Consider the following 56,358-nt stretch of genomic DNA (forward strand, 5'->3'; position numbering starts at 1 on the left):
GAAACTCTGTGCCTTGTCGGGGTGTTTGTGCAGCAGGTACCCGAGGTCGGTGGCCGGGTGGGCGGCGTCGCCGCGCGTGGAGATCGTCAGGAACACATGTCCGAGTCTTCCGGCTGCAATCCCCGTTGACCACTGGTTTTCCCGGCGTCCCCGTCGTGCCGAGGCGCAGCTCCGGGCGGCCGTTCAGGCGGTACGCGCCCGTGCCGCAGTTCTCCGGGTACAGGCTCCGCACGCGCGGTCCCGTGGCGGCGCAGCCCTGGTCGGGGTGGACGCGTACCCCGGACGCCGTCAGCAGGCGCAGCACCGGGGTGTCCGTCGGCGCCGCGCCTACCCGGCCCGCCCGGACGGGAGGAGCCGTGGTGAAGGCGCCGGCGCGCCCTCGGCGTGTGTCATGACGCGTGGCCGATGACCGTCCGGGCGTTCCTCGTCGCCCGTTCGTCCGCCGCCAGCAGCGCGTCCAGGCGCTTCTTGTTCCGGCCGATGACGCTCTTCTGTGCGCGGGTCTCGAGGGCGTGCACGGCCGGGACGTAGCCGGTGTCGAGCTTGCACCGGGCGTCGGCGGACGCGGTCTCCTTCTCCTTGTCCGACGGCTTCTCGTGTCCGAACCAGTCGGAGTCCAGGGACGCCTTGTCCGGGTCGGAGTAGTGGAAGCCCTTCTTCTTCATACAGTCCGACCATGCGCGGTCGGCCTTCTTCCAGGCCGGGTCCTTGCTCGCCTTCTCGTGGGACTCGTACCACAGCTCCAGGGCCGGCGCGTAAGTGCCGGACATCTTCAGGCCGTTGACCTTCGTGGCCTCGGGCGGCGGGCCGTAGAGCTTGCGCGTCGCCTGTCCGAGGCAGCCGCCCTCCGGAACGCGGTGTCCGTGCGCGAAGTGGCTGCCCCCGAATCCGGTGAGGGCGGCGTACTGGTCGGCGGGCCACTCCTGGGGCTGGGCGGAGGCGTCGGTCCGGCGGTTGTGGTAGCCGTGCTCGGACGCCAGGTCGGGGTCCACGACACCGTACGGGCTGTCGTCTCCGGGCATGTCCTCGCCCACGAGCGTTCCCCGCCGGACCGGATAGGTCGACTCGAGGGACTTGGTGTCGAGGACGGCGAAACCGGCGAAGCCCAGCCGCACCATGCACTGCTTCCCCAGGATCCACTGCGCCCTGCTGATGGCCTTCGCACCGTCCGACGCGGGGTCCGGAAGGTAGGCGTGCAGCGGGAGCGCCGTCATGGTGTTGAGGCTGCGGGCCGTCCCGGCGGGGTCGTCGTGATCGGCCAACTGGCACGCCGACAGGGCGAACAGGCCGGCGAGGGCGAGGGGAAGGACTTTGCGCACCCGCCCATCCGATCAGGTCCGGATCAAGAGCGCCGTGACGGAGCCCACAGTTCCGGCACATGAAGCCCACAGATGACGCGCGGAAAGTACCTGTGATCTTCACCATGGCACCGTCGGGGCCGAGCTGGTGGACTGACCCACCGTCAACTGACCACTGACTGAAGGGGGAACCATGACCCACGGCCACGGAGCCCGTGCCCGCAGAAGGACCGTCGTGGCGGCACTCGCGGGTGCCGTCCTGAGCACCGGTGTCCTCGCGGCCGCTCCCGCGCAGGCGGCCACGGCACCGCAGGTGTCGGCCCAGGGCGCGTTCGCGCTCAACCCGGCCACCGGAAAGGCGCTGTTCGGCAAGGCACCGGACGGACGGCTGCGGACCGGGTCCACGACGAAGATCATGACGGCGCTGGTGGTGCTGTCCCAGCCCCACCTGAACCTCGACCGGAAGGTGAAGATCAGGAAGGAGTACACCGACTACGTCATCGACCCCACCACGAAAACCCAGCGCTATTCGAGCGCCAACCTGATCCTCGGCGACTCGATGAAGGTGCGCGACCTGCTGTACGGCCTGCTGCTGCCCTCGGGCTGCGACGCGGCCTACGCGCTCGCGGACACCTACGGCACGGGGTCGACGACGGCCCAGCGGACCACGTCGTTCATCGGCAAGATGAACGCCAAGGCGCGCGAACTGGGCCTCACCAACACCCACTTCGACTCCTTCGACGGGGTGTCCAACGGCAACAACTACGCCTCGCCGCGGGACCTGGCGAAGCTGGCCGGGGTCGCCCTGAAGAACACGACCTTCAAGAAGGTCGTCGGCACCAAGGTGTACAAGGACATGCAGTCCTACCGGCCGGGCGGCGGAACGCACGCGATGGCGGAGTGGGACAACACGAACAAGCTGCTCGGCTCCTACCGGGGTGCGATCGGCGTGAAGACGGGCTCGGGGCCGGAGGCGCAGTTCTGCCTGGTGTTCGCGGCGACCCGCGGCGGCCGGACGGTCGTGGGCACGGTGCTCGCCGACACGTCGGCGGCCCAGCGCTTCACGGACGCCACGAAGATCCTCGACTACGGCTTCGCACAGAGCGGCTGAGACGGGGCCGGGGCCGCCGCCGCTTTGGACGCCGGCGGTCCCTCGCCCTCGGACGCGGCTCACGTGAGGCCGGCCTCGAGACGCGTCGCACAGGCACGGCCGCGAAAGAGGTACGCGGCCGGCTGCCCCTCCTTCTTTTTCCGGCGCCGCGCGGAACGCGTCGGGTGGCGAAGGCACAACGGGGCTCACGGACCGGCGCGGCCGCCTCGTCCGGCATGCGGGCCGCCTCGACCTCGCCGGAGACCACGCCGTGGCGCCTGGCCGCGGTGCCGGGGCGCCGTACGCCCCGGCGGGAAAACCGCGTGCCGTGAGGGGCGCGGCGCGTTAGGGTCACCGCCATGGATGTCACCGGCCGAAGCACCAGCGCGACCGCGCGAGCGACCAGCTCGCCGGTTGCCGCCGCCTGACCTCCCTCTTCCCACCGGCGACCGGACACGGCCCGTCGGTGCTCCCGTGGCGCATCCGCCTTCCTGCCCGGTGTGACGACCGCACGGCCCCGTTGTTCCGGTGCCTCCCCCGCTGTACCGCGAAGGAGCCACCCTCATGGACACCGAGCTTGTCGTCCGCACGTTCACCGAGTACTTCGAGGAGCGCGGTCATCGCCGGATCACCGGCTCGACCCTCCTGCCGCCACCCGGCGATCCCGTGCTGTTCACCACCTCCGGCATGCATCCGCTCACGCCGTATCTGGAGGGGCGGCCCCATCCCCTGGGCAGGCGGCTGGTCAACGTCCAGCGCTGTCTGCGCACCACGGACCTGGACGAGGTCGGCGACGCCACCCATCTGACCGTGTTCGAGATGCTCGGCACCTGGTCGCTGGGCGACTACGAGGGACCGCTGAGCCTCGAGTGGGGGTACGAGCTGCTCACCGAGGGGCTGGGTGTCGATCCGGGCCTGTTGCACGCCACCGTCTTCGGCGGCGACGAGCAGGTCGGGCCGGACACCGCCTCCCTGCGGCTGTGGCAGGACCGCGGCGTTCCCGTCGAGCTCACCGTGGAGGACAACTGGTGGTCCAACGGCCCCGTCGGCCCCTGCGGACCCGACTCGGAGATCTTCCTGTGGACCGGCGACACCCCGCCCGGGTCGACGCCCACGCGCGACGACCGCTGGGTGGAGGTGTGGAACCACGTGATGATGCGCCATCGCCGGCTCGAGGACGGTTCCCTCGTGCCGCTGCCCCAGCGCAACGTCGACACCGGGCTGGGCGTGGAGCGGCTCGCCTCGCTGCTCCAGGGCAAGTCGTCCGTGTTCGAGTGTGACGTCTTCGACCCCTGGCGCCGTCTGGTACCGGCCCTGTGGCCGATGGACGAGACGTCGCTGCGCCTGGTCCTCGACCATCTGCGCTCGGCCGTCGTGATCGTCGGCGACGGGGTGCGCCCGGCCGCCACCGGTCGGGGCTATGTGCTGCGCCGGCTGCTGCGACGGGTGCTGACGGTGCTGTGTCGGGACGATCCGTCGCGCAGTCTCCACGACCTGCCGGACGAACCGGTCACGCACACGCTGGACCACTTCCGGCAGGACATGGACTCCGGCGTCGTGCGTCGGGTGCTGCTGGAGGAGGAGCGCCGGTTCCGCGGGCTGGTACGGCGGGGGCGACAGGTGCTGGCCCGGCGCCGGTTCCAAGGCCCGCTGTCGGAGCAGGACTTCCGCTACCTCCATGACACCCACGGCCTGCCAAGGGATCTGGTCCTGGCCCTGCGGCAGGGCTGACGGCGGGGGCGAGGGTGGCCGGCCCGGGCCGGCGAGCATCCCAGGAGGGCGACACGGCGGGGGCTCACGGCGGCCTCGGAAGGGCCGCCGTGTCCCGCCCGGTCCGGCGAGCCGGGCGGGACACGGCCACCCGCCGTACGTCCTACGACAGCTGCGACTGGACCTGGGCCGAGATCAGCTCCAGGTGGTCGAGGTCGTCGAGGTCCAGGACCTGCAGATAGATCCGCCGGGAACCGATCTCGGCGTACCGGCCGATCTTGTCGACGACCTCGGCCGGGGAGCCGGCCAGGCCGTTGGCCTTCAGCTCGTCCACGTCACGGCCGATCACGGCGGCGCGCCGGGCGACCGCCTGGTCGTCCCGGCCGACGCAGACCACGAGCGCGTTGGAGTACGTCAGCTCGTCCGCGCCGCGGCCGGCCTCCTCGGCGGCGGCACGCACCCGGCCGAACTGCCGCTCGCTGTCCTCGACCGAGGCGAAGGGGATGTTGAACTCGTCGGCGTACTGGGCGGCCAGCCGGGGCGTACGGGTCGCACCGTGGCCGCCGATGAGCACCGGGATCTTCTTCTGGGCGGGCTTGGGCAACGCGGGCGAGTCGGTCAGGTCGTAGTAGGCACCGTGGAAGTCGAAGGTCTTGCCCACCTCGGTCGCCCACAGCCCGGTGACGATCGCGAGCTGCTCGTCCAGCCGGGCGAACTTCTCCTTCGGGAAGGGGATGCCGTACGCCTTGTGCTCCTCCTCGAACCAGCCCGCGCCGAGGCCCAGCTCGACCCGGCCACCGGACATCTGGTCGACCTGGGCGACCTGGATGGCGAGCACACCGGGCAGCCGGAAGGTGCCGGCCGTCATCAGCGTGCCGAGGCGGATGCGCCTGGTCTCGCGGGCGAGGCCGGCCAGCGTGATCCAGGCGTCCGTGGGACCGGGCAGGCCGTCGGCGCTGCCCATGCTGAGGTAGTGGTCGGAGCGGAAGAAGGCGTCGAAGCCGAGGTCCTCGGTCGCCTTCGCCACGGTGAGCAAGGTGTCATAGGTGGCCCCCTGCTGGGGCTCGGTGAAGATTCGAAGGTCCATACATCCATCCTGCACGCCGCGGCTCGCGTCAACCTCGCCGGTACCGGCCGGCACGGCGATCCCCGGTCGGGTGAAAACGCCCGTCGGGCGTGCCGGGCGCCGGGCGGACCGGTGACCGGTCCCGATGATGATCGTTGGGCCGTTGGAGCCGGACGGTCCGGCGCCCCGCGCCGAGGAGGCCGTCATGTCCGAAGAATGTGGCTCCGCCGGTCAGCCGAAGGGGTTGCTGGAGGAGCTGGAGGAGCTGATGGCCACGCTGAACGCGGATCTGTCGGCGCTGACCGACCTGCACGGCGGGGAGCAGGGCTGCGCCGAAGAGGCCGGCCTCGCCTGACGCCCCACCCCGGAGACGGGCGGCCCCGGACCCCCGCTTCGGTCGGGCGGCCCCGCCCTCACACGCCGGACGGGCTGTTCTGATTGCCCTTGGGGCTGTTCCGGCTCTCGTCCTGCGGTAACACCTCCTCCCGCGCCGCCAGCTTGCGCAGCATCTCCAGGACGCGGTCACGGGACTCGTCGGCCGCGTCGATGGCCTCCATGCACTGCCAGTACGTCGTCTCGTCGGCCGCGGCGCTGGCGATGCCGACCAGGGCTATGCCGACCTCGCCGAGCAGACCCCCGAGGCAGAGCAGCGTCTCGCGCGCGTCGTCCAGCTCGGTGAGCTGGGCGGCGCGCAGGTCACCGAGGTCGAGGTCCGGAGGGTCCAGGACCCCGCAGCCCCGGCCCGCCAGCTCCGTCAGGCCGAGCGCCTCGCCGCGCAGCTCCGGCGGTCCGGAGACCGCGAGCCGGCTGCCGATCGCCTGGGCCAGGGCCTGCGCCTGCCAGACCTCCGCCATGATCTCGCCCGCGTCGGCGCCGCACGCCAGCGCACGCCTGCTCGCAAGGATGAGCCGTACCGCATCCATGCCTCGCCCCCGTCCTTCCGCGTGCTTCCGCGCACGCCCCGTTTGAACTCGCTCGTCCACTACCCAGAGTGAAGGCGTCGGGGGCGAAAAGCCAGAGGTAGGGGGAAATCTGGGGACAACAATTCGGATTCGACAGGTGAATTGACTTCGGAGAGTGATAACGGAGTTCAGTCCTCCGGCAGTTGCCCGCGCTCGGTTGCGCTATCGGATCCGCCGTGCGCCCCCTGCGGGGGGAACCGCCGTTCGTTGCGCTCGATCTTCGCGGCCAGGGCGGCCAGCGGGTCGATGCCCAGGACGTCGCAGAACTGCAGCAGATAGGCGAGGACATCGGCGACCTCGTCGGTGACCCGGTGCGCGGTGCCGGGGTCGTCCATCACCCGGGCCGACTGCTCGGGCGTCAACCACTGGAAGATCTCGACCAGTTCGGAGGCCTCCACGCTCAGCGCGGCGACGAGGTTCTTGGGGGTGTGGTAGGGCTGCCAGTTCCGCGCGGCCGCGAACTCGGCGAGTCTGCGCTGGAGTCGGGCCAGGTCGAGAGGTTCGGTCACGCGTCCAGGTGTACCACCGTCACACCCTCCGTCCCGGCGGCCCACGAGGCGTCGCTCACCGCGCCCACGCACCGGATGTGCCCGCGCTCGCCCATCCGGACGGCCGTCCGCAGCAGTTCCCGGCGCTGGGCGGGGTCGAGGCCGCGGTCGAGACCGTCGGCGAGGACGGTGAGGGTGCGCAGCGCGTCGGGCACCTCGCCCGGGGCGTCCAGGTCCAGGACGCCGGGGCCGGTCAGCAGCACGAGCGTCAGCGCGAGGTAGCGCAGCTCGCCGTCGCCGAGCCGGGCCAGTTCGGTGCCGAAGCCGTCGCCGCGGTCCAGCACCGCCCGCACCCTGCCGTGCGGCAGTGGTTCGGCGAACAGGTCGGCGACCGGGCCGGCACAGCCCGCGCGCAGCGCCTCGACCAGCTGACCGTGGCGGCGGCCGCACTCCGCACGGGTGCGCCACAGCACATCGGCGAGGTTGTCGCAGCCGGGCAGCAGCCGGCCGGAGCCGGTGGGGACGGGGGTGCGCATGCACTCGGGACGGGGATCGCAGGGGAAGACCGAGCGCAGGGCGACCACCATCTGCTCGGCCGCGGCGAGCACCTGCCGCTGCCCGTCCGTCTTGCCGGCGACGCGCAGCGGCAGCAGGGCGGTGCCGAGGCGGTCGTCCGGGAGCGGGGCGCGGGTCACCGGGGCGGTGCCCGCGGTGTGCCAGGCGGCCTGGACGGTACGGCGCCCGGGGTCGCGCAGCGCGGTCTGCAGGAGGACGACTCCACCCGCGGTCAGCCGCTCCCCCACGATCCTCAGGTCCGGCTCGGCCTGTACGGCGACGTCGAGCCGGACCGGGCCCTCGACGCCGTCGGCCGTGCACCCGATCCGGAAACCGCGCCGCCCGCCGGCGTCGGGGCGCGCTCGTTGCGGCACACAGGCGACCGGGTCCGGGAACGCCTCCTGGAGGGAGGCGCCACCACCGAGCCGGGCGAGCGCCTCGTACGCCGTGAGCGCGGTCGTCTTCCCCGCGCCGCTCGGCCCGGCGAACAAGGTGACGGCCCCCAGCGGAAATCCGGCCCGCCGATGCCCGGCGAAGGCGGACAGCCGCAGCTCGGTGATCCGGGCACGCACATCGGCGGGCTCGCGGGACTGCGCGGGAACGGTCGCGGCGGACGCGGCGACCGCCGGGGGCTCGACGGACACGGAGGGCACGGCCATGCCTCGGACGGTAGAACTCGCCCGCACCGAGGAACCGTTTTGCCCTGGAGGCGTTCCTACGATCGGGGGACGCGCCACCGGCACCGGCACCGGCACCGGCACCGGCACCGGAGACGAACGGGCGGCCGCCGGGCCGGAGACGTACGGGCGGTGGTCGGCAGCCCGTACGGAACGAGAGCCACTCGGCCGAGTACGGCGGGGCCGACCACGGCCACACCACACACACCGTCCCCGCGCCCACGAACGCCCCGCGGCCACCCCCGCCACCACTGCCGCCGAGCGCACCACCGGGCCGCCGCAACTACCGCCGAAGCGCACCGGCCGACACCACGCCGCCCACCGCCCGGGACGACCGGTACCCCGAGCCCATCCCGAAGACGAACATGCTCAGCCGTCACGCACACCGGGCAGAACGGCCGAAGACGTCCACTCGGCCGCCATGAGCAGCACGCTCGACCGCCGGCCGCATCCCGCTCGGCGGCCAGCCCACCGCACTCAACCGCCACGCACACCGGGCCCGGCGACCGAAGGCGTTCCCCAGCCGTCGCGTCCACCGCGCTTCGCCGCCACACCCACCGTCCAACCGCCCGAGACAACCACCCGGCCGTCACGACCCACCGCGCGCCACCGCCGGAGGCGCCCGTCAGCCGCCCGAGACTCCGACGCCCTCCATCAGCCCGCTGACCTCGGTGCCGGGTGGGGTGAGAAGGAACACGTTTCGGTCGACGCGGTGCATGCCGCTGCCCAGGCCGAAGACCACGCCCGTGCTGAAGTCGAGGACGCGCTTGGCGACCTCGGTCTCCGCGCCGGTGAGGTCGAGCAGGACCGGCGCGCCGGCCATCAGGGTCTCGGCGACCTCACGGGCGTCCGCGAAGACATTGACCCGCAGCACCACGAACCGGCGCCGGGTCTCGGTCTCGGCGTCGGGCAGCGAGCGGTGGTTCACCGCGGACGGCCAGGCGTCCCGGCCCCGCAGCGGCACGACCTGGGCGAGCCCTTCCCACTGTTCATCGGTGACGTCGTAACGGCTCACCGGCTCCCCCTGACCTGACTCGCACTCCATGCCTGCACCAGCCAATTCTTACGCCAAGTCACCCGTTCGGCCCAACAGCGACACACTGCGCGACGGATCCGGTGGCGCCGCGCCGGGAGCGACCTGCGGCACATGTACGATTACGCCCGCTTCTTACCGCCCTCATACCGGACTCTTCACATGCCGCCTCGTCCCGCTCACCGGTTGCCGTTAGCGTCCAGTGCCGTGCAGTTGGCAGAAACACAGCAGGTGACACCCGGCCGGCGGACGCAGTCGGCGGTGTCCGCCGTTCCGGTTGCCCGCGCGCAGCTCCACGAGCCGCCCGCGCAGTGGCACCGTGTACTCACGCTGCTCGCCGACGTCAGCCTGTTCATCGGCACGCGCTCGGTGTGGACGCAGGCGGCCACGCACCAACTGGTGCTCGCCGCCGTCATTTCCGTCTGTTACGCCTCGATCCTGGTGACCGGCGTGCTCACGCTGACGGTCCGCCGTGCCCGCTCGCTGGCGCGTCTGGACGTGATCGTGCTCGTGACGGCGATCGCGCTGACCCTGTGCACCTGGGCGCTGAACCACGCGGGCGGCGACGAGGCGGTACTTACCACACAGGCCGCGAAGGAGATCCTCCACGGGCACCAGGTGTACGACCAGCCGTGGCCATGGCTCTTCCGCATCAAGGGTGTCGCCCTGACGGCGACGACGACCGGCGGCTACGACTTCACCTACGGGTATCCGCCGCTCGCGCCGCTGCTCACCATGCCGTTCCTGTGGCTCGGCCACAACGGCGCCCCGGCGACGGCGGCGGTGACGGTCGTCCTGATCCTGGGCACGGTCCTGCTGTGGCGGCTGCTGCCCGCTCCGTGGCGCTCCGCGGCCACGATGGTCTGCCTGGGCTTCAGTTTCCTGCCGATGTACGCCCGTCAGGGCTACCCCGCGATCGTCGGCCTGGTCCTGCTGGTGCCGGTGGTGGTGCGCTGGCCGCGGTTCGGCGCCGGCGGCCGGCTGGGCCCCGCCGGGATCGCGCGGGCCGTGTGTCTCGGCGCCGCGTGCGCGGCCCAGCAACTCCCCTGGTTCGTCACCCCGTTCCTGCTGGCAGGGATCTACGCGGTACGCCGTGGGGAACTCGGCGGCCGGCAGGCCACGCGGGTGATACTGCGGATCACCGGGATCGCGGTCCTCACATGGCTGCTGATCAACGCGTACCTCATGGTGAGCGAGCCAGGGCCGTGGCTGCGGGGCATCGCCCTGCCGCTGACCCAGGGCGCGGTGCTGCACGGGCAGGGCCTGGTCGACATCTCGCTGTACTTCACCCACGGCAGCGACCGGCTCGACTGGTACGGCCACGCGAGCATGCTGCTCGCCGCGGCCCTGCTGGCGCTGTTCGTGCTGTTCGTGCGCCGGCTGGGCCCGGCCGCGACCGTGCTGCCCTGGTGCGCCTTCTACCTGGCGACCCGGTCCCAGGACGGCTACTACCTGATGTACACGCCGCTGTGGCTGGCGGCGGCGATCACCGTGCCCCTGTCGGAGTTCAGGAACGCGTGGCAGCCGCGGCCCCGATGGCTGACGGGCCGGCGCCGCCGGCCCGCGCTGACCGCGGGCGTGGTGCTGCTGATGCTGCCCGCGCTGGTGAGCGCGACCCTCGCGGTGACGGGCAAGCCGCCGCTGCGGATGGACATCACGGCGGAACGGCACGGCTCCAAGCGCTCCCTGTCGACCCTGACCGTGCGGGTCGCCAACACCGGGAGCGCCGCGCTGACCCCGCACTACATGCTGACGACGGGCCAGGGCATGAGCCGGTACTGGTCGCTGGCGCACGGCCCGGCCACGATCCCCGCGCACGGCACGGCGACCGTCGTGCTGCGGGCACCCAAGGGCGGGTTCCCGCTGCCCGTGAAGAAGAGCACGCACATCCGGCTGCGCGCCTTCACGGCGACCCCGCAGACACTCTCGACGATCGACGTCAGCCGGGCCGATCTGGGCATCAAGGGCTGAGCGGGCGGCTCACGGCTGCACGTGCGTGAAGCGCAGCCTGGCCGTCACGGTGGTCAGGCCGCGCATCATCCCGAGCTGGTTCCAGCCCATGCCGAACTGGTCACGGTCCACGCTGAACTCCGTCTCCAGGGTGAGCGCGTCGGTGGTGGCGTCGCCCAGGCGCGCCGTGACGGACAGGGGCCGGGAGACGCCCCGCACGGTCAGCTGACCGGTGATCCGCACCTGGTCGCCGTCGAGACGGTCGGCACCGCGCACCGCGAAGGTGATCTCCGGGTGGTTGTCGGCGTCGAAGAAGTCGGCCGAGCGCAGGTGGGTGTCCCGCTTGGCGTGGTTGGTGTCCAGGGAAGCGGCGTCCAGGGTCACGGTGCCGGTGGCCGAGCCGTCGGGCCGCACCTCGCCGGAGCCGCCGACGGTGGCGAAGGCGCCCTTCACGGTGACCAGGCCCCAGAGGGTCTTGTGCCGCAGACCCACGGTGGACGCGGTCGCGTCGAGCTGCCAGGTGCCTGTTTCCACGGCGACGGTCATGGTCGTACTCCCGGGATCGATGGTCCAAATTTGAATGACATCACGCTAGCGCCTCATCCAAATTTGAACAACCCGCTCATTCAAATTTGGACAACAGGTAGACTCAACCCATGTCAGCCTCCGACGCGCACCCCTCCGACCAGTTCGAATGTCCCGCCTCGGGAAGCGGTCTGCTGCCCGACGAGCTGCGCGCGTGGATGATCCTGCTGGCCGCCACGGGCGCCGTGGAGCAGCGGATGCGGTCGGTGGTGAAGGAGACCCTCGACGTCTCCCACGACGAGTTCCTGATCCTGTGCCTGCTGGCGGAACAGCCCCGCACGGGCCTGCGCATGACCCAGGTGGCCGATCTCCTCGGCCGCCCCAAGACCCGGCTCACCTACCAGATCGCGTGCCTCCAGCGGGCCGGCCTGGTGGCGCGCAGGTCCGTCTGCGGCGACAAGCGCGGCGTGCAGGTGACTCTCACCGACAAGGCGCGCGACCTGCTCGGTGAGACCTCCGCCCTGCTCGCCGGGACCGTCCGGCAGGCCCTCGCCGACTCCATGGGCCCCGACCAGCGCGCCGCCATGGGCGCGCTGGTACCGCAGTCGCGCGAGCCGGACGGCGAGCCCTCCGGCGGCTGAGCGGCGCAGGTCACACGCGCAAGTGGAGAAACCTCACAGGCCTTTGTTCACTCCCGCTTCAGTGTGCTGCCCTAGAGTCCGAGCCATGACGGTCCTGCCTGACGACGGGCTCTCACTGGCCGCCGAGTTCCCTGACGCGACGCACGAGCAGTGGCAACGCCTGGTCGAGGGCGTGCTCCGCAAGTCGGGCAAGGAAGTCTCGGGCGCGGCAGCTGAGGACGCCCTGTCCACGACGCTGGAGGACGGGCTGCGCACCCGGCCCCTCTACACCGCGCGCGACGACGCGCCCGACCCCGGTCTGCCGGGCTTCGCCCCCTATGTGCGCGGCGGCCGCCCCGAGGGCAACACCGCCGGCGGCTGGGACGTACGGCAGCGGCACACCGCCCTCACGGAGAACGCCGTCCTGGCCGACCTGGAGAACGGCGGCACCTCGCTGTGGCTGGTGCTGGGCGAGGGCGGCATCCCGGTGGACGGACTGGGGCCGGCGCTGGAGGGTGTCTACCTCGACCTCGCGCCTGTCGTCCTGGACGCCGGCCGGGACACCGAGCCGGCCGCCGAGGCGCTGCTGCGGCTGTACGCGGAGAAGGGCGTGGAGGCCGGGGCCGCCCGCGGCAACCTGGGCGGCGACCCGCTGGGCCACGAGGCCCGGACCGGCACCGCCCTGGACTTCGCGCCGTACGCCGCCCTGGCCGCGCGCTGCGCCGGGGAGTACCCCGGGCTGCGCGCCCTCACCGTGGACGCGCTGCCGTACCACGAGGCGGGCGGCTCGGCCGCGCAGGAGCTGGGCGCCTCCCTCGCCACCGGCGTGGCGTATCTGCGGGAGCTCACCGAGGCGGGGCTGAGTGTCGAACAGGCCGCCGGACAGCTGGAGTTCCGCTACGCGGCCACCGCCGACCAGTTCCTGACCATCGCCAAGCTGCGCGCCGCGCGCCGGCTGTGGGCGCGGGTAGCCGAGGTCTGCGGAGCCCCGGGCGCGCAGGTACAGCACGCAGTGACCTCGCCGGTGATGATGGCCCGCCGCGACCCCTGGGTGAACATGCTCCGCACGACCGTCGCGACGCTCGCCGCCGGGGTGGGCGGTGCCGACTCCGTGACCGTGCTGCCGTTCGACCACGCGCTCGGCCTGCCCGACGCGTTCGCCCGCCGGATCGCCCGCAACACCTCCACGATCCTCATCGAGGAGTCCCACCTGGCCCGGGTCATCGACCCGGCGGGCGGCTCCTGGTACGTGGAGCGGCTCACCGACGAACTGGCCCGGGCAGCCTGGGAGTTCTTCCGGACCGTCGAGCGCGACGGCGGCCAGGCGGCCGTGCTGCGTTCCGGCCGGCTTCGCACCGATCTCGCGACGACCTGGGCGGAGCGCTCCAAGAAGCTCGCCAAGCGGCGCGAGCCGATCACCGGTGTCAGCGAGTTCCCGCTGCTCGCCGAGAAGCCGGTGGAGCGCGAGAGGGCGCCCGAGCCGCCGTCCGGCGGGCTGCCTCGGGTGCGCCGGGACGAGGCGTACGAGCAGTTGCGCGCCCGCTCCGACGCCCACCTGGCCGCGACGGGCAGCCGCCCCCGCGTCTTCCTGGCCACGCTCGGCTCGGCCGCCGCGTACACCGCGCGCGCCACCTTCGCCGCCAACCTCTTCCAGGCGGGCGGCATCGAGCCGGTCACCGAGGGCGGCTTCGCGGACAGCGGCGCCACCGAGGCCGTGCTGTGCTCCAGCGACGCGCTCTACGCCGAGCAGGCCGAGAAGACCGCCGAGGCCCTGCGCGCCGCGGGCGCCCGCCATGTGTTCCTCGCGGGCCGGGGCGACTACGCCGGCATCGACAGTTACGTCTTCGCGGGTTGCGACGCAGTGGACGTGCTGTCCGCGACCCTCGACCGCATGGGAGTGTCCTGATGGGAATCCCCGACTTCTCCGGCATCGAGCTGGGGACGCCGGTCGCCGACGGCAGTGCCGATCAGTGGCGTGCGGCCGTCGCGCGGGCGACCGGGAGCGAAGAGCCGTTGTGGGAGACCCCGGAGGGCATCGGGGTCAAGCCGCTGTACACCGGCCGTGACCTGGAGGGCCTGGACTTCCTGGGCACCTACCCGGGCATGGCGCCGTATCTGCGCGGCCCGTACCCGACGATGTACGTCAACCAGCCCTGGACGATCCGACAGTACGCGGGCTTCTCCACCGCCGAGGAGTCCAACGCGTTCTACCGGCGCAACCTGGCGGCCGGTCAGAAGGGCCTGTCGGTCGCCTTCGACCTGCCCACGCACCGGGGTTACGACAGCGATCACCCGCGCGTGACCGGTGACGTCGGCATGGCGGGCGTGGCCATCGACTCGATCTACGACATGCGGCAGCTGTTCGACGGCATCCCACTCGACAGGATGACGGTGTCGATGACGATGAACGGCGCCGTCCTGCCGGTGCTGGCGCTGTACATCGTGGCGGCGGAGGAACAGGGCGTACCGCCCGAGAAGCTGGCCGGGACCATTCAGAACGACATTCTGAAGGAGTTCATGGTCCGCAACACCTACATCTATCCGCCGAAGCCGTCGATGCGGATCATCTCCGACATCTTCGCGTACACCTCGCAGAAGATGCCCCGCTACAACTCCATCTCCATCTCCGGCTACCACATCCAGGAGGCGGGCGCGACGGCCGACCTGGAGCTGGCGTACACGCTCGCGGACGGCGTCGAGTACATCCGGGCGGGGCGGGAAGCGGGCCTGGACGTGGACGCGTTCGCGCCGCGGCTGTCCTTCTTCTGGGCGATCGGCATGAACTTCTTCATGGAGATCGCCAAGATGCGCGCGGCGAGGCTCCTCTGGGCCAAACTCGTCTCACAGTTCGAGCCGAAGAACACCAAGTCCCTGTCCCTGCGCACCCATTCGCAGACCTCGGGCTGGTCGCTGACCGCGCAGGACGTGTTCAACAACGTCACACGTACGGCCGTGGAGGCGATGGCGGCGACCCAGGGCCACACCCAGTCGCTGCACACCAACGCCCTGGACGAGGCGCTCGCGCTGCCGACCGACTTCTCGGCGCGCATCGCCCGCAACACCCAGCTGCTCATCCAGCAGGAGTCGGGCACCACCCGGGTCATCGACCCGTGGGGCGGCAGCGCGTACGTGGAGAGGCTGACGTACGACCTCGCCCGCAAGGCGTGGGCGCACATCCAGGAGGTCGAGCAGGCGGGCGGCATGGCGCAGGCCATCGACGCCGGCATTCCGAAGCTGCGCGTGGAGGAGGCCGCGGCCCGCACCCAGGCCCGCATCGACTCCGGGCGGCAGCCGGTGATCGGCGTCAACAAGTACCGCGTCGAGAACGACGAGCAGATCGAGGTACTGAAGGTCGACAACTCCGCCGTACGCGCCCAGCAGATCGAGAAGCTGCGGCGGCTGCGGGCGGAGCGGAACGAGCAGGCCTGCCGGGACGCCCTGGACGCGCTCACCCGGGCGGCCGACGGCAAGGAGAACCTGCTGGAGCTCGCCGTCCACGCGGCCCGCGCCAAGGCGACCGTCGGCGAGATCTCCGACGCCCTGGAGAAGGTGTACGGCCGCCACGCGAGCCAGATCCGTACGATCTCCGGTGTGTACCGCAACGAAACAGGCCGGTCCCCGTCCGTGGACCGCACCCGGGCCCTGGTGGACGCCTTCGAGGAGGCCGAGGGGCGCCGGCCGCGCATCCTGGTCGCCAAGATGGGCCAGGACGGCCACGACCGCGGCCAGAAGGTGATCGCGACCGGGTTCGCCGACCTGGGCTTCGACGTCGATGTCGGCCCCCTGTTCCAGACGCCCGAGGAGGTCGCCCGGCAGGCGGTCGAGGCGGACGTGCACGTGGTCGGGGTGTCCTCGCTGGCCGCCGGTCACCTCACGCTCGTCCCGGCGCTGCGCGAGAAGCTCGCCGAGGAGGGCCGCGAGGACATCATGATCGTGGTCGGCGGGGTGATTCCGCCGCAGGACGTGCCGACGCTGCGGGAGATGGGCGCGGCGGAGGTGTTCCTGCCCGGGACGGTGATCCCGGACGCCGCCCACGACCTGGTGAAGCGGCTGTCGGCCGACCTCGGCCACGACCTGTAGCCCCGCATGGCCGCGATCGATCTCGACACGTATGTGAAGGGTGTGCTCGACGGCAGGCGGGCCCTGGTGGCCCGCGCCATCACGCTCGTCGAGTCCACCCGGCCGCAGCACCGGGCGCTGGCGCAGGAGTTGCTCACCCAGCTGCTTCCGCACAGCGGCCGGGCGCGGCGGATCGGCATCAGCGGGGTGCCGGGGGTCGGCAAGTCGACGTTCATCGACGCGTTCGGCACGCTGCTGACCTCGCTGGGGCATCGCGTCGCCGTCCTCGCCGTGGACCCTTCCTCGACCCGTACCGGCGGCTCCATCCTGGGCGACAAGACCCGGATGGAACGCCTCGCGGTCGACCCGAACGCCTTCGTCCGGCCCTCCCCCAGCGCGGGCACGCTGGGCGGGGTCGCGAAGGCCACCCGGGAGTCGATGGTGGTGATGGAGGCGGCGGGCCACGACGTGATCCTCGTGGAGACCGTCGGCGTGGGCCAGTCGGAGACCGCGGTCGCCGACATGGTCGACTCCTTCCTCCTGCTGACCCTGGCCCGCACCGGCGACCAGCTGCAGGGCATCAAGAAGGGCGTCCTGGAGCTGGCCGACGTGATCGCCGTCAACAAGGCGGACGGTCCGCACGAGCGCGACGCCCGGGCGGCGGCACGGGAGTTGGCGGGCGCGCTCCGGCTGATGCACGGCAAGGAGGCGTTCTGGACGCCGCCGGTGCTCAGTTGCAGCGCCCGCGACTCGACGGGCCTGGAACTGGTGTGGGAGCGCCTCGAACGGCACCGTGCGCTGCTCGACTCCAGCGGTCGGCTGGCCGAGAAGCGGCGCGACCAGCAGGTCGGCTGGACCTGGGCGATGGTCCGCGACGAGCTGCTGGGCCGGCTGCACGCCGCCCCTGCGGTACGCGCGGCCGCTCCGGAGCTCGAACGGCTGGTCCGGGAGGGCCGGTTGACCGCGACGCTGGCGGCCGAGCGCATCCTGGAGGCGTTCGAGGAACGCACGACTCCCCCGGCCGGGGCCTGAGTCCGGCCGGTTCAGCCGGTTCCACCCGGTCCGGCCCGCCGCGTTGCCGAACGCGGCGGGCCGCGCCTCTTCTTCAGTGCCGTGTCTCTCCCCCGGGCGCCGCGCCGCTCCCTCGGCGCCGCGAGGCTCCTTCAGCGCCGCGTCTCGGACAGCCACGACCGGTAGCGGCGCAGCGCGCGGCGCTGGACGAGCTGGTCGGAGACGAGCGCGCGGGCCGGGCGGGTGCCGGTCGCCGGTTCGGCGCCTCGGGCGAGACGGCGCATCTGATGGCGGACCAGCGCCATGCCGGCCGCCGCGGCGAGGGTCTTGTCCGGCCAGGTCACCGCGCGCAGCCGGCCGTCCGCCTCGCGGCCCTCGCGCCAGCGGGCGGGAAGGTCGGGGGTGACCGCGAGGGCGGTACCGAGGCCGAGGAGCGCGACCCCGCCGGCGAGGACCTTCTCGGCGGTCTCCCGTCGGGTGATCCCGCCCGTGAGCATCAGCGGGAGCGGGCTGGTGGCGACCAGGTCCGTGGCCATGTCCAGGAAGTAGGCCTCGCGGGCCCGGGTGCGTGAGTCGGCCGGGCGGCCCGACATGGCCGGGCTCTCGTAGCTGCCGCCGGACAGCTCCACCAGGTCGACACCGAGCGGTTCGAGCAGCGCGATCACCCGGCGTGCGTCGTCGAGATCGAAGCCGCCGCGCTGGAAGTCGGCGGAGTTCAGCTTCACGGCGACGGCGAAGGAGGGCGCCACCCGGGCGCGGACCGCGCGGACGACGTCCAGCAGCATCCGGGCCCGGTTCTCCAGCGGGCCGCCCCAGGCGTCGGTGCGCCGGTTGACCAGCGGAGACAGGAACTGCGACAGCAGATAGCCATGGGCGGCGTGGATCTCCACCCCGTCGAAGCCGGCCCGCTCGGCGCGCGCCGCCGTCACCGCGAACCGCTCCACGGTGGCCTCGATCTGCTCGGCGGTCATGGCGACGGGCCGCCCGAACCGCTTGCTGTGCCTGCCGATGTCGACACCCACGTCGGACGGCCCCCACACCACGCCCGGCATGTCGGCCTGGACCTGCCGGCCGGGGTGGTTGATCTGCATCCACATCGCCGCGCCGCCCGTCCTGCCGGCCTCCGCCCACGCGGTGAACGGCTCCAGCGGCGCCTTCTCGTCGAGCACGATGCCGCCGGGACCGGTCAGTGCCTCGGCGTGCACCATGACGTTGCCGGTGATCAGCAGTCCGGCGCCACCCGTGCCCCAGCGCCGGTACAGCGACAGCAGCCGCCCGTCCGGCGTCTGCCCGGCGCCGGCCATCCCCTCCTCCATGGCCGCCTTGGCGATCCGGTTGCCCAGGACCGCCCCGGAACGCAGGGGCAACGGTGAGAACAACGCACTCGACATCTCGGGACCTCCACTCCCCCGCTAGAATGTATGCACCGCTCACATTAGGGCGGCAATGTAAGCAGCGTCAACTTCATGAGGTGCTCCATGCCGAACCCGAGCGGCCCGTACCATCACGGCGACCTGCGGGCCGGGTGCCTGCGCGCGGCCCGGGAGCTGCTGGAGGAGGACGGCAGCGCGGGGCTCTCCCTGCGCGCGGTGGCCCGCCGGGCCGGTGTCTCTCCCACCGCCCCCTACCGCCACTACGCCGACCGCGAGGCGCTGCTCTCGGCGGTCGCGGCGGAGGGCTACGCCGAACTCGCCGGGTTCCTGGCCGCGGCGCACCCGGCACCGGCGACGCCGGACGATCTGGCGGCAGTCGGCGTCGCCTACGTCCGGTTCGCGCTCGCGCATCCGGCACTGTTCCGGGTGATGTTCGCGGAGCCCTGCGATCCCGCCGACGAGGAGCGCGCCGCCGCGACGGCCGCCGTCTCCGCGTACGTCACGACGCTCGTCCAGCACGCCTTCCCCGGCGCCGCCGACCCCGATGCCCTGGCGACGGCGGTCTGGGCCCTGGTCCACGGCCTGGCGTTCCTGCACCTCGACGGCAAGCTCGACGCCGCCGACCCCGACGCGGTCGACGCCCGGGTCCGCGCCGCCGTCCGCGCGGCGCTCACCACGGCCGGTCCGGACGGCACCTGAGCCCGGCCGGTGTGCCCGGTGCCGCGGTCCGGGGAAGAGCGCCCGGAGCCGCCGGATCCCTCCGCTCCCCGCGGAACACGAGGTGGTGAGGTGGCGGCCGGGCCCACGTGACCCGGGGAGGTCTCCGGGGGCAGGGCGCCACGCTCGACGGCCTCCGGCGTCGCCACGGCCTCGCGCCTGCTCTGGTCGGGGGCGCGCAGACGTCGTCGTGCGTCTGCGTGGCGGTCGGCATCAGCGCATGGGCCGTCGTCGCCCCGTCCCGGCCGAGCCGGCTGCGCGCCGCGCCGACGGGGGCCGGCACCCGCACTCCTCACGGCCACGGACGACAAACCGGCTCGCCACGCCCTCGTCGCCCCGGCGCTCGACCGCCCAGCGGCACCGCCCGGCTACCCCCGCAGCTCCGGCGGCTCCTTGTCCTGCCCGATGTCGGCCTCGACGTCGAAGCCGGCCGGGGAGTGCCCGGACGTCGGATGAGCTATGTCGGCACCGAGATCGAACTTCGCGTTGTCCGCGTCCCGGTCCAGTTCCTCCTCTTCCCTCCGCGCGACGGCCTCCCTGTGGTGCCTGGCCCACCGTGCGGCAATGCGCCGAAGGCCCGCGCCATGGCCCTTGCGGCCCTCCGATTCACTCATGGTCCACATCGTCGGCGCCGCTCCCCGGCCCGGCAACAGCCACCGGCCGGCGAACCCGCGCGCGGGAGCCAGAGCCTGGCTAGGCCCTGAGGAAGGCGGCCAGTGCCGCGGCCGTCTCCTCGGGGGCCTCGACCTGCGGATAGTGGCCGACCTCGGCCAGCACGGCGAACGTCGCGTGCGGGCGTCGCCGGCGGAGGCGGTCCAGGACGTGGGCTCCGCTGACGGGGTCTTCGGGGCCCCAGACGAACAGCAGCGGCCCCTCGTACTGCTCCAGGGACCCGGTCCAGCGGTGGAAGTGGGCGCGGCGGTCGTCGATGTAGCGGAGCAGACGCGGGGCCAGGTGATGGCCCCGCTCGCGGACCACGGACGTCCACATGTCGTGCAGCAGCTCGTCCGGGACGGGTCTGGCCAGGACGCTGCGCAGGTTCGCCGTGAACCTCTTCTCGTCGGTGAGCCGGGCCAGCAGCGGGCCGACGCGGCTGTGGAGGAGGCGCTGCGCCGGGATCGGGCGGTGCAGGTCGGCGTAGAGGCCGCCGTTCAGCAGGGCGGTGCGGGTGATCCGGCCGGGGTCACGAGCCAGCAACTCCTGGGCGACGGAGACGCCGTAGTCGTGGGCGACCAGCGCGGTCTCGCCGATCTCCAGATGCCGCCAGAGGGCTTCGACCAGGTCGGCCTGTTCATGGACGGAGTAGTGGTGGTGACGCGGCTTGGCGCTCTGCCCGAACCCCAGCAGATCGAGGGCGGTCACCCGGCAGCCGGCCGCGACCAGCTCCGGGACGATCATCGCCCAGTCGTGGGAGGAGGTGGGGAAGCCGTGCACCAGCGTCACGGGCCTGCCCGCGCCGTCCTGGCGGACGAACAGGCGGTGCCCGTTGAGTTCGACCGTGGTGCCGCCGGCGGTCCAGTCGGCGAGAGTCGTCGGGGGTCCAGGAGTCATCGAGGGTCTCCGATACCGTTGAGCAGAGCGTTCAGGCCGAAGGCGAACTCCTGGTCGCCGTCGGGGAGGTTGAGCGGCTCGGCGAGTTGCCGGACCACCGGGTACTGCGGCAGCCCGGCGAACAGTTCCGTCATCGCGGTCCGCTCCCCGACGCCGCGCGCCGCGCCACCGGTGCCCAGCAGCGCGGTGCCGATGACGAAGTGGGCGACGGTCAGGTAGATCTGGACGGCCTGCGCCGGCTCCCATCCGGCCCGGATCAGCAGGCCCAGCCCGGTCTCCCGGGCCCGCAGGGCGTTGGGCCCCAGCAGCTGCCCCATGGTCAGCAGCGGAACGACCGCGGGGTGCGCGAGCAGAATCCGCCTGAACTGCCGCGCGCCCTCTTCCAGATCGGCCCGCCACCCTCTGCCGGTCTCCGGCGCCAGGCCCTCGCCCAGCACATGGTCGACGAGTTCCACCAACAGCTCGTCCCTGCTGGCCACGTGCCGGTACAGCGAGGTGTGCCGTACGCCCATCTCCTCGGCCACCCTGCGCATGGTGAGCGCCGCGAGGCCTTCGGCGTCCACGATCTCCAGCGCCACCTGGGTGATCCGCCCGAGCTCGAGGCCGCCCGCCCGTGGCCGCTGCCGCTCCCGCGCCGCGTACCGCCCCCGCCACCATGCCGCCGATCCCGCCCGCATACCGCCACTATGCGTCCACTGGACGCATAGTGGCAAGCACGCGGGGTTCTGCCCAGGGCTACGGCAGCCCCTTGTGACGGAACGCCGCGTTCAGCCGTCGAGCAGGTCCCGTCCGACGTCGGCGAGCGTGGACCGGCCGGCCAGGGCGAGGGTGAGCTCGAGCTCGGCCATCAGGCAACGCAGCACATGCCGTACGCCGTCCTCGCCGGCGAGGCCCAGCCCGTAGGCGTAGGGGCGGCCGATCATGACGGCTTCCGCGCCGAGCGCCAGGGCTTTGGCGACATCGGCGCCCGAGCGGATCCCCGAGTCGAACAGGACGGTGATCCGCGAGCCGACCGCGGAGGCGATCGCGGGCAGCGCCTCCAGGGAGGCGATCGCCCCGTCCACCTGACGGCCCCCGTGGTTGGAGACCACGATCCCGTCCATACCCGCGTCCACGGCGCGGCGGGCGTCGTCGAGGTGCTGGATGCCCTTGAGTACGATCGGGCCGTCCCACTCCTCCCGCAGCCACGCGAGGTCATCCCAAGTAAGGCGGGGATCACCGAAGTTGGCCACCCAGTGCAGCACCGCCCGGTCGCGGTTGTCGTCGGTGACCGGCCCTCCGATCGCCTTTTGGAAGACCGGGTCGCTCCAGTAGTTCTGCACGCCGATCCCCTGGAGGAACGGCAGATAGGCCCGGTCGAGGTCGCGCGGCCGCCACGCCATGGAGAAGGTGTCGAGGGTGACCACCAGGGCGGTGTAACCCGACTCCTTGGCCCGCCGCACGAAACTGGCGGCCAGCTCGCGGTCCTTAGGCCAGTACAGCTGGAACCAGCGCGGCCCGGCCTCGGCGGCGACCTCCTCCATGGTGGTCGAGGCGGCCGTGGAGAGGGTCATCGTGACGCCGAGCGCCTTGGTCGCGCGGGCCACGGCGAGCTCGCCGTCGGGGTGGAGGATCCGCAGCACGCCGACCGGGCCGACGATCACCGGGGCGGGCATCTCCGTCCCGAGGACGGTGGTCGAGAGATCGCGGTCGGCGACGTCGCGGAGCATGCGCGGCACGATCTTCCACCGGTCGAAGGCGGCGAGGTTGGCCCTGGCCGTCCGCTCGGCCCCGGCCGCCCCCGCCACATACCCGTGAGCCTGCGGTGTCAGCCGCGCCCGCGCCACCTCCTCCAGCCGGTGCAGATCGGTCGGAAGCTCCGGGACGACCTCACCGAGGCCGGCCAGGTAGATCTCGTTCTGGAAATCCGCGAGGGACAAGAGGGCTCCTTGGGGCTCCCTGGGCAAGGCCGACGAGCAGGACACGGCCACTATGCGTCCACTGGACGCATGGCACAAGGGCCCTGCCCCCACCCCGTCGGCGGCTGCGAGCCGGGCTGCTGGGCCGACCTGGTCCGGGGCCTGGGGTCCCCACCAGGTGCCGTCGGAGCGGTGGAGTGCGGCGGAGTGCCACGGCGTGGTCCAGGCGTCAGGGGCGTCGAGGAGCCCGCTGCCGAACTTCGGCGCACCGGTGGGCTGTCGGGGGGACGGACAGGCGTACGGCGCGCGGGTGCTGTGCGGCGATCAGGGCACCCCGGGCCCGGCTGCGTCGGATGACGCCCTAGGTGTTCTGTCCACGGAGGTTGGTGACGCAGTTCTCGGCTGAGAGATCTTGAAATGGGTGAGGGCCTTCTGGCCTGGTGTGGATTGCGACATCTGCACCAGCGACCAGAAAGGCCCTCGTGCCCCACCGTAATGCACCCCTGACCGAGACCGGCCGTCTGCGCCTGGCCCGCTGCGTGGTCGAGGAGGGCTGGGCCGTGCGCCGGGCCGCCGAACGCTTCCAGGTCTCGCCCACCACGGCTCAGCGGTGGGCCGACCGCTACCGGCAGTTCGGCGAGGCGGGGATGCGCGACCGTTCCTCCCGACCGCGCACAAGCCCGCGTCGCACCCCGACCCGCACCGAACGCCGCATCATCAAGGTCCGCGTCCTGCGCCGGTGGGGACCGGCCCGCATCGCACACAACAGGAACGACGCGACACCTTCCCCGCATGGCTGCACACCTACAATCACCACCGCGGACACACCGCGCTCAAGGGCCAACCACCCGCCAGCCGCGTCCCCAACCTCACGGGTCAGTACACCTAGGCACGTCGCCGGCAGGCGCGCTGGAGGGCGGAACGGGCGCCCGTCCAGTCGGCGGTGTCCTCGACCAGGAAGAGGGTGATGCCCCGTAGAGGGCGAGGGTGTGGCCGTCGGCGCGGACCCCGGCGCGCAGCGTGTCCAGGGCGGGCGCGTAGCGGTCCTGGACGTGAGCACCCGCCTGCTCGACCGCTCCTCACGGCACGCCGAACTCACGGACGCGGGAGCCGAGTTCCCGGAGCACACCGAGCGGGTCCTCGCGATCACGGACCAGGCCCTCGCCGTCGCCGGTCGCCGCGTCGCCCTGCGGTTCGGCTTCGGCGCGGCCGCTGCCGGATCCCTGGGCGCAGCGGACCGTCAGCCGCTTCGGGGAGCGCACCGGAGCGACGCTCGCCCCGACCCGGACTCCCGGGGCCGCGTCGGCTTCAGGCCTCTCAGGCAGGCACCCAGTGCGACAGTGAGAGCGGCAGCACCGTAGGCCCATGCCTGCAAAGGGAACCCGGGCAACAGCCGCCCGGCGAGGTAGAGGACCGTGCCGGCCACGGTGACGGCGAGCCACTCCCAGCGGCCGTCCAGGGCTGCGAGGGCGATGACGAGCAGGGAGTACCAGGGGTAGCTGGGCGAGAACAGCAGCAGGGCCGTGCCGGTCACAAGGAGGGCACCGCACCAGGGGCGTGCCGGGTCGCCCCGCCACCACACGAACAGGGCCGTCAGCGCGAGCAGGACGACAGCGGCGATTCCGGCGGCCGAGTCCGGCAGGACCAGCCGTAGCAGGGCGAAGCGGCGTACGCTGCCGGGTTCGTAGCCCTCCTCGTTCAGGTAGCCGGGGAGATAGCCGAGGACGCCGGTGCCGGAGAGCAGGACGTAGGGCAGGTAGGCGAGCGCGACCGCGCCCAGCGCGGCCGCCGCCACGCTCCCGGTGCGTCGCGCGCTGCGCTGTCCGGACAGGGCGCCGGGCAGCGCGAGCACGGGCAGCAGTTTGACCGCGACGGCCGCGCCGAGCAGGGCGCCGCGACGCGCCCCGGCGGTGGCGGTGCCGAGTGCCAGCACGGTGAGCAGGACGCCGAGGGTGTCGATGTGGGCGTTGTTGACGGCCTCGAAGGGGACGGCCGGGCACCAGCCCCACAGTGCGGCCCGGGCAGGGGCCCGTTGCGGGTCGCCGCGTCGCCGCAGGACGGCGAGGAGGGCGACGGTGGTGCCGAACGCCAGTACCGCGCCGCCCACTTGGAGCGGCTTGTGCCGAGTGCCAGGTGGCGACAGGGCGTGGACGGCGAAGAACCAGCCCTCCGCGACGGGCGGGTAGATCGTCGGCACGGTGGGCCGGTTGATGCGGACGCACGCCCCGCTGTCGGTGCGCCTCAGCCCCCAGCCGTCGCAGGCTCCACGGGTGGGAAACAGCCACTCGTCCCGCAGACGGGCGAGCTGGGGGGCGGCCGGCGGGTGGGCGTAGGGGGAGATGCCGGCCGCCTGCACGCGGCCGTCCCAGGCGTAGCGGTACATGTCGTCGCTGGTGCGGGGCGGTGCCGCCAGGCCGGAGAGCGCGACCGCGGCCGAGCCCGCGAGCACCAGGAGGGCCGCGGCGCGCACGGGTACCTTGCGCACGGCCCAGGCCCCGGCGGCGAACAGTGCCCAGGCGATGGCGTATCCCACGAGCAGGCGGCCGGGGGCGCTCTGGTTGTCGCCGGCGTGGAGGGTGCCGATGACCACTGCGCAGAGCGCGACGAGCACCGCCACCGTCAGGGTGGTACGCGTACGGCCGGCGCGGCGGTTCACCGGCTCTGCGGGCAAGTCGGGCGACGGCTCAGCGGGCCGGGACGCCGACCGACGCGTTGGGGCGCTGTCGGTCATGAGTGGTGGGGCCTTTCGGTGATCGGGGGCCGCGCGTCGGGGTGATCCGCGCGCCGTCGGCGCAGTTCCACGAACGGGCGTCCCTCGGCCGTCCACCTGCCGGTCAGGACCCAGCCGGCGGAGTCTGCGGCGTACAGGAGCGCGGTGGTGCCGAGCCTGGCCCAGGGGAACGGCCGCCCGTGGTGACCGTGGGCGTCCTCGACGCGCACGGTGAGGCGCTGGTCCACGTCCTGCGGGGCGGCTTCGGCCAGCAGGAGCCCACCGGGGGCGACGAGTTCGCGCATGCGGCGGAGCAGGGCGACGGGATCGCCGCCGATGCCGATGTTGCCGTCCATCAGCAGCACGGTGCGCCAGCGGCCTTCGCCCGGGAGTCGGTCGAAGGCCGACCGCTGGATGGCGGCGCCACCACTGCGCCGGGTGCGCTTCACGGCATCCCGGCTGAGATCCACGCCCAACGCCCGTACGCCGCGGGCGGCCAACGCGGCCACCATGCGTCCCGGTCCGCAACCCACGTCCAGGACAGAGCCCGTACATCGGCGCAGCACGCTCGTGTCCGCCGCATCGGCCGGTGCACACCAACGCTCCACGTCCAGCGGCAGCACGTGCTCCTCGCCGAACCCGTCGGGCGGGTCAGGGTGTGACAGACGGCGCAGGAACAGCGGGCCGCGTCCGGTGCGCAGAGCGTGGGCATAGGGATCGTCGATCCACGGGGTGCCCGGTCCCACGGGCGCGGTGGGGCGTACGGGGAGCGTCGGCATGTGGTCCCTGGCCACGGCTACCGTGGGGCTCTGCGCCCGGGAGTCCGCCCTGGCCGGCTCCGGCCGCTTGGCCAGGGCGGGGTCGATGCCGACCGCCGTCCCGCTCATCGGACCACCTCCGCCATCGAGTTGAGGACGGTGGCGAAGCGGGAGCCCCGTGCGCAGCGGTCGGCGACCGCGACGGCGTCGGCTGCGGTGTCCACGTCGCGCAGTACCGGCAGGTCGGTGACGGCGAGGCCTGCCTCGGCCAGGCGGCTGCGCTGGATCGCGCCCGTGCGGTCCGTCGACATCGGCACCCCGCGGACCACGGCACCGGCCCGGGCGGGATCGGCGAGGCCCAGTGCCCAGAAGCCGCCGTCAGCGGCCGGACCGAACCAGGCATCGCGGCCGTCCCGGCCGACGTCGGCGATCATGCCGACGGTCAGCTGCGGGGTGTCCATACCGACCAGGAGCGTCGGACCGTCACAGTGGGCGAAGGCGGCGACGATCCGCTCGTCCAGGTCGCCGGGGCTCTGAGGTACGACCTCGTAGCCGGGGGGCAACCAGGGGCCGGGGGCGCCCTCGAGAGCGAGGACGCGACGGCGTGCGGGCGCTCGCAGCAGGGTGTGGAGCGTGTCGGTAAGGGCGGCCTCGGCCAGGGTGGCGGCTTCCCGGGGTGTGCACGGCGGGGTGAGCCGGGTCTTGACGCGGCCGGGCACGGGTTCCTTGGCGATCACCAACAGGGTCACCGGGGGCGGGGGGTTCATCGTCCGCCTCCCCGCACTCCGACGACGGCGGTCGTGCCGGCGGGCGTCTCGGCGAGCACGGCACGCATGTCGTGCACCGCCTGCCAGGTGCCTCGCGAGGTGCCGGTGACTTTGGAGCGGCCGGTGCGCGGGTGGTAGGGCACGTCCGTCTCGCGCACCCGCCGGCCGGCGTGGGCGCCGCGCACCACCATGTGCAGCGGGTATCCGGAGCGCCGGTCGGTCAGGTCCAGGGCGAGCAGGGCCTCGCGGCGCACGGCGCGCATCGGGCCGAGGTCGTGCAGGCGCACCCCGGTGCGCCTGTGGACGCGCCGGGCCAGCTCCAGGCCGGCCAGGCGGGCGTGCACAGGCCACGCCTCGGGGGTCGTGGGGCGCCGCCGGCCCAGCACCAGAGCGGCGGTCCTGTCGAGCACGGGCGCGGCGATGTCCGGCAGCAGGGCGGGGTCGAGGGAGGCGTCGCAGTCGCAGAAGCAGACGACGTCGGCGGTGGCGGCCGTCAGGCCGGCGTGGCAGGCGGCGCCGAAGCCGCGCACCGGCTCGGTCACCACGTGGGCGCCGAGTGCGCGGGCGATGTCCGCCGAGCCGTCGGTGGAACCGTTGTCGATCACGATGGCGCGCCGGCCGGGCGGGATCCGGTCGGGCACCCACGGCGGGGCCTCGGCCTCGTCCAGACAGGGCAGCACGTCGACCCGGGCAGGAGAAGAGGGGGAAGTCTCGATCACCCCACTCACCCTACGAACACAAAAGGAACATAAGGGACTTGGCGTCCTTACGGATCTCTGACGTCGGTGGCGGCCCTTACGGATCTCTGACGTTCGCCGCCCCTCCCCCTGACAGCCGAGGGGCGAGATCCGCCTGCCGGCAGCCGGCGGGGTGCGTAAGGCACCCGTAAGACACGGTCGTCACGAAGGTGGACGCCGTCTGCCGCGACGGACCCCCTTCGCCACCACCAGCAGAACCGTGACCGTGGCCACGCCCACCAGGGTCAGCAACCAGTTGCGCGGGTAGTCGAGCGGCAGCACCGTCGGGTTGGCCCGCGGCCCCGGCCGAAGCAGCACCGGCAACGCCACCGCGGTCAGGGCACCCCCGGTGAGCAGCGCCCCGCGGATCGGCCCCCGCACTCCGCCGCGGACCAGCACCAGCCCGACGAGCAGCACCAGCGGCGCGATCAGCGCGTCGTGCAGCACGACCGCCCCGCCGAGCCACTCCAGCACACCCCTCAGGTCCTGCTGCCTGTCCAGCAGCAGGGACACGCCGACACCCATCAGCGCCAGCCCGGCGATGCCGGCCAGCGCTCGCAGCACGTTGAGCCTCATGACAGCACCTCCAGCCGGCCGACCCACTTGGTCTGCAGTACGCCCGGACGGTTCGGAGCGATCAGGCGCACCGGGTAACCGTGGTCGGGCGACAGTTCCTGACCGTTCAGCCGCAGTGCGAGCAGGGTCAGCGGGTCCCGGGCGTGCTCATGGCCCATCTCGGAGACCCGGTAGCCGCCCCGGGTCTGCAACGACACCACTCGTACCCGCGCGTGGGCCGGGGCTCCCACCCGCTCCAGCAGGTCCACGACGCGCACGCCCGTCCAGTGCGCCGACTTGCTCCAGCCCTCCACGCAGGCGATCGGCAGCTCGACCTCGTGCTGGGGCAGTGCGCGCATGTCGTCCAACGTCAGCGTGTACGGCCGCGGTCCGGCCACGGTCAGGCGGTAGCGCTCGGCGTGGACGAGGCCGACGCCGGCCGCGGCCGCGGTCCGGTTGACCGGCAGGCCCTCGGGACCGTGGTCAGGGTGTCGGGGTGCGAGGAGGGTGAGGTCCTTCAACGGGGTGAAGGACTGCCCCACCGTGGTCACGGTGACGGCTCCGACCGCCGCTGCCACCGCCGCCAACAGGGAACGTCGATCGGGGCCGTCCTCCGCCGGAAGCGCCAGCGTGCCCGGCGAGCGACGGCTCCAGTGTGCCGCGATCTCGGGTGCCTTGACCGCGATGTGCAGTACCAGCGCTCCTACGAGCAGCCATGCCACGGCGTAGTGCACCTCCACGAAGGAGAAGGGCCACGGGTACCACTGGGCGGTGTTCAGCAGGCCGGTCGCCGGCTCGAAGAGGGCCGCCGCGACCAGGACGGCCACCGACAGCCGTTCCAGGGCGTGCCGCACCGAGCGCACCGGGGGCCACTCGAACAGCCGGGGATACACCGTCCACAACTTGGCCGGCAGCAGGGGGATCGCCGCGATACCGGAAGCGACGTGGAGCCCCTGCGTGAACCGGTAGCCCCACACCGGGCGGCTCGGCAGCTCGCCCGCGAGCCATCCCGGCGGGTGCTGCATGAAGTGGCTGATCAAGCCGGTGCAGAAGCACACCGCGAGCGCCAGGCCGAGCCACCGCCCGATCGAGGTCGCCGTGCGGGCGTCGTGCAGCCTGCCCTTGAACGCGGGCGGAAAGAAGCGCGATCTCATGCCCTCCATCCCAGCCGGGAGAACGCCGCCACGGAACGTCCGACCGCCTTACGGAACAGGGACGTCTTGCGGCCGGGGGGCACGCGCAGCGCCCGCGGAACCCCACCCGTCGCCGTCCTGGCCACTGCGGCGAAGCCGCTGCCTTCTCACTCGATGCGGACAGACCTTCCTTCCGCATGTCTGCGGTGGGGTCGCGGTGTCCTCGTGGAGCGCCCGGCGACGCCTGAGCCCGCCCCACCCGCCTCGCGGAGGGCAGCGACGTCGCGCAGGGGAGCAGGTCAGGATCCGGCTCGGCCGACCGCTGTCCCGCCGGCTTCCGTCACTGCGGGGCCCGCGTCAGGGCGGTCACACGTTGGCTCCCGGTGGGCGAGGGCGGCAAAGCAGCGGTGCCCGCTCGTCCACTGATCGATGACGCCGAGGGCGAGGTCGGCGGCGATCCTGTGGAGCGCCCGCCGTCCGAGCCGTGCCCAGGGAAAGAACGGACCGCTCCGGCCCTGGAGGTCCTCGAACCGGGCGCTGCACAGCTCTTCGACGTCGCCGGCTTCAACCTCGACGACGAGGCACCCGGTGGGAGCGATGAGGCCGCCGCAGCGGCGCAGCAGGCCATGAGGGTCGCCTCCGATGCCGATGTTGCCGTCGATGAGCAGCACCGTCTGCCAGCCCCTCTCGGCCGGCAGCCGGTCGAAGACCGACCGGCACAGTGCGAGCCCGCCCAGCGCGGTGGTCAGTGCGACCGCGCGAGGCGTGATGTCGACCCCGAGGGCGAAGACTCCCCGGCTCAGGAGTGCTCTGCACATGCGGCCCGGGCCGCAGCCGACATCGAGGACGGGGCCGACGCAGCGTTCCAGTACGGTCTTGTCGGCCACCGTGGGCTGCTCGTGCCAGCGGTGCACCGGCATCCGGATCCGGCGCCCGTCGGCCAGCCGTAGGTACACCGGTGCACGGCCGGGTCGCAGGGCGAGCGCGTAGGGGTCCTCGTCGGCGTCGTACAGCTCGTCCTCGTCCGTCGTCACGGTGCTGCGCCCTGCCCCGCGGCGGGTCGGCTCTCGCCGCCGCGGCCGGCCCGGCGCACGCGGCGCAGTCTCACCGCGAAGACCACCGCGGAGGCCGCGAAGAGCACGCCGGTGATCGCCAGCCATCGACCGAGGTAGACGCTGTCGGACAGCCCGGTGTCTCCGGGGTAGGGGACCGCCAGGCGGAAGACGAGGGGAAACCACACCAGCAGGAGCAGACCTGACAGGAAGGCGGGAACGCGCAGGTAGTTGGTCCACGGCACCGTCGGTCTGCCGGCGGCCCGGTGCCGCAGTACAGAGAGGGCCGACAGGTCGGCCAGCGAGTACAGGGGCAGCAGGATGAGGTCGTGGAGGATCGCCGCGCCCACGAACCAGATCGCCACTTGCCAGGGCTGGACGGCGAACAGGCTCAGCATGGCGTAGCCGGTCAGGGCGAACGAGGCGATCAGGACGAGCAGGTGGAGAGGGCCGGAGCCGTACCAGCGGATGAATGGAGCCATGGTCACGCCCTGAAGGTGAGCCGGTGGACCCACTTGGTGTTGTTCACGCCGGGGTTGGCCGGGACGATGACGCGGGCCGGGTAGCCGTGGTCGAGTGAGAGGGCCGCGCCGTTGACGCGGAGTGCGAGCAGCGCTCGAGGATCGTGGATCTGGTTGCCCCGCAGCACCACCCGGGTGAAGGGGCCGGGGGGCTGGATGGACTGGACCAGGACGCTCTCCGCGTCGGGCAGTCCGGCCAGGGCGGCGAGGTCGGCCAGCCGTAGGCCGCTCCAGTGCTGGTCCTCGGTGGACCATCCCTCCACGCAGGCGATCGGCAGTGCGGCGGCGTGCTGGGGCATCGCCAGGAGCTGCTCGCGGGTGAAGACCCGTGGCGTTCCGCGTCCGTGCACCTCCAGCCGCCAGTCGGGGCCGACGAGCGCGGGGGTGACGCCGACTTTCGCCGCCGTCTTGTTGATCTGGAAGCTGTTCGGGCCGCTGCCCGGATCGCGGTTGTGCGGTGCGAGCAGCGCGGTGGCGCGCAGCCGTCCGCCGATGCTCTGTCCGGCGGTCACGACGAGGAGGAGCAGCGATCCCGCGCCCACCATGCCCACCGCGCCGCGCCGGGTCATCGTGGGCGGGGCGGGAGAGGCCGCCACCAGGCCGTCGGGATCAGGGGGTTCGGGCACGGTGTGGGCGAGGTCGGTGCGCAGTTCGGCGCGCAGGCTGCGCGAGCGCAGGGCCCGCGTCATCCGGCCGAGTCTGAGGCACACGTGGACGACGAAGGCGGCGATGAAGACCCAGGCGCCATAGAAGTGCAGGCGGTAGAACGAGCCCGGGAAGACGTAGTAGAGCTGGATGTTGAGGATGCCGGTGACGAACTCGAAGATGACGCCGCCGACCAGCATCAGCAGGGACAGTCTCTCCAGGCCGTGGGCGACGGAGCGTACCGGCAGCCATTCGAACAGCTTCGGGATCACCGACCACAGCTTGGCCAGCAGGACCGGCACCAGCACCACGCCCAGCGTCACGTGCACGCCCTGGAGCAGTCGGTAGAGCCAGTACGGGTGCGTCGGCCAGGCGAAGAGGTAGAAACCCAGCACGCCCTTGTCGGGGGTCTCGTCGTTGAGGGGGCCGAGCCCGGGGTTGTAGGAGGCGTAGGAGAGCAGTCCGGTGACGAACAGCAGCGGAATGCCGATCAGGAGGACCAGGCCGAACACCGAGGTCAGCCAAGGCCCGCGGATCGGACTGCGCCAGAATCCGGGACGGAACGGCCCCGGGGGCGGGGGCAGCTGCCCGGCACGCTGCGCCGTTGCACGGGTCCGCGCACGGCCCGCGGCGGCGGCGGCGGTCACAGCGCCGCGTACGCGCTTCAGCCGCTTCGGCGCCGGCGTCTCTTGCGGTCTCCGGCGTCGCGACCCGCCGGTCGGGGCCGAACCCGGTGACCGTCCGCCACTAGCCATCGGCCGTCTCCTCCAGTCTTCGAGCCGCGCTCGCGAAAGGACGGCCCCCGATGCCACGACCCGTACCGGGCAAACAGGACACCTACAAGCTGGCACAGGTCCGGTGGGCTGTCCGTGCCCGAGGTGCAAGCCGGTACCCGTCTCCAGCCGAACGGCGGAACCACTGCCCGCCGGCACGGCCGACCCGGCCGCTGGTGGGCCTACCGGTGTTCGGGGTTCTCGTAGTCGCGGCGGCAGCCGGCGTCCCAGGCGGTGCGCTGGTTGCCGTAGGCGGGGATGCCGCCGAGGTCCTTCAGCGCCCGGGCGAGGTGGAGCAGGTTCCAGGTCATGAAGGTGGTGTTGCGGTTGGTGAAGTCGTTCTCCGGACCGCCCGAACCGGGATCGAGGTAGGAGGGGCCGGGGCCGGCCGCGCCGATCCAGCCGGCGTCCGCCTGCGGAGGGATGGTGTAGCCCAGGTGCTGCAGGCTGTAGAGGACGTTCATGGCGCAGTGCTTGACGCCGTCCTCGTTGCCGGTGATCAGGCAGCCGCCGACGCGGCCGTAATAGGCGTACTGTCCGGCGTCGTTGAGCAGGCTGGAGCAGGCGTAGAGGCGTTCGATCACCTGCTTCATCACGGAGCTGTTGTCCCCGAGCCAGATGGGTCCGGCCAGGACGAGGATGTCGGCTGCCAGGACCTGCTGGTAGAGGTCCGGCCAGGCGTCCGTCTGCCAGCCGTGCTCCCGCATGTCGGGCCACACCCCGGTGGCGATGTCGTGGTCCACGGCCCGGACGACGTCGACGTGTACCGCCTGGGCGTCCAGGATGGCGGTGCTCCGGTCGATCAGCCCCTGCGTGTTGCTCGTCTCCGGCGAGCGCTTCAAGGTGCAGTTGATCACCAGAGTACGCAGGTCGTCGTAGCGAGCCGGGGGTGCGTCGGTGGCGGGCGACGAAGCGGTCACACAGGCCTCCCAGAGCCCTCCGCGCAGCACGATGCTCGGCGGCGCATGTCCATGTCCGGCTCCAGCGTGCGGGCCGACCGCGGCCGCCGCCACCCCGACGCCGCCGAACGGCCCCGGCGTGCTTGAGGCATCGGTGTCCTTCACGGCCGCCTCCGTCGGCGGCGGATGAGGGCCGGGGGTGTGGAGTACGTCTTCGGGGTTCCCGGCGAGGAGAACATCCGCTTCGCCGACGCGCTGAACGGCTCCGCCGTGAACGAGGCGGCCCGCTCGCATCCCCCTCTCACCCCCGCAGTCGAGCCACCCATGCGGCCGGAGCGTCAAATGCGCGTCACCGTCTCCGGCCGCATCAACCCGGCATCGGCGCCGGATCGTGTCAGCGTCGGCGCTGGTCGACTCGCAGCTCGAAGTCGCCGTAGCTGTTGTCGGCGGGGTTGACGGTCACCCCGGGTGCCACGATCTCGTCGATGCGGTCGAGGATGTCGGCCGGGAGCGTGACGTCGGCGGCGGGCAGGAAGGCTTCCAGTTGCTCCATGGTGCGCGGGCCGATGATCGCCGAGGTGACGCCGGGGTGGTTGATGACGAAGGCGACGGCCAGCTCGATCAGGGTCAGGCCCGCCTTCTCCGCCAGGACCGCGAGCTGTTCCACGGCGTCGAGCTTGCGCTGGTTGGCCGGGCTGCTCAGGTCGAAGCGGGCCTGCGGGCGCGCCGCGGAGGCCGGTCCGGAGGTGTTGTCCTTGCGGTAGCGGCCGGAGAGCCAGCCGCCGGCCAGGGGGCTGTAGGTGAGCGTGCCCATGCCGTGGCGGCGCACCGTGGGCAGGACGTCCTCCTCGATGCCGCGGACCAGGATCGAGTACGGCGGCTGTTCGGTCACGAACCGCTCGAGGCGGCGCTCCCGGGAGACCCACTGGGCCTCGACGATCTGGGAGCCGGAGTAGGACGAGGAGCCGATGTACCGGACCTTCCCCTGGTGGACGAGGTCGGAGAGGGCGCCGAGGGTCTCGTCGACGTCGGTGTCCGGGCTGGGGCGGTGCACCTGGTAGAGGTCGATGTGGTCGGTGCCGAGGCGGCGCAGGGAGTTCTCGACCGCACGCATGATCCAGCGCCGCGAGCCGCCGCGCTGGTTGGGGTCGTCCCGGTCCATCGGCATGAAGAACTTGGTCGCGAGGAACACCTCCTCGCGCCGGCCCTCGATCGCCTTGCCGACGATCTCCTCCGAGACGCCGCCGGAGTACACGTCCGCGGTGTCGACGAAGTTGACGCCCGCGTCGAGGGCTCGGTGGATGATCCGTACCGAGTCGGTTTCGTCCTCGTTGCCCCAGGGGCCGAACATCATCGCGCCCAGGCAGAGCGGGCTGACCTGGACGCCGGTGCGGCCGAGCGGTCGGTACTGCATGAATCTGTTCTCCTCGTCCGTGTGGTCAGTCGTTCCCGGAGGGGACGACTGTGCCGGTGCTCGCCCAGCTGGCGAGGAGGCCGAGGGCCTCCTGCTGTCGCGAGTCCGGTTCGGGGGTGTAGAAGTTGATGCGGAGGCCGGGGTCGGACGGCAGGTCCATCGCCTCGTAGGGCAGCGCCAGATCGCCGACCAGCGGGTGGTGCAGGTTCTTCACGCCGGAGCGGTGGAACTTCACGTCGTGGCGGGCCCACAGACGTGCGAAGTCGTCGCTTCTCGTCGTCAGCTCTCCGATGAGGTCGGTCAGCGCCTTGTCGTGCGGTGTCCGGCCCGTCTCGGTGCGCAGGAAGGCGACCGCGTCGTCGGCCCCCTTGTCCCAGTCGGCCCAGAAATCCTTGCTGGCCGGGTCCAGGAACATGAAGCGTGCGCTGTTGACCGGCCCCCGCTGGGCGAACAGGGGGGAGTCGAAGACCGGTGCGTAGAGCGCGCGGCCGAGCGTGTTGGCGGCCACGATGTCGAACCGGGCATTGCGCACGAACGCCGGGACGCCGGTCATGGAGTCGAGCAGCCTGAGGATCGTGGGCCGCACCCGGGACGAGGTCACCGCGGGACGCCTGCCCGAGGGAGTGGACGCCCGGGCCAGGTCGTAGAGGTGCGTGCGCTCGGCCTCGTTCAGCTGCAGTGCGTGCGCGAGGGCTTCGAGAACCGAGTCGGAGGCGCCGCTGAGATTGCCGCGCTCCAGCCGGACGTAGTAGTCCACGCTCATGCCCGCGAGCAGGGCGACCTCCTCACGGCGCAGGCCCGCGACGCGGCGGTTCCCGCCGTAGACCGGCAGCCCGGCCTGCTCCGGGGTGATGCGTGCCCGCCGGGTGCCGAGGAACTCGCGGACCTCGGCGGCCAGGTTCTTCCTGTCCGTTCCGGCCATGGTCAGACTCCGAGCGGGTGTTCCGCGATGCCGTCGGAGGACGTGACCCTGGACCGGCAGGCGTGGGACGTGAGGTGGGTGTGGGCTTCAGCGGGGGCCAGGGGCACGGGGGGCTCCTCTTGATCGGCGTGGATCGAGTGCCGGCCCTTTCACGGTAGGTCCGTCGCCGCAGACCTGGGAGGTACTGCCGTTACCTGGAAGAGCGGTGACTCCCACCCGCGTGCCTGCGCGCGGTTCGCTGGAGGAGACCCGGGCCGGACATGCCGAGCCCGGGTCCGAACCAGGAACCGACCTGAAGGAGGACGCGTGCGCGCAGCACTCATGTACGCAGCCGGCGATGTCCGGGTCGGGCACGTCGCCGACCCGATCCTCAAGGAACCCACCGACGCGCTGGTCCGCATCACCACGGCCTGCGTCTGCGGCAGCGACCTGCACCCCTATCGCTCGATGGCCGGCTCCGACGCCCCCGTCCGCATGGGCCACGAGTTCATCGGCGTGGTCGAAGCGACCGGCAGCCACGTGAGGACGGTGAAGAAGGGCGACCTGGCCGTCGCCCCGTTCGCCTACTCGGACGGTACCTGTGAGCACTGCCGGGCCGGGCTGCAGACCTCCTGCGTGCACGGCGGGTTCTGGGCCCGGAACGGCATCGACGGCGGCCAGGGCGAGGCGGCCCGCGTGCCACTGGCCGACGGCACCCTCGTCCAGCTCCCGGTCACAGCCGACGACGCCCTCATCCCCTCCCTGCTCACCCTGTCCGACATGCTCGGCACCGGCCACCACGCCGCCGTCCGCGGCGGCGTGCGACAGGGCAGCACCGTCACGGTGGTCGGGGACGGCGCCGTCGGCCTGCTCGCCGTACTCGCCGCCAAGCGGCTCGGCGCCGAGCAGATCGTCCTCACGGGCCGGCACACCGCCCGCACCGACCTCGGCCGTGCGTTCGGCGCCACGGACGTGGTCGCCGAACGCGGAGCGGAGGGCATCGAGAAGGTACGTGAGCTCATCGGCGGCGGCAGCCCCATCGTCCTCGAAGCGGTCGGACACCGGCCCGCCTACGAGCAGGCGTACGGAGTGGTCCGCCCGAGCGGCACCATCAGCCGCGTGGGCGCGCCCCAGTACGAGGAAGCCCCGATCGGCTTCGGCAGCCTCTTCGGCCACGACGTCACCCTGACCGGAGGCCCCGCCCCGGCCCGCGCCTACATCGACGAGCTCCTCCCCGACATCGTGGAGGGCCGTATCGCACCCGGCCGGGTCTTCGACCGCACCGTCGACCTCGACGAGGTCCCCGACGGCTACCGGGCGAGGGACACACGCGAGGCGCTGAAGGTGCTGGTGCGGCCGGGAACAGGCAAGCTGTGATCAGCACGGTGAACATCCCCGCGTGTGTGGGCGCCACCTCGTCCGCCGCCCGGGCGATCACCGGAACCGACGCCGAGGAACCGCCGATGACGGTGCCGGCCGCGCGGTTCCTGCCCGGGGCCGAGCGCCGGCGAGGCCGCTTCGACGCCGCCGGGGCGCTGCTGGCGACGCCGGCCTCGACCGCGCTGGTGTTCGGCATCGTGGACGCGGCCGGCCTCGGCTGGACCGCCCCCGCCACCGTGATGCCGCAGGTGGCGGGCGTGGTGATGCTTGGGCTGTTCGTCCGCGTGGAGCGGCGGGCCGCGCAGCCGATCGTGCCGCTGCGGCTGTTCGCCGGCCGGGAGCGCACTGGTGCCTACGTCACCCGGATGCTCCACATGGGCGGGATGATGGGCTTCTTCTTCACCGCGCAGTTCGTGCAGAGCGTCTACCACTGGACCCCGCTGCGGGCGGGTCTGTCCTTCCTGCCGATGACGCTGGTCACCTTCGTCTTCGCCGTCCAGGTGCCCCGGCTGCTGGAGCGGGCCCCACGGCCGCTGGTGCTCCTGACCGAGATTGTCCCGACCACGGTGGGCATGGTGTGGCTCAGCCTCCTTGACCTGCACACCCCCTACCCGACCGGGGTGGCGCTGCCCATGGTGCTGATGGGCGCGGGCCAGGGCCTGACGCTGGCCCCGCTGACCTCCAGCGGCGTCGAGGGCGTCGCCCCCGCCGACGCGGGAGCCGCCTCGGGCCTGGTGAACACCGTCCACCAGATCGGCAGCGCGCTGGGCCTGAGCATCCTGACCGCTGTCGCCGCGGCCGTCTTCACCGGCCACACGGCCGCAGACATCGCGGCTCGCTCGGGCACCGCCCTGACCGGGTCCGCCGTCCTGCTCGCGCTGGCCGTCCCGGCCGTCGCCACCCTCATCGTGCCCGCACGGGCCACCCGCAACGAAAGGTCCCTCCGATGCAGACCCTCATCCTCAACAACGGCATCGAGATGCCCGCCCTCGGGCTCGGGGTCTTCCAGACCCCGCCGGACGAGACCAGGGCCGCTGTCGCTGCCGCGCTCGACCTCGGCTACCGGCACATCGACACCGCCGCCGCGTACGGCAACGAGCGCGAGGCCGGCCAGGCCATCCGCGATTCCGCGGTGCCCCGCGACGACGTCTTCGTCGAGACCAAGATCTGGATCAGTGACTACGGCTACGACGAGACCCTCCACGGCTTCGACAAGAGCGCCGCGAAGCTCGGCGTCGACCGGATCGACCTGCTGATCCTGCACCAGGCTCTGCCATCCGAGTTCGGCAAGACCCTCGCTGCCTACCGCGCGCTGGAGAAGCTCCTGGCCGACGGCAAGGTCCGCGCCATCGGCGTCAGCAACTTCATGGTCGACCACCTGACCATGCTGCTCGACGCCACCTCCGTCGTCCCCGCCGTCAACCAGCTGGAGATCCACCCCTACTTCCAGCAGCGCGCCGTCCTGGACTTGGACGACGAGCACGGCATCCTCAACCAGGCCTGGTCCCCCATCGGAGGGATCACCTTCTACCCGGGCTACGGCGAGAACCGCCGAAGCGTCCCCCAGGACCCGGTCGTCACCCGCATCGCCCAGACCCACGGCAAGAGCCCGGCCCAGGTCCTGCTCCGCTGGGGCATCCAGCAGGGCCGCTCGGTCATTCCCAAGTCGACCAAGCCCGCACGCATCGCCGAGAACATCGACGTCTTCGACTTCGACCTCACCGCCGACGAGCTGACCGCCCTGGACGCGCTGGAGACCGGCCGGCGCGGCGGCCCCGAACCCGAGGACGTCACCCTCGCCCGCTACGGCCGCGCCATCCCCGAAGCGTGACCGGACCCTCCGGACGTCCGACCTCGCGGAAGGAGAGCTCCCCGGCGTCGTCGAGGAGACCGGCGCCGAGGTACGCACCCTCGAACCCGGTGACGTCGTCGTGGACCTCTTCGTCTGGACCGAAAACACCGGCGCGCCCTGCCCACACGCCTGGCACTCCGGCAGAACGAGCGTCAGGCGAGCGTCCGACCACGGTGAACCGCCGGGTCCAGGACGTTCACGTGGTGCTGAGCATGCCTTCGCGCAGCCGGGTCAGGAGGCGGGTGATCAGGCGGGAGACGTGCATCTGGGAAACTCCCAGGCGTTCGCCGATCTGGGCCTGGGTCAGTTCCTCCACGAAGCGCCAGTGGATGATCTTGCGGTCTCGTTCGTCCAGTTCGGCGATCAGCGGGGCGAGGGCGTGGAAGTCCTCGACCAGTTCCAGCGCCGTGTCCTCGGTCCCGATGAAGTCCTGGAGCGCGGTCTCGCCGTCCTCACCCCCGCCGATCGCCGCGTCCAGGGAGGCCGAGTTGTAGCCGTTGGAGGCCAGCTGGGCCTCGACCACCTCGTCCTCGGGGAGGGACATCAGCTCGGACAGTTCCTTGGTGGTCGGCGTGCGGCCCAGCCGGCTGCGCAGTTCCTCGGTGGCGCGGGCGAGCTGGACGCGGGCCTCCTGCAGCCGCCGCGGCACGTGCACCGCCCAGGAGGTGTCCCGGAAGAACCGCTTGATCTCACCGACGATGTAGGGCACGGCGAAGGAGGTGAACTCCACCTCGCGGGACAGCTCGAACCGGTCGATCGCCTTGATCAGCCCGATCATGCCGACCTGGACGATGTCCTCCATCTCCTCCGGCCCGCGGCTGCGGAACCGGCCGGCCGCGAAGCGGACCAGGGACATGTTCATCTCGATCAGCGTGTTGCGCGCGTACTGGTACTCCGGCGTGCCCTCCTCCAGCCGTGCCAGCTGATCGAAGAACAGCTTCGACAACTCCCGGGCGTCCGTCGGCGCGACCTTGGCCGGGTCCGCAATCTCCGGAACGTCCATTGCCCTCTCGGCAGTCCGCACGGCCGTCGTCGGCATCATCAGGTACCCCTCCCGGTCGCTCAGCATCGCCGTCGCCGGTCCAGCGTCCGGCAAGCACGCGCATACCCCGGCCGCCGACCGGTATTCCCCGGGTGTCGTCAGTTCCCGCTCGGCTCTCCGTGGCTCCGTACGACCTCCTTCACCTTGGCCACCGCGAACCCCCAGCCCTGCTCGACGGTCGGCTTGGCCGGCACGGCGATCTCGTCCGGGTTGGTGAGGACGTCGAGCAGCACCGGGCCCGGACTGCGGAAGGCACGTCGCACGGCGCTCTCCACGTCGGCCGGGTCCGTCACACGGATGCCGGTGATGCCCATGGCCTCGGCCACGGCGGCGAAGTCGGGGTTGTCGAGCACCGTGCCGAACTCGGGCAGGCCGGCCTGCTCCTGTTCGAGTTTCACCATGCCCAGCCGGCGGTTGTCGAAGACGACGAGCTTGACGGGGAGTCGGTACGTCTTCAAGGTCATGAGGTCGCCCAGGAGCATGCTCAGTCCGCCGTCACCGCAGAACGCGACGACCTGTCGTTCGCGGTCCACGCACTGGGCGCCCAGCGCCTGAGGCATGGCGTTGGCCATCGAGCCGAGGTTGTAGGAGCCGATGAGGCGTCGCTCGCCGCGCATTTCGACGAAGCGTGAGAGCCATACCGTGGCCATGCCCGTGTCGGAAGTGAAGACGGCGTCCTCCGCCGCGGCACGGTCGACGGCTGCAGCCAGGGTCTCCGGACGGATGTCGTGGCCGCGGTTGTCCAGTGCGGAGCGGATGCGGCCCACCAGCCCCTTGTCGTGCGAGGGGTCGGCGAGCCGGGCCTGACCGGAGCGCCACTGGTCGAAGCGTTCGCGTGCCTTCTCCAGGTGCGAGCGGTCTCGCGCGCCGTCGGACCCGGCGGGCGCGGCGGCGAGGTGGCCCAGGAGGTCGAGTACGGTGGCCCCGGTGTCGCCCACGAGCCCGACGTCGACCGGTACGCGGCGTCCGATGTGGGTGGCCTCGGTATCGACCTGGATCACGGTCCGGCCCTCGGGATACCAGTCTCGGTAGGGGAAGTCCGTACCGAGCAGCAGGAGAGTGTCCGCGTCCTGGAGGGCCGCCGCCGCGGCGGGGTTGCCGATCAGCCCTGTCTGCCCCACCTGGAAGGGGTTGGTCTCGCCCTCGAAACCGGCCTTGGCCTTCAGTGTGAGCACCATGGGCGCGGCCAGGCGGTCGGCGAGGGTGAGGACGTCCTGGCGGGCGGTCCGGGCTCCCTCACCGACGAGCAGGGTGACGCGCTCGGAACGGTCGAGGAGTTCGGCGGCGCGGCGCACGGCGGACTCCTCCGGCCGGCTCACGGGAGTGTGCAGGGAGAACCGTGGCTGCCGGTCGGCGGTCAGTTCGCGCTCGCCCAGATCGCCGGGCACGGTGAGGACGGCAACGCCCTTGCGGCCCAGTGCGTGGCGCACCGCCGTCTCCAGCATCTGCGGCAGCTGGTCGGGCGAGGTGACGGTCGCACGGAAGACGGCCACGTCGCTGAAGAGGGCGTCGTTGTCGACCTCCTGGAAGTAGTCGCTGCCGATTTCCGCGAGCGGCACCTGTCCGGCGATCGCCAGGACCGGGGCGTGACTCTTGGCCGCGTCGTACAGCCCGTTGAGCAGGTGCACCGATCCGGGTCCGACCGTGCCCATGCAGACGCCGAGGGTTCCGGTCAGCTGTGACTGCGCGCTCGCGGCGAAGGCCGCCGCCTCCTCGTGCCGGCACCCCACCCAGTCCAGCCCCTCGGTGGTGCGGATGGCGTCCGTCAGGGGGTTGAGGGCGTCTCCCACGACGCCGAACACCTGGCGCACGCCAAGCTCGCTCAGCGCGTCCACGATGACGCGGGCAACGGTACGGGCCACGTGATTCCTCCAGGTCATACGGTGAAACGGTCGGGGTCGGCGGCCTTCCAGTCGGCCGCCCAGGAAGCCGGCGGCTCGGCGAGCAACTGCCCTGGCCCGAGCCATTCGTAGAGCTCCTCGTAGGAGCGTTCGGTGAGGGGGTCGATGCGCCGGCGGAGCATGTGGGGGCGCAACTGTGCGGGGTCGGTGACGCCCATGGACGCCATGATCTGCAGTGCGCCGGCCACGGTCGCTTGCTGGAAGCGCTGCACGCGCAGCGTCTTGTCCCGCACGTCCAGGGCACGGGCCCGACGGGGGTCCTGGGTCGTGACGCCGGTGGGGCAGGTGTTGGTATGGCACCTCTGCGCCTGGATGCAGCCGACGGCGAACATCATCGCCCGCGCGGCGTTGCCGTAGTCGGCGCCCTGCACCATGCGCTTGACGAGATCGGCACCGGTGGCGATCTTGCCGCTCGCCCCGATCCTGACCCGGTCGCGCAGGCCCACGCCCACGAGCGCGTTGTGCACGGTGAGCAGACCTTCGGTGAGCGGGGTGCCCACATGGTCCGCGAACTCCAGCGGCGCCGCACCGGTCCCGCCCTCGGCGCCGTCCACCACGATGAAGTCAGGCGCCGTGCCCTCCTCCAGCATGGCCTTGCACACAGCCAGGAACTGCCGGCGCGAGCCCACACACAGCTTGAAACCGGCAGGCTTCCCACCGGACAACTCACGCATGCGGGCGATGAAGCGCACGAGTTCGCGCGGCGTGGAGAACACCCGGTGATACGGCGGGGAGACGACCGTGCGTCCTTCGGGCACGTCCCGGACCCGGGCGATCTCGGCGTTCACCTTGGCTCCCGGCAGGACACCTCCGATGCCCGGCTTGGCGCCCTGCGAGAGTTTCAGGGACACGCATTTCACATGGTCGTGCCCCGCCTTGTCGGAGAACTCGGCGGGGTCGAAGTCGCCGTCGCGCGTGCGGCAGCCGAAGTATCCGGTGCCGATCTCCCACACGAGGTCGCCGCCAGGGCGCAGGTGGTACTCCGACAGCCCGCCCTCGCCGGTGTCGTGGGCGAAACGCCCGGCCGCCGCGCCGCCGTTGAGGGCCAGGATCGCGTTGGCCGACAGCGAGCCGAAGCTCATGGCCGACACGTTCAACAGTGCCATGTCGTACGGACGGCGGCAGTCCGGACCGCCGATCCGCACGCGCGGCGGGTCCTCCGGCACCGGACGGGGCGCCATCGAGGGGACCAGAAACTCGTATCCGGCCTGGTACACGTCCCGTTCGGTGCCGTACGGCTCCTCCGCGTCGGTGCCCTTGGCACGCTCGTAGACGATGCTGCGTACGTCGCGGTCGAAGGGGCGGCCGTCGAAGTTCCGCTCGATGAAGTACTGCTGCAGCTCCGGACGCAGGCGCTCCATGAGGAAACGGGCATGGCCGAGGACGGGATAGTTGCGCAACACCGAATGCCGGCGTTGCAGCAGATCCCACGCGCCCAGCAGACCCAGCAGCATCACCGGCACGGCGGCGAGCAACCACCAGGCGGAGATCCAGGCCGCTGCCAGGGACTCCAGGACGCCTGCGACGAGAGTCAGGACGACGATTGCGATGCGTGTCACCACTTGCTGATTGCCGTGCGATCGCTCTCCAGTCCTGCGACTACGTCAAGAGCCCTCCAAGCACCGCGGACGGCCCTGCCCGCACGGCCCAGGTCTCAGGGCGGGCATGCGACCCCGGTGTGGGAGCGGACGGTGAGGGCGCAGACGATCAAGGCGAGCGCGGCGCAGGCGAGGGTGACCAGCCCGAGCGGGAGGACGGTGCCCGCGCCGGAGGCCGACGAGCGGGGCGGCGAGCCCGCCGGACCCGGAGCGCGCCATGCCCGGCAGCGAGGAGGCGCTGCCCGCGATCTCGGGGTGGTGCGCGAGGGCGAGCGAGGTGGAGGGGGCGTTGAGGGAGGCGCCGGGCAGGCGCCGATCCACTGACCTTCCGACGAGTTCCGAGGCGGTTGGCGACGCTCGTTCGAATCCCGCGTTCCGACGAAAACGGTTCAGTGTCCCTTTACGACAGGCAAGGGTCGCGAGCGTCGCGACCGACGGAATCCTACGGACGACACGGCCAGACACCATCCGACATCAGATCGGAAGGTCGTCGGGCAGCATCATGCAGAACGCCTACCCGCCCCTGCCGTAGTCCTCTGAGACGGTGAGTGCGCGCCGGGGCCGGTCCCTGAAGGACCGACCGCGGCGGAGGCGTCGGGACCAACCGGTGACCGCCGATGCGCGAGACGGACTGACTGGTGGAAGCCGATCCAAGGCAGTCCGGCGGGAACCGTTCCGAGGCTGGTGGGCTGGTGGACCGCGGACCTTCTTCCTCGGCCGCAGCGAGCGCCGCCACCTGGCCTGGTCGAACCGCTCGTGGAGAGCGGCCGGTCGCGGCCGCTCGTCGCCGGGGGCACGAGCCGGTTACCGCGACTGCGGTCCTGAAGCTACGACGTTGTTCTGCGACTGCCAACGAGAAGGCGAAGGCGAAGACCGGGCAGGCCAAGGGCAAGACCGAGGAGAGCACCGGGGACGCCCGCGAAGCCGAGGAAAAGGGCGAGGACGCTTTCAAGCACTGACCTACGCGCGTTGGTCCATCACCGTCGATCTCCTGCTCCGGCCGTCGGCGGCTGGCCCAAGAAGGAGTCTTGCCGGTCTACGCCGGAATCGTTTTGCACGCGCGCAGATGATCTCGCCAGGTCTTTCTTGACCGCCTTCGGTACGAGCGTAGGCCCGCAAGCCGGACTGCTGCTCCGCGAGGTCCCCGACCTTCCGGGAGCGCAGGAGCGCCACGGTCGCCACGTCTGCGTCGCCGCGCCGAGTGCCCTCCGCTCGTCTCCGTGTCCACCGGCGCATCGTGCCCGGCTCTGACGGGTCGAGGCCGGGGCGACCATCGCAGAGTGATCAACGAAATCCTGGTCGGAGAGCAAGATTGACATGCCTCGCTGTGCTGCCGGAACGCCGCAAATCCGGGAGAGGAAGTGCCGGGGCGGCTGCCTCAGCCTTGAGCACCGCTGCTCGCGCTGCATGCCGTCCGGCACTCGGCGCCGGCCGCTCCTGGCAGTTCTTCTCAGCCGGCTGCGGGAGACCTTCCGAGGCAGGCGCCTGGTCACCAGGGCGACGGCAGCCGGACAAGGCGGCGAGCGCAGTTCCCACGCCTTGGGGAGCATGCGGGAGGGGACAACAGAGCAGAGGAGATGACAGGAGCAGTAGGGTGAGGGAGGAGCGAGGGAGGAGTAGTGAGAGCGCCGCGCGTACTGCCGACCCTGGACGAGGTCGACACTGGCGATCATGTCTGCCACCTGTTGGATCATACTGATGACGTCATCGACCGCAGCCGGGCTTTCGTCGCGGACGGTGCGTTGCACGGCGACAAGGTCGTGATCGTCGGCCCCGCCCCGCGGGCGGAAAGCGAGTTCGCACCGCATGTACTGGACCCTGCGCGGTTGCAGGGTTCGCTTCTCTCTGCGGTACGTCGGGAGGCGGCCGCTGCCCATCGGGAGGGGTTCCGCTCTCTTCGCGTGCTGCACCATGTCGTGCCCGGCCCTCGCGCGGACCGGAACGGGCAGTGGCTGCGCAGCGAGCTCGATCTCGAGGAGTTCGCCGCCGACACCGGGGCGATGGTGGTCTGCGCCTACAGCGGTGCTGACTGGGACCCGCCGGCTCTGCAGCAGATCAGTTGTGTGCATCCGCATCATCTGGGCAGCCGTCCGGTCTCCCCCGCGTTCCGGGTGTACCGGACCGAGCAGGAAGGCTGGACGGTGACCGGGACCGTCGACAGCGACGGCGCGGTGGCCTTCGGCGCCATCCTGTGCACCCTCGTCGCTCACACGCCGACGGTGCGTCTGCTCTGCCAGACCCTGGAGTTTTTCGATGCCGCCGGGATGAGCGCGCTGGCCGATGCCGCCCGGCACCTTCCGGATCGCAAGGTCATCCTGGAAGGCACGAACGAGACCGTGCGGCTCGCCTGGGAGCTGTCCGGCTTCGCGGTCCCCGACGTTCCGGTGGTGATGACGCCGTGACCTCCTCTTCGTCCGCTCCCCTCGAGGGCACTGGATACCGGCATGAGCTGTATCCGTACTCGGGCAGCGATGAATTCGTCACGGGCGCTTTGGGTTTCATTCAGGAAGCGCTCGACGGTGACGAGGCCGTCGTCGTGGCGGTGCCACAGGAAAAGGCGTCTTTGCTGCGTGCGGAGATCCGTGAGAACGACACCGTGCGCTATGTCGACACCAGCCGGGTGTCGCGTCATCCCGGGCGGCTCATCGCTGCCTGGCAAGAATGGATCAAGGAACACGTCTCGGAGGGGCGGCCCGTCCGCGGGATCGGCGAATCCCCCTGGGACCAGGTCCGCAGTCCTGCCGAGGCCGAGGAACTGCGCTACCACGAGTGGCTGCTCAACAGGGCGTTCGCCCAGGGCCCGGCCTGGTGGCTGCTGTGCCCCTATGACGTCGCACGCGACAAGGCCGCCCTGACCCCGATGGCACGCTGCCACCCCCAGATCCGCAGGGACGGCCGGACGGTGCCGTGCGAGGACTACGACGCGCGCGCACCGTATGCGTTCGCGGCCCTCACCGACCCCTGTGACCCGTACGACGAGTTCCTCTACACCAGCGGCGACCTGCCCGCCCTCCGAGAGAAGATCGCTGCCTGCGCCGAACAGCACGGCCTGACCGGTCGGCGCCTGCGCGAACTGCATCTGGCCGCGACAGAGGTGGCCACCAACAGCATCCGCCACGGCGGCGGACAGGGCGTGCTGCGCACCTGGAGCGAGGAACGACGGCTCATCTGCGAGTTCCGCGACGCCGGCTACCTGGACGACCCACTGGCCGGCCGTACCATGCCGACCGCGATCCAGGTGGGTGGACGCGGGCTGTGGCTCGTCCACCAGCTTTGCGATCTTGTCGAGATCCGGTCCACACCGGACGAAGGGACCACGATCCGCCTGCACACCGAGCTGCCCGGCTAAGCCCGCTGGTGACAACGGTCTGCTCACCGGCCCAGCGCTTGAAGACACGCGTGACCGGAGTCGCCCCAGGGTAGGCGCGGTGGTGTCGACGGGCGGCGACAAACAGAAAGGCGCCGGTGGCACGGGCATAAACGATGGGGATGGGAGTCGGTTGTCGATGCTGAGGGTGCGTGTACGGCACGCGGACGCGACGGTTGTGCGGCTGCCGACGGAGGTGGACTACGGCAACGCTTCCGACATCGGCGCCCAGTGCGAAGACCTGATCAAGGAGGGCGGCGCCACTCTCGTACTCGACGCCTCCGAAGTGCAGTACCTCGACTCCTCAGGCGTCAGCATGATCATCACGCTGTCCCGCGCGCTCGACAACCATGCCGGCACCCTGCGCCTCGCCGCCCTCAGCGACCACTATCAGCAGGTGTGGCGCCTCCTCGGCCTCGGCGCGCTGCTCCCCGTCTTCCCCACAGTGCACGCTGCGCTCGACGGGCGACTCACAGACGCCTGTGCCGATACCTCGGAGTCACTCGACCACGCCTGAAACCAAGACCCGGACAAACGGCATGCGAACGAGCTGCCAACCTCGCTCATCTCGTCTGCGAGCCGCTCGGATCCGCGCCGTCAGTGTCCTACCCGCAGCGCCGGCCGCGATGTGGCCGTCGCGGGTGCCGACGAGGGGTGTGTGGACGCGAGAATCTGCAGCTCACATGGGTTTTCCTGCCTTGGGCACGGGCTGTGAGGCGATCGGAGCGTCAAATGCCCGTCATGACTGACGGGCTTTCTCTCCTCCTCCGGCCGTACACCGGGCTGTCCGCGTTTCTGGTCCCCGTGGCCCTCATGTTGCTGCTCCGGCGGCAGGTCAGTTGCTGAAGGCGCTGCGGGATGCCCGGCGCAGCGCTCCCGCCACCGGGCCGCCCCGGACGCGTCCGGGCGAAACCCGGACGCGATTCGTACGGGCCGCCCCGGTGGGCCGGTGATGAGGCTGGACATCAGGAACGACTCGTCGCCGGGTTTCACCTCGTGCACATCCGCGTCCGACCCCGGACGCCTTCCGGGGTGTGGCTCAGGCGTCGATGATGACGGGGATGATGAGGGGTTTGCGGCGGTGGGTGCGGAACGCCCAGTTCGCCACGGCGCGGGCGAGGAGTTGTTCGAGTTGGCGTGCGTCCCCGACGCCCTCCTCGGCCGCGGTGGCCAGGGTCTTTTCGATGACGGGGACGACCGGCTCGAAGGTGGCCTCGTCGTGGACGAAGCCGCGGGCCAGGAAGTCGGGGGCCTCGGCGAGGGCGCCGGTGTCCGCGTCGACGATCGCCACCACCGTGACCACGCCTTCGGCGGCGAGGGTGAGGCGGTCCTTGAGGGACGCTTCGGTGGCGCCGCCGACTTCCATGCCGTCCACGTAGACGTTGCCGGCGGGGACCTTGCCGGTGATGGAGGCGCGCCCGTCGACGAGGTCGACGACGACGCCGTCCTCGGCGATGACGACCCGTTCGGGGTCGACACCGGTACGGATGGCGAGGTCGGCGTTGGCCCGCAGGTGGCGCCATTCGCCGTGCACGGGCATGACGTTGCGGGGTTTGACGATGTTGTAGCAGTAGACGAGTTCGCCGGCGCTGGCGTGCCCGGAGACGTGCACCTTGGCGTTGCCCTTGTGGACCACGTGGGCGCCCCACCGGGTGAGTCCGTTGATCACCCGGTAGATGGCGTTCTCGTTGCCAGGGATGAGGGAGCTGGCGAGCAGGACGGTGTCGTCCTTGCCGATGCGGATCATGTGGTCGCGGTTGGCCATGCGTGACAGCGCGGCCATGGGTTCGCCCTGGGAGCCGGTGCACACGAGAGTGATCTTGTGGTCCGGGAGCTTCTCCAGCTCCTTCGTGCTCACGACCAGCCCGGAGGGGACCTTCAGATAGCCCAGGTCACGGGCGATGCCCATGTTGCGGACCATCGACCGGCCGACGAAGGCGACCTTGCGGCCGTGCTGGTGGGCGGCGTCCAGGACCTGCTGGATGCGGTGCACGTGGCTGGCGAAGCTGGAGACGATGACCCGGCGCGGCGCGGTGCGCATCACCTGCTCGATCGCCGGGTTCAGCTCACGCTCGGAGGTGGTGAAGCCGGGTACTTCGGCGTTGGTGGAGTCGGTGAGGAACAGGTCCACGCCCTCCTCGCCGAGGCGGGCGAAGGCGCGCAGATCGGTGATGCGGTCGTCGAGAGGGAACTGGTCCATCTTGAAGTCGCCTGTGTGGAGCACCATCCCGGCCCGGGTGCGGATCGCGACCGCGAGGCTGTCGGGGATGGAGTGGTTGACCGCCACGAACTCGCAGTCGAAGGGGCCGAAATGGCGCCGGTCGCCCTCTCGCACCCGCACCGTGCGCGGCCGGATCCCGTGTTCCTTCAGCTTGGCCTCGAGGAAAGCCAGCGTCAGTTTGGAGCCGACGACGGGAATGTCGGACCGCTCGCGCAGCAGGTACGGCACGCCGCCGATGTGGTCCTCGTGGCCGTGCGTGAGTACCACGGCGACGATGTCGTCCAGCCGGTCCCGGATCGAGGTGAAGTCCGGCAGGATCACGTCCACGCCGGGCTGGGTCTCCTCGGGGAACAGCACGCCGCAGTCGACGATGAGCAGCTTGCCCGCGTGCTCGAAGACGGTCATGTTGCGGCCGATCTCACCCAGGCCGCCCAGGGCGATGACCCGCAGCCCTCCTTCAGGCAGGGGAGGGGCGGCTTTCAGATCCGGGTGCGGATGACTCATACGATGACGGTACCCGGAGAACGGGACAGGGTGATCCATTACCTGTGCGATCTCTTCCTCCCGACAGGGTCGGGGCACCACAGCGGGTGTCCGGGGACGACCCGATGACGTCTGCGGCCGGACACGGAGGGGTCAAGGCGGTACCGCCTTCGGTGGTCAGCCGTGCGCCCGGTGGTGCCGCGAAGATCTCGTGCCCCGTGGTGGCCGGCCTCCGCGGACTCCTGGTGCGCCTCGCCGCTGGGCCACTCGGTGTACTGCTGTGGCCGAGTGCCGTCGGCGCTGTGCCGGAAGTGCGCCCGATCTTGCCCCGGGTGCCCGCCGTCCCTCGGCTGGGCGGCGATCACGGCGTCCGTGAAGGCGCGCTGCCACTCACTCCACGACGTCCAAGGCCGCGGTCACCAGGCAGCCGGGCGTGTGAGTCTCGTCGGCCAGGGCGAGACCGAGGTACCGGCGGTATCGAGACTGCCCCGCGGGTACGGCGCGTAGGCGGCGTCACCGGCCCCCTGTGCGCAGGTCGGCACAGTGTCCGTCGGTGGTCAGGAACCAGCAAAGTGCGGCGCGCCCGTGCGCGCACGGGTCGCAGCCGTGCCATGACGAACCCGTCCTCACGGCAAGGACCAACTGACCGACGCCTCCCACCACCGTCCGAGTCGTGCCCGGATTCGTTCGATCACAGGTCAATGCTCGAACGTCCCGAATGATTGGGATGCTTGTGTGTGCCGGCTCGGCCGGGGTCAGACACTCGTCCATGCTTCGATGAAGGCATTACGTCCGGCCGCATCGGGCGACCTGTGGTCCGCGTGAAGGACGCGCCAGGCGGTGAGTTCCAGGTCCCGGAGCCAAAGTTCGCCGATGACCTGTGTTTTGAGATCAGGGAGGTGGTCGGACTCGGCGAGCGCCTGGCCGATCACCTCTGCGGCCGCAACGCGCTGCAGAGGCGTCATCTCGTCTACGGCCGAGAGGATCTGTCCGGCCAGACCGGCTCCCTCTCCGGCCAGCGAACGCAGCACCAGGTCCTTGATATTGGTCGGCAGCAGGTAGGCGGTGCCCGAGGATCTCCACAGGTTGGACCAGAAGCGTTCTCCTGCGTCGGTGGGGGCGGGGAGCGCAGCCAGCAGTCCGAGGAGATGCGCGGTGGCCGCGTAGCCGTCGGAGTGGGCCGCCGCGAGGACCGCTATGTCGGCGACACGCTCCACGTCGAAACGGCCGGTTTCGAACTGTGAGGGCAGCCCCAATCTCTGTTCCAGCTGATCAGCGAGGGGGGCGGATGCGTGGGAGGGGAACTCGGGAAGCATCGGCGGTCCTTGGGCGTAGGTGGGCGGAGATACGCGCTCGGGAACCTTGGTCATTCCCATGGCCAGGCGGCTTACACGGCTTCCGCAGGCCCAGTCGGTGGCGAGACCGACTTCGAGGGACGCTGTCACGGGCAGGCTCTTAGCATGATCGGATGGTTGCCGATGATGCCCAGAAGAACGAGACAGGACGGGAAGCTGTGTCTGGGGACGCCGTGGCCGGTCTCCCCGGCGGATCACATCATGGCAATGCCGGGGAGGAGTTTCACCCGGTTGCCGACCTGGTCGAGTGGGCGGCCGACCTGGTCGAGCCGGTCAAGCCGAAGCTGCGTGGCTGGCTCCATGCCGCGATGGTCCCTGCCTCGGTGAGCGCCGGCATCGTCCTCGTCTGCCTGGCCCGGACCCAGCAGGCGGCCCTGGCCTGCACCGTGTACTCCGTCACCGCCTGGCTGCTGTTCGGGACGAGCGCCGTCTACCACCTGGGTACCTGGGGGCCGATGGGCGAGGCCGTCCTGCGTCGCCTCGACCACGCCAACATCTTCCTGATCATCGCCGGGACCTGCACCCCTCTGGCCGTGCGCCTCCTCCCTCCTGACCGGCGAACCCTGCTGCTGTGGATCGTATGGACGGGCGCGCTGACCGGTATCGCCTTCCGCGTGCTGTGGGTCAACGCTCCCCGCTGGCTGTACACCCCCTGCTACCTGGCCCTGGGGTGGGCACCGGTGCGTTACCTGCCCGACTTCCTGCACACCGGTGGTGCGGCCGTGGTCACCCTGACAGTGACCGGCGGTCTCCTCTACAGCGCGGGCGCGGTGGTCTACGCCGTCCAACGCCCCGACCCCTCGCCCCGCTGGTTCGGCTTCCACGAGGTGTTCCACGCCTTGACCGTGGGGGCCTTCACCGCGCACTACATCGCCATCTCCCTCGCCGTCCACTGACCACTACAGCAGGCGCATTCACCACTGCGGCACGGTGCTCTCGCCGCACTCGCGGCCGGATCAACGACTGGGGCCGTATGGGGGATGCCTGGAGGGGAGGCGGCGGCGCCCGGGTAGGGAGCGTGCCAGCCGCCTCACCTTTTGTGGCGGCGCCGCGACCGGGGCCGGAGGTGAGCGACGTGCCGGTGGAGCCGTTCGGACACGAGCACCATCTCTGCGCGCCACAGCCCGGCCACGCGCGGGTGTGACAGCCCGCCGATACCGGCGGGCCCGCTCACCTCAGGCTGCGGCCGATGGACTGGACGATCCGCCGGCGCGCCGGTATTCGGCGTTGATGCGCTGGGCTTCTTCGAGCTGGTCTTCGAGGATGATGATCCGGCATGCGGCCTCGATCGGGGTGCCCTGGTCGACGAGTTCGCGCGCGCGGGCCGCGATGCGCAGTTGGTAGCGGGAGTAGCGGCGGTGGCCGCCCTCGGAGCGCAGTGGTGTGATCAGTCGCGCTTCGCCGATGGCGCGGAGAAAGCCGGGAGTGGTACCGAGCAACTCGGCAGCCCGGCCCATCGTGTAGGCGGGGTAGTCATCGTCGTCGAGACGGCTTAGCGACTCGTCTGCTGTCATCTCACCTCTCTGTGGAAGGCGTGTCCGTGGAACGCGTGGAGGGGCCTTGGTGCTGTTTGGCATCAAAGCCCGAAGGAACTGGGCCCCGAACGAACTGCAGCACCGTCTGCCGGCCCTAGTTGTACTGACCCGTGAGGTTGGGGACGCGGCTGGCGGGTGGTTGGCCCTTGAGCGCGGTGTGTCCGCGGTGGTGATTGTAGGTGTGCAGCCATGCGGGGAAGGTGTCGCGTCGTTCCTGTTCTGAGCGGTAGGGGCGGGCGTAGGCCCATTCGTCGAGCAGGGTGCGGTTGAAGCGTTCGACCTTGCCGTTGGTCTGGGGCCGGTAGGGCCGGGTTCGCTTGTGGGTGATCCCGGCCGCGGTGAGCAGGTCTCGCCAGTCGCGTGAGCGCTAGCAGGCGCCGTTGTCGGTCAGGACCCGTTCGACGGTGATCCCGGCCTGGGTGAAGAACGCCTGGGCCCGAGTCCAGAAGCCGGTGGCGGTCTCTTTCTTCTCGTCGGTGTGGATCTCGCTGTAGGCCAGGCGGGAGTGGTCGTCGACGGCGGTGTGCAGGTAGCTGTAGCCGGCGTTGGCGCGGGTCTTTCGGCCGGCTTGACGGCCGAGGACCTTGTGGCCGCCGCCGTCGGGGATGTTGCCGAGCTTCTTGATGTCGACGTGGACCAGTTCACCGGGCTCGTCGCGTTCGTAGCGGCGTATGACACGGCCGGTGGCCCGGTCGAGGTGTGTGAGGCGGGCCAGGTGGTAGCGGGTCAGCACGCGGTGCACGGTCGAGGGCACGAGACGGAGCAGGTGTGCGATGCGGGCCGGTCCCCACCGGCGCAGGACGCGGACCTTGATGATGCGGCGTTCGGTGCGGGTCGGGGTGCGACGCGGGCTTGTGCGCGGTCGGGAGGAACGGTCGCGCATCCCCGCCTCGCCGAACTGCCGGTAGCGGTCGGCCCACCGCTGAGCGTGGTGGGCGAGACCTGGAAGCGTTCGGCGGCCCGGCGCACGGCCCAGCCCTCCTCGACCACGCAGCGGGCCAGGCGCAGACGGCCGGTCTCGGTCAGGGGTGCATTACGGTGGGGCACGAGGGCCTTTCTGGTCGCTGGTGCAGATGTCGCAATCCACACCAGGCCAGAAGGCCCTCACCCATTTCAAGATCTCTCAGCCGAGAACTGCGTCACCAACCTCCGTGGACAGAACACCTAGCGCCTCAGCTCAGCATGCCTACGACGGTTGTCTGCCTCCTTTGCGCTGGCGCCGACGGCGGCCAAGATGCTTGCCGTTGACGCGACGGCCTCCGCGAAGCGAGGAAAGAGAACGGCGAAGAGCACAGGCACCACGACGACGAACCAGCGCTTCCGGGCAGTCCTTGACGGCAGAGGTAAGCAGTAGGCGACACTCATGTTGGCTCCCTGGAGTCAGGCGCGCGCTGCCCCCGTCAGCCTCGACAGTTAGCGGGGGCAGCCACGCTGTGGTTGGTGGAACCACAGTGACGCATTCCAGGCCTCGGCTGCACCGCCTGCCAGCCCGTTCCTCTAGCTGCACGATTTGCAATCGTAACGTTAGTCGTACCGTTCAATGCATGCCGTTGCAATGCGTTGATAGGGTAGAGAACGGTCAGCCGAAGGCAACGCCGTTGCACTCCTAAACGGATTTGACACAGGTAGTGGCAGCGGAATGGCTTCACTCCACCGTCGCTGTTCCCCTGGGCGTGCCGTTCATATCTTCCGGTCCTGGAAGCCTTCGTAAGCGCGGGCGCGGGCTCGCCGAGAGGCTCATCGCCATTGCGATTTAGAAGGCAAGCGGGTGTTATGTGCCCCAATTCACGGGCGCGTTGCCCTCGAATGGGTCGGATGCCGATCCGGGCCACTCTGCGCCGTCAGCCCAGGGTGGTGGTGAACCGGAGCGGGTCTGGGTGCTGTGTGCTGGTGTACGTGACTGTTGATGTCAGGGTGTCGTCCCGTTTCCGCTAGTCAAGTCGTCGTTGGCTGCTGCGGCCGCCCTCTGGTGCGGCACTTCGAGGGGCGCCGCCACGTCCCCGTGCCACCCGTCGCGGGACCCCACGGGCAAGAGGTCATGCGGCAGAGCCATCTCGCCGGCCCGACGTTGAGCAAGCCAGCCGGAGCGCCTGTGGGACGGTGCCTCGGTGCGTACGTGCTGGAACCCCAACCGTTCGTAGTAGGCGTGCAGTAACCGGTGTTGGTGCGCCACGTGTCGATACGCACCCAGGTTCGTCCTTCTAGCGCGGCTAGCCGGGACATCCAGTCGATGACCCGTGTTCCGAGCTGCCGGCCGGACGCTTCTCGGGCAACGATCAGCTTGTAGAGGTACAGCGCTGTTTCGGGGTGGTCGGCATCGGTCCAGAAGTCACGGTCGACAGGACCACGGCTGACGGTGGCAAGCACCTGATCACGCTCGCCGACGACGACCCATGTGCGCCCTTCATCTATGCTCGCGCGCCACTTCGGAATAGCGCGCTCGCCGGTCCCCGGGTCGCTCCACTGGGGTTGGCTGCGGGAAGGCCATCGGGGTCGCCGTCGCCGGACCCGGCAACCTGCCCGACACGATCATGACCCGCTCAGTCGCCATCCGGATGCGGCGCCGGGCCCGCAACGAACGCATCGAACCGTTCCGGGCCCGCGTCCACGAGGCGGAAGGGCACAGGCTGCGTGACCGACTCGCACAATGGGCCGACACGCCCGCGGGTTCGTCATGGGAGCCTGGCCCGACATGCCCGAAGGCGTCACCGACCGCCCGGCGGACGTGTGGGAACCCCTGCTCGCTGTCGCCGACGCGGCCGGCGGCGACTGGCCCGAACGAGCCCGCATGGCATGCGTGACGCTGGTGACCGCGTCCAAGGCCAACGACAAGGGCAGCCTGGGAATCCGGCTGCTGACCGACCTGCGCGACCACGTCCTGACCGGCATCGACCGTCTGCCCACCGTTGCCATCCTGGACCGGCTCAGCGCCCTGGACGACGCCCCATGGGCCGCCCTGCACGGCAAGCCGCTCGACAACCGGCGCCTGTCCCGGATGCTCGCCGAGTACATGACGGCCGACAACGAGCCGATCACCTCACGCAACATCAAGACCGCCGGAAGCGTCCTCAAGGGCTACTACGCCGCCGATCTGCGCGACGCGTGGGCCCGCTACTGCCCCCCACCCCCGGAAAGTCCGCTACTTCCGCTACCTGAGGCGGAAAACGCGGCCTGACCAGCAGCAATGGGGTAGCGGCAAGCCGGGCTGTGAGCCGCTACCCCGCCGCTACCCATCCGCTACCGCTACCCCCTCCCGCGACCGCGAACAGGCCCCTGACCTGCGCGGTAGCGGCGGTAGCGGAAGTAGCGGCCCCCACAGAGGCCCCCGAAGGACTGCCCCGGAGGAGTCACCGCATGAGCACCGCCCTGCCTCCAAGCCACGAGGCGCTCACGGTCCCCGAGGTCATGGCCGCGCTGCGGCTGAGCCGCTTCAAGGTCTACGACCTCATCAGGTCCAAGCAGCTCCAGAGCTTCACCATCGGCCGCGCCCGGCGCGTACCGGCCGATGCCCTCCACACCTACATTCAGAATCGGTTGGGAGACGACGACTGATGGCCAAGCGCGCCAACGGCGAAGGCAGCATCACCATCCGCAGGGACGGCACCTACCACGGCCGCGTGTACGTGACCAAGACGAGCGGCATCCGTAACCGCGTCTCGGTCTACGGCAAGACCCGTGACGAGGTACGGCAGAAGATCACCGAACTCCAGGGCTCAGGAGAACCAAGGCATCCCGGTGCCCGACACGAACATGAACCTGGAGGACTACCTCACCTACTGGCTCGCGACCGTGGTCAAGGTCCACCGCCGCCCCAAGACCTACCAGGGCTACGAGAGTGTGGCCCGCGTCCATCTGGTTCCTGGCTTGGGCCGGAAGAAGATCCGAGCCTTGCGGGCCGCCGAGGTCCGCACGTGGCTGGCCCGCGTCGCCTCCGAGTGCCAGTGCTGCAAGCACGGCTGGGACAAGGAGCGACCGGAGCCGGAGTGCTGCGCGGCCGGCGAGTGCTGCAGGACGCTGCTGTCGCGCCGCATGGTGCAGTCCATCCATGCCGTCCTGCGCAACGCGCTGCAGAACGCCGTACGAGAGGAGCTGATCGTGCGCAACGTCGCGCAGCTCGTGCAGGTGCCCACGCCCACCTACGACACCGGGAAGGGGCTCAGCGTCGCCGATGCCCGG

49 protein-coding genes and 6 pseudogenes (2 of these 55 only partly in view) are annotated in these 56,358 nt (G+C 71.2%); 20 read left to right on the plus strand and 35 right to left on the minus strand.

The window, feature by feature from the left end:
• Both AB0L59_RS12580 and AB0L59_RS12585 read right to left on the minus strand, forming a co-directional pair.
• Window positions 1-96: the beginning of a 3' terminal RNA ribose 2'-O-methyltransferase Hen1 gene (locus AB0L59_RS12580; RefSeq protein WP_365582090.1), read on the minus strand. It extends 1,368 nt beyond the left edge of the window; only the first 96 of its 1,464 coding nucleotides appear in the window; its start codon is at window positions 94-96; its stop codon lies beyond the left edge, outside the window.
• 293 nt (window positions 97-389) lie between these two features.
• Entirely contained in the window at window positions 390-1,319 is a 930-nt protein-coding gene (locus AB0L59_RS12585) for a hypothetical protein (protein ID WP_365582091.1), read from the minus strand.
• A 172-nt stretch (window positions 1,320-1,491) separates the two neighbouring features.
• Here AB0L59_RS12585 and AB0L59_RS12590 point away from each other — a divergent pair, with 172 nt between their 5' ends.
• Window positions 1,492-2,409, plus strand: a complete 918-nt coding sequence (locus AB0L59_RS12590) for a serine hydrolase (protein ID WP_365582093.1) — start codon at window positions 1,492-1,494, stop codon at window positions 2,407-2,409.
• Window positions 2,410-2,952: 543 nt separating this feature from the next.
• Window positions 2,953-4,119, plus strand: a complete 1,167-nt coding sequence (locus tag AB0L59_RS12595) for an alanine--tRNA ligase-related protein (RefSeq protein WP_365582095.1) — start codon at window positions 2,953-2,955, stop codon at window positions 4,117-4,119.
• A 142-nt stretch (window positions 4,120-4,261) separates the two neighbouring features.
• Here AB0L59_RS12595 and AB0L59_RS12600 read toward each other — a convergent pair whose 3' ends face one another.
• Complete coding sequence (locus AB0L59_RS12600; RefSeq protein WP_365582096.1) at window positions 4,262-5,185, minus strand: LLM class F420-dependent oxidoreductase; 924 nt, start codon at window positions 5,183-5,185, stop codon at window positions 4,262-4,264.
• A 184-nt stretch (window positions 5,186-5,369) separates the two neighbouring features.
• Between AB0L59_RS12600 and AB0L59_RS12605 the strand changes: the two genes are divergently transcribed.
• The gene (locus AB0L59_RS12605) at window positions 5,370-5,519 is read left to right on the plus strand and encodes a hypothetical protein (RefSeq protein ID WP_365582098.1); all 150 of its coding nucleotides are present in this window, start codon (window positions 5,370-5,372) and stop codon (window positions 5,517-5,519) included.
• Between the two features lie 58 nt (window positions 5,520-5,577).
• Here the strand turns inward: AB0L59_RS12605 and AB0L59_RS12610 are convergent, their stop codons facing one another.
• From AB0L59_RS12610 to AB0L59_RS12625, 4 genes are all read right to left on the minus strand, one after another.
• Entirely contained in the window at window positions 5,578-6,087 is a 510-nt protein-coding gene (locus AB0L59_RS12610; protein WP_365582100.1) for a DUF6099 family protein, read from the minus strand.
• Window positions 6,088-6,254: 167 nt separating this feature from the next.
• A complete protein-coding gene (locus tag AB0L59_RS12615) occupies window positions 6,255-6,635 on the minus strand; it encodes a nucleotide pyrophosphohydrolase (protein ID WP_365582101.1) in 381 nt (126 codons plus the stop codon).
• Window positions 6,632-7,828: an ATP-binding protein gene (locus AB0L59_RS12620; protein ID WP_365582103.1), complete on the minus strand. Its 1,197-nt coding sequence runs from the start codon at window positions 7,826-7,828 to the stop codon at window positions 6,632-6,634. Before AB0L59_RS12620 ends, AB0L59_RS12615 begins: the two co-directional genes overlap by 4 nt.
• 643 nt (window positions 7,829-8,471) lie before the next feature.
• Window positions 8,472-8,891, minus strand: coding sequence for a cell division protein SepF (locus tag AB0L59_RS12625; protein WP_365582104.1), 420 nt, complete (start codon window positions 8,889-8,891; stop codon window positions 8,472-8,474).
• 249 nt (window positions 8,892-9,140) lie between these two features.
• Here AB0L59_RS12625 and AB0L59_RS12630 point away from each other — a divergent pair, with 249 nt between their 5' ends.
• Complete coding sequence (locus tag AB0L59_RS12630) at window positions 9,141-10,850, plus strand: hypothetical protein (RefSeq protein ID WP_365582203.1); 1,710 nt, start codon at window positions 9,141-9,143, stop codon at window positions 10,848-10,850.
• A gap of 9 nt (window positions 10,851-10,859) precedes the next feature.
• Here AB0L59_RS12630 and AB0L59_RS12635 read toward each other — a convergent pair whose 3' ends face one another.
• The gene (locus AB0L59_RS12635; protein ID WP_365582106.1) at window positions 10,860-11,375 is read right to left on the minus strand and encodes a YceI family protein; all 516 of its coding nucleotides are present in this window, start codon (window positions 11,373-11,375) and stop codon (window positions 10,860-10,862) included.
• Window positions 11,376-11,485: 110 nt separating this feature from the next.
• Here AB0L59_RS12635 and AB0L59_RS12640 point away from each other — a divergent pair, with 110 nt between their 5' ends.
• From AB0L59_RS12640 to meaB, 4 genes are all read left to right on the plus strand, one after another.
• Window positions 11,486-11,995, plus strand: coding sequence for a MarR family transcriptional regulator (locus AB0L59_RS12640; protein ID WP_365582108.1), 510 nt, complete (start codon window positions 11,486-11,488; stop codon window positions 11,993-11,995).
• 85 nt (window positions 11,996-12,080) lie between these two features.
• Window positions 12,081-13,880 (plus strand): methylmalonyl-CoA mutase family protein, encoded by a 1,800-nt coding sequence (locus AB0L59_RS12645; RefSeq protein ID WP_365582110.1) that lies wholly within the window; start codon window positions 12,081-12,083, stop codon window positions 13,878-13,880.
• The gene (gene scpA, locus AB0L59_RS12650) at window positions 13,880-16,054 is read left to right on the plus strand and encodes a methylmalonyl-CoA mutase (protein ID WP_365582112.1); all 2,175 of its coding nucleotides are present in this window, start codon (window positions 13,880-13,882) and stop codon (window positions 16,052-16,054) included. The genes AB0L59_RS12645 and scpA overlap by 1 nt, the downstream gene beginning before the upstream one ends.
• 6 nt (window positions 16,055-16,060) lie before the next feature.
• Window positions 16,061-17,065, plus strand: coding sequence for a methylmalonyl Co-A mutase-associated GTPase MeaB (gene meaB / locus AB0L59_RS12655; RefSeq protein ID WP_365582114.1), 1,005 nt, complete (start codon window positions 16,061-16,063; stop codon window positions 17,063-17,065).
• Between the two features lie 131 nt (window positions 17,066-17,196).
• Here meaB and AB0L59_RS12660 read toward each other — a convergent pair whose 3' ends face one another.
• Entirely contained in the window at window positions 17,197-18,435 is a 1,239-nt protein-coding gene (locus tag AB0L59_RS12660; RefSeq protein WP_365582116.1) for an NADH:flavin oxidoreductase/NADH oxidase family protein, read from the minus strand.
• An 87-nt stretch (window positions 18,436-18,522) separates the two neighbouring features.
• On the opposite strand from AB0L59_RS12660, the gene AB0L59_RS12665 reads away from it, so the two are divergent.
• Window positions 18,523-19,116 carry a TetR/AcrR family transcriptional regulator gene (locus AB0L59_RS12665; protein WP_365582117.1) on the plus strand — a complete coding sequence of 198 codons (594 nt, stop codon included), beginning with the start codon at window positions 18,523-18,525 and terminating at the stop codon, window positions 19,114-19,116.
• Between the two features lie 386 nt (window positions 19,117-19,502).
• Here the strand turns inward: AB0L59_RS12665 and AB0L59_RS12670 are convergent, their stop codons facing one another.
• From AB0L59_RS12670 to AB0L59_RS12690, 5 genes and pseudogenes are all read right to left on the minus strand, one after another.
• The gene (locus AB0L59_RS12670) at window positions 19,503-19,748 is read right to left on the minus strand and encodes a hypothetical protein (protein WP_365582119.1); all 246 of its coding nucleotides are present in this window, start codon (window positions 19,746-19,748) and stop codon (window positions 19,503-19,505) included.
• Between the two features lie 79 nt (window positions 19,749-19,827).
• Complete coding sequence (locus AB0L59_RS12675) at window positions 19,828-20,685, minus strand: alpha/beta hydrolase (RefSeq protein ID WP_365582121.1); 858 nt, start codon at window positions 20,683-20,685, stop codon at window positions 19,828-19,830.
• On the minus strand, window positions 20,682-21,362 hold the full coding sequence (locus tag AB0L59_RS12680; protein ID WP_365582122.1) for a TetR/AcrR family transcriptional regulator C-terminal domain-containing protein: 681 nt from the start codon (window positions 21,360-21,362) through the stop codon (window positions 20,682-20,684). The genes AB0L59_RS12675 and AB0L59_RS12680 overlap by 4 nt, the downstream gene beginning before the upstream one ends.
• Before the next feature lie 90 nt (window positions 21,363-21,452).
• Window positions 21,453-22,604, minus strand: coding sequence for a lactate 2-monooxygenase (locus AB0L59_RS12685; protein ID WP_365582124.1), 1,152 nt, complete (start codon window positions 22,602-22,604; stop codon window positions 21,453-21,455).
• A 153-nt stretch (window positions 22,605-22,757) separates the two neighbouring features.
• A pseudogene (locus AB0L59_RS12690) lies at window positions 22,758-22,944 on the minus strand (L-tyrosine/L-tryptophan isonitrile synthase family protein); the annotation flags it as partial.
• A 121-nt stretch (window positions 22,945-23,065) separates the two neighbouring features.
• Here AB0L59_RS12690 and AB0L59_RS12695 point away from each other — a divergent pair.
• Window positions 23,066-23,344 (plus strand): annotated as a pseudogene (locus AB0L59_RS12695) (leucine zipper domain-containing protein); the annotation flags it as partial.
• A 110-nt stretch (window positions 23,345-23,454) separates the two neighbouring features.
• On the opposite strand, the pseudogene AB0L59_RS12700 reads toward AB0L59_RS12695, so the two are convergent.
• From AB0L59_RS12700 to AB0L59_RS12765, 14 genes and pseudogenes are all read right to left on the minus strand, one after another.
• Window positions 23,455-23,641: pseudogene (locus AB0L59_RS12700) on the minus strand (pyoverdine biosynthesis protein PvcA); the annotation flags it as partial.
• Between the two features lie 21 nt (window positions 23,642-23,662).
• Complete coding sequence (locus AB0L59_RS12705; protein WP_365582126.1) at window positions 23,663-23,845, minus strand: hypothetical protein; 183 nt, start codon at window positions 23,843-23,845, stop codon at window positions 23,663-23,665.
• Window positions 23,824-25,200, minus strand: coding sequence for a glycosyltransferase 87 family protein (locus AB0L59_RS12710; protein WP_365582128.1), 1,377 nt, complete (start codon window positions 25,198-25,200; stop codon window positions 23,824-23,826). Before AB0L59_RS12710 ends, AB0L59_RS12705 begins: the two co-directional genes overlap by 22 nt.
• 110 nt (window positions 25,201-25,310) lie before the next feature.
• Window positions 25,311-26,072 (minus strand): class I SAM-dependent methyltransferase, encoded by a 762-nt coding sequence (locus AB0L59_RS12715; protein ID WP_365582204.1) that lies wholly within the window; start codon window positions 26,070-26,072, stop codon window positions 25,311-25,313.
• A gap of 104 nt (window positions 26,073-26,176) precedes the next feature.
• The gene (locus AB0L59_RS12720; RefSeq protein WP_365582130.1) at window positions 26,177-26,818 is read right to left on the minus strand and encodes a DUF2064 domain-containing protein; all 642 of its coding nucleotides are present in this window, start codon (window positions 26,816-26,818) and stop codon (window positions 26,177-26,179) included.
• Window positions 26,815-27,537 carry a glycosyltransferase family 2 protein gene (locus AB0L59_RS12725; RefSeq protein WP_365582132.1) on the minus strand — a complete coding sequence of 241 codons (723 nt, stop codon included), beginning with the start codon at window positions 27,535-27,537 and terminating at the stop codon, window positions 26,815-26,817. Before AB0L59_RS12725 ends, AB0L59_RS12720 begins: the two co-directional genes overlap by 4 nt.
• A gap of 180 nt (window positions 27,538-27,717) precedes the next feature.
• Window positions 27,718-28,131 carry a hypothetical protein gene (locus tag AB0L59_RS12730; RefSeq protein WP_365582133.1) on the minus strand — a complete coding sequence of 138 codons (414 nt, stop codon included), beginning with the start codon at window positions 28,129-28,131 and terminating at the stop codon, window positions 27,718-27,720.
• Entirely contained in the window at window positions 28,128-29,273 is a 1,146-nt protein-coding gene (locus AB0L59_RS12735) for a molybdopterin-dependent oxidoreductase (RefSeq protein ID WP_365582134.1), read from the minus strand. Before AB0L59_RS12735 ends, AB0L59_RS12730 begins: the two co-directional genes overlap by 4 nt.
• A gap of 269 nt (window positions 29,274-29,542) precedes the next feature.
• Window positions 29,543-30,277, minus strand: a complete 735-nt coding sequence (locus AB0L59_RS12740) for a class I SAM-dependent methyltransferase (protein ID WP_365582136.1) — start codon at window positions 30,275-30,277, stop codon at window positions 29,543-29,545.
• On the minus strand, window positions 30,274-30,777 hold the full coding sequence (locus AB0L59_RS12745; protein WP_365582206.1) for a hypothetical protein: 504 nt from the start codon (window positions 30,775-30,777) through the stop codon (window positions 30,274-30,276). The genes AB0L59_RS12740 and AB0L59_RS12745 overlap by 4 nt, the downstream gene beginning before the upstream one ends.
• 2 nt (window positions 30,778-30,779) lie before the next feature.
• Window positions 30,780-32,216, minus strand: coding sequence for a molybdopterin-dependent oxidoreductase (locus tag AB0L59_RS12750; RefSeq protein ID WP_365582138.1), 1,437 nt, complete (start codon window positions 32,214-32,216; stop codon window positions 30,780-30,782).
• A gap of 200 nt (window positions 32,217-32,416) precedes the next feature.
• Complete coding sequence (locus AB0L59_RS12755) at window positions 32,417-33,154, minus strand: flavodoxin family protein (RefSeq protein WP_365582140.1); 738 nt, start codon at window positions 33,152-33,154, stop codon at window positions 32,417-32,419.
• Window positions 33,155-33,527: 373 nt separating this feature from the next.
• Window positions 33,528-34,547, minus strand: a complete 1,020-nt coding sequence (locus tag AB0L59_RS12760; protein WP_365582141.1) for an aldo/keto reductase — start codon at window positions 34,545-34,547, stop codon at window positions 33,528-33,530.
• Between the two features lie 25 nt (window positions 34,548-34,572).
• Window positions 34,573-35,469, minus strand: coding sequence for a helix-turn-helix transcriptional regulator (locus tag AB0L59_RS12765; protein ID WP_365582143.1), 897 nt, complete (start codon window positions 35,467-35,469; stop codon window positions 34,573-34,575).
• A 306-nt stretch (window positions 35,470-35,775) separates the two neighbouring features.
• Here AB0L59_RS12765 and AB0L59_RS12770 point away from each other — a divergent pair, with 306 nt between their 5' ends.
• The 3 genes and pseudogenes from AB0L59_RS12770 (at window position 35,776) to AB0L59_RS12780 (ending at window position 38,659) form a co-directional block, all read left to right on the plus strand.
• Window positions 35,776-36,825, plus strand: coding sequence for an alcohol dehydrogenase catalytic domain-containing protein (locus AB0L59_RS12770; RefSeq protein WP_365582145.1), 1,050 nt, complete (start codon window positions 35,776-35,778; stop codon window positions 36,823-36,825).
• A gap of 86 nt (window positions 36,826-36,911) precedes the next feature.
• A pseudogene (locus AB0L59_RS12775) lies at window positions 36,912-37,586 on the plus strand (MFS transporter); the annotation flags it as partial.
• 188 nt (window positions 37,587-37,774) lie between these two features.
• Window positions 37,775-38,659 (plus strand): aldo/keto reductase, encoded by an 885-nt coding sequence (locus AB0L59_RS12780; protein WP_365582147.1) that lies wholly within the window; start codon window positions 37,775-37,777, stop codon window positions 38,657-38,659.
• A 217-nt stretch (window positions 38,660-38,876) separates the two neighbouring features.
• On the opposite strand, the gene AB0L59_RS12785 is transcribed toward AB0L59_RS12780, so the two are convergent.
• From AB0L59_RS12785 to AB0L59_RS12795, 3 genes are all read right to left on the minus strand, one after another.
• The gene (locus tag AB0L59_RS12785) at window positions 38,877-39,722 is read right to left on the minus strand and encodes an RNA polymerase sigma factor SigF (RefSeq protein WP_365582208.1); all 846 of its coding nucleotides are present in this window, start codon (window positions 39,720-39,722) and stop codon (window positions 38,877-38,879) included.
• A 98-nt stretch (window positions 39,723-39,820) separates the two neighbouring features.
• A complete protein-coding gene (locus AB0L59_RS12790; protein WP_365582149.1) occupies window positions 39,821-41,584 on the minus strand; it encodes a thiamine pyrophosphate-dependent enzyme in 1,764 nt (587 codons plus the stop codon).
• Window positions 41,585-41,598: 14 nt separating this feature from the next.
• Window positions 41,599-43,182, minus strand: coding sequence for an FMN-binding glutamate synthase family protein (locus AB0L59_RS12795; protein ID WP_365582151.1), 1,584 nt, complete (start codon window positions 43,180-43,182; stop codon window positions 41,599-41,601).
• Window positions 43,183-44,840: 1,658 nt separating this feature from the next.
• On the opposite strand from AB0L59_RS12795, the gene AB0L59_RS12800 reads away from it, so the two are divergent.
• From AB0L59_RS12800 to AB0L59_RS12810, 3 genes are all read left to right on the plus strand, one after another.
• On the plus strand, window positions 44,841-45,623 hold the full coding sequence (locus AB0L59_RS12800; RefSeq protein WP_365582152.1) for an MEDS domain-containing protein: 783 nt from the start codon (window positions 44,841-44,843) through the stop codon (window positions 45,621-45,623).
• Window positions 45,620-46,570 (plus strand): sensor histidine kinase, encoded by a 951-nt coding sequence (locus AB0L59_RS12805; protein WP_365582154.1) that lies wholly within the window; start codon window positions 45,620-45,622, stop codon window positions 46,568-46,570. The genes AB0L59_RS12800 and AB0L59_RS12805 overlap by 4 nt, the downstream gene beginning before the upstream one ends.
• A 157-nt stretch (window positions 46,571-46,727) precedes the next feature.
• Entirely contained in the window at window positions 46,728-47,105 is a 378-nt protein-coding gene (locus AB0L59_RS12810) for an STAS domain-containing protein (protein WP_365582155.1), read from the plus strand.
• A gap of 522 nt (window positions 47,106-47,627) precedes the next feature.
• On the opposite strand, the gene AB0L59_RS12815 is transcribed toward AB0L59_RS12810, so the two are convergent.
• Both AB0L59_RS12815 and AB0L59_RS12820 read right to left on the minus strand, forming a co-directional pair.
• A complete protein-coding gene (locus AB0L59_RS12815; protein ID WP_365582157.1) occupies window positions 47,628-49,313 on the minus strand; it encodes a ribonuclease J in 1,686 nt (561 codons plus the stop codon).
• 734 nt (window positions 49,314-50,047) lie between these two features.
• On the minus strand, window positions 50,048-50,608 hold the full coding sequence (locus AB0L59_RS12820) for a hypothetical protein (RefSeq protein WP_365582159.1): 561 nt from the start codon (window positions 50,606-50,608) through the stop codon (window positions 50,048-50,050).
• Between the two features lie 152 nt (window positions 50,609-50,760).
• Between AB0L59_RS12820 and AB0L59_RS12825 the strand changes: the two genes are divergently transcribed.
• A complete protein-coding gene (locus AB0L59_RS12825) occupies window positions 50,761-51,543 on the plus strand; it encodes a hemolysin III family protein (RefSeq protein WP_365582161.1) in 783 nt (260 codons plus the stop codon).
• Between the two features lie 279 nt (window positions 51,544-51,822).
• Here the strand turns inward: AB0L59_RS12825 and AB0L59_RS12830 are convergent, their stop codons facing one another.
• Window positions 51,823-52,161 carry a MerR family transcriptional regulator gene (locus AB0L59_RS12830; RefSeq protein WP_265567900.1) on the minus strand — a complete coding sequence of 113 codons (339 nt, stop codon included), beginning with the start codon at window positions 52,159-52,161 and terminating at the stop codon, window positions 51,823-51,825.
• A 115-nt stretch (window positions 52,162-52,276) separates the two neighbouring features.
• Window positions 52,277-53,229 (minus strand): annotated as a pseudogene (locus AB0L59_RS12835) (IS481 family transposase).
• A 1,445-nt stretch (window positions 53,230-54,674) separates the two neighbouring features.
• On the opposite strand from AB0L59_RS12835, the pseudogene AB0L59_RS12840 reads away from it, so the two are divergent.
• From AB0L59_RS12840 to AB0L59_RS12850, 3 genes and pseudogenes are all read left to right on the plus strand, one after another.
• A pseudogene (locus AB0L59_RS12840) lies at window positions 54,675-55,357 on the plus strand (DUF3631 domain-containing protein); the annotation flags it as partial.
• A gap of 179 nt (window positions 55,358-55,536) precedes the next feature.
• Window positions 55,537-55,734, plus strand: coding sequence for a helix-turn-helix domain-containing protein (locus AB0L59_RS12845; RefSeq protein WP_365582163.1), 198 nt, complete (start codon window positions 55,537-55,539; stop codon window positions 55,732-55,734).
• A gap of 183 nt (window positions 55,735-55,917) precedes the next feature.
• On the plus strand, window positions 55,918-56,358 hold the start of the coding sequence (locus AB0L59_RS12850) for a tyrosine-type recombinase/integrase (protein WP_365582164.1). 579 nt of this gene lie beyond the right edge of the window; the window shows 441 of its 1,020 coding nt (coding positions 1-441); it begins with the start codon at window positions 55,918-55,920; its stop codon lies beyond the right edge, outside the window.

The organism is Streptomyces sp. NPDC052109, from assembly GCF_040680195.1.
Lineage (GTDB): Bacteria > Actinomycetota > Actinomycetes > Streptomycetales > Streptomycetaceae > Streptomyces.

Bases quoted from the DNA above. Each gene is read 5' to 3' on its own strand.
- AB0L59_RS12590 (WP_365582093.1), top strand. From the start codon at position 1,492: ATGACCCACGGCCACGGAGCCCGTGCCCGCAGAAGGACCGTCGTGGCG.
- AB0L59_RS12595 (WP_365582095.1), top strand. From the start codon at position 2,953: ATGGACACCGAGCTTGTCGTCCGCACGTTCACCGAGTACTTCGAGGAG.
- AB0L59_RS12600 (WP_365582096.1), bottom strand. From the start codon at position 5,185: ATGGACCTTCGAATCTTCACCGAGCCCCAGCAGGGGGCCACCTATGAC.
- AB0L59_RS12605 (WP_365582098.1), top strand. From the start codon at position 5,370: ATGTCCGAAGAATGTGGCTCCGCCGGTCAGCCGAAGGGGTTGCTGGAG.
- AB0L59_RS12610 (WP_365582100.1), bottom strand. From the start codon at position 6,087: ATGGATGCGGTACGGCTCATCCTTGCGAGCAGGCGTGCGCTGGCGTGC.
- AB0L59_RS12620 (WP_365582103.1), bottom strand. From the start codon at position 7,828: ATGGCCGTGCCCTCCGTGTCCGTCGAGCCCCCGGCGGTCGCCGCGTCC.
- AB0L59_RS12625 (WP_365582104.1), bottom strand. From the start codon at position 8,891: ATGGAGTGCGAGTCAGGTCAGGGGGAGCCGGTGAGCCGTTACGACGTC.
- AB0L59_RS12635 (WP_365582106.1), bottom strand. From the start codon at position 11,375: ATGACCGTCGCCGTGGAAACAGGCACCTGGCAGCTCGACGCGACCGCG.
- AB0L59_RS12640 (WP_365582108.1), top strand. From the start codon at position 11,486: ATGTCAGCCTCCGACGCGCACCCCTCCGACCAGTTCGAATGTCCCGCC.
- AB0L59_RS12645 (WP_365582110.1), top strand. From the start codon at position 12,081: ATGACGGTCCTGCCTGACGACGGGCTCTCACTGGCCGCCGAGTTCCCT.
- scpA (WP_365582112.1), top strand. From the start codon at position 13,880: ATGGGAATCCCCGACTTCTCCGGCATCGAGCTGGGGACGCCGGTCGCC.
- meaB (WP_365582114.1), top strand. From the start codon at position 16,061: ATGGCCGCGATCGATCTCGACACGTATGTGAAGGGTGTGCTCGACGGC.
- AB0L59_RS12660 (WP_365582116.1), bottom strand. From the start codon at position 18,435: ATGTCGAGTGCGTTGTTCTCACCGTTGCCCCTGCGTTCCGGGGCGGTC.
- AB0L59_RS12665 (WP_365582117.1), top strand. From the start codon at position 18,523: ATGCCGAACCCGAGCGGCCCGTACCATCACGGCGACCTGCGGGCCGGG.
- AB0L59_RS12670 (WP_365582119.1), bottom strand. From the start codon at position 19,748: ATGAGTGAATCGGAGGGCCGCAAGGGCCATGGCGCGGGCCTTCGGCGC.
- AB0L59_RS12675 (WP_365582121.1), bottom strand. From the start codon at position 20,685: ATGACTCCTGGACCCCCGACGACTCTCGCCGACTGGACCGCCGGCGGC.
- AB0L59_RS12680 (WP_365582122.1), bottom strand. From the start codon at position 21,362: ATGCGGGCGGGATCGGCGGCATGGTGGCGGGGGCGGTACGCGGCGCGG.
- AB0L59_RS12715 (WP_365582204.1), bottom strand. From the start codon at position 26,072: ATGCCGACGCTCCCCGTACGCCCCACCGCGCCCGTGGGACCGGGCACC.
- AB0L59_RS12720 (WP_365582130.1), bottom strand. From the start codon at position 26,818: ATGAACCCCCCGCCCCCGGTGACCCTGTTGGTGATCGCCAAGGAACCC.
- AB0L59_RS12730 (WP_365582133.1), bottom strand. From the start codon at position 28,131: ATGAGGCTCAACGTGCTGCGAGCGCTGGCCGGCATCGCCGGGCTGGCG.
- AB0L59_RS12735 (WP_365582134.1), bottom strand. From the start codon at position 29,273: ATGGAGGGCATGAGATCGCGCTTCTTTCCGCCCGCGTTCAAGGGCAGG.
- AB0L59_RS12745 (WP_365582206.1), bottom strand. From the start codon at position 30,777: ATGGCTCCATTCATCCGCTGGTACGGCTCCGGCCCTCTCCACCTGCTC.
- AB0L59_RS12750 (WP_365582138.1), bottom strand. From the start codon at position 32,216: ATGGCTAGTGGCGGACGGTCACCGGGTTCGGCCCCGACCGGCGGGTCG.
- AB0L59_RS12760 (WP_365582141.1), bottom strand. From the start codon at position 34,547: ATGCAGTACCGACCGCTCGGCCGCACCGGCGTCCAGGTCAGCCCGCTC.
- AB0L59_RS12765 (WP_365582143.1), bottom strand. From the start codon at position 35,469: ATGGCCGGAACGGACAGGAAGAACCTGGCCGCCGAGGTCCGCGAGTTC.
- AB0L59_RS12780 (WP_365582147.1), top strand. From the start codon at position 37,775: ATGCAGACCCTCATCCTCAACAACGGCATCGAGATGCCCGCCCTCGGG.
- AB0L59_RS12785 (WP_365582208.1), bottom strand. From the start codon at position 39,722: ATGATGCCGACGACGGCCGTGCGGACTGCCGAGAGGGCAATGGACGTT.
- AB0L59_RS12810 (WP_365582155.1), top strand. From the start codon at position 46,728: ATGCTGAGGGTGCGTGTACGGCACGCGGACGCGACGGTTGTGCGGCTG.
- AB0L59_RS12815 (WP_365582157.1), bottom strand. From the start codon at position 49,313: ATGAGTCATCCGCACCCGGATCTGAAAGCCGCCCCTCCCCTGCCTGAA.
- AB0L59_RS12820 (WP_365582159.1), bottom strand. From the start codon at position 50,608: ATGCTTCCCGAGTTCCCCTCCCACGCATCCGCCCCCCTCGCTGATCAG.
- AB0L59_RS12825 (WP_365582161.1), top strand. From the start codon at position 50,761: ATGGTTGCCGATGATGCCCAGAAGAACGAGACAGGACGGGAAGCTGTG.
- AB0L59_RS12830 (WP_265567900.1), bottom strand. From the start codon at position 52,161: ATGACAGCAGACGAGTCGCTAAGCCGTCTCGACGACGATGACTACCCC.
- AB0L59_RS12845 (WP_365582163.1), top strand. From the start codon at position 55,537: ATGAGCACCGCCCTGCCTCCAAGCCACGAGGCGCTCACGGTCCCCGAG.